Origin of the sequence: Nesterenkonia salmonea (assembly GCF_005771525.1) — a bacterium.
Lineage (GTDB): Bacteria > Actinomycetota > Actinomycetes > Actinomycetales > Micrococcaceae > Nesterenkonia > Nesterenkonia salmonea.
This window is the reverse complement of sequence record NZ_VAVZ01000012.1, coordinates 1-56,711: the sequence shown is the minus strand read 5'-3', so window position 1 is coordinate 56,711 and position 56,711 is coordinate 1. Positions and strand designations below refer to the sequence as shown.

At 62.5% G+C, this 56,711-nt stretch carries 51 protein-coding genes, 1 pseudogene and 1 riboswitch (1 of these 53 running past the window's edge); of the genes and pseudogenes, 35 read left to right on the top strand and 17 right to left on the bottom strand.

Annotation, left to right across the window (positions count from 1 at the left end; all coding sequences use genetic code 11):
* The 6 genes from paaA to FEF26_RS05990 all read right to left on the bottom strand — a co-directional run.
* Positions 1-574 carry the 5' portion of a 1,2-phenylacetyl-CoA epoxidase subunit PaaA gene (paaA, locus tag FEF26_RS06015; RefSeq protein WP_138252634.1) on the bottom strand. 461 nt of this gene lie to the left of the window's left edge, so only the first 574 of its 1,035 coding nucleotides appear in the window; its start codon is at positions 572-574; its stop codon lies beyond the left edge, outside the window.
* Between the two features lie 91 nt (positions 575-665).
* Positions 666-1,316 carry a TetR/AcrR family transcriptional regulator gene (locus FEF26_RS06010; RefSeq protein WP_138252633.1) on the bottom strand — a complete coding sequence of 217 codons (651 nt, stop codon included), beginning with the start codon at positions 1,314-1,316 and terminating at the stop codon, positions 666-668.
* Between the two features lie 65 nt (positions 1,317-1,381).
* Positions 1,382-2,773, bottom strand: coding sequence for a phenylacetate--CoA ligase PaaK (paaK, locus tag FEF26_RS06005; protein WP_138252632.1), 1,392 nt, complete (start codon positions 2,771-2,773; stop codon positions 1,382-1,384).
* The gene (locus FEF26_RS06000; RefSeq protein WP_243730442.1) at positions 2,770-3,246 is read right to left on the bottom strand and encodes a hotdog fold thioesterase; all 477 of its coding nucleotides are present in this window, start codon (positions 3,244-3,246) and stop codon (positions 2,770-2,772) included. The genes paaK and FEF26_RS06000 overlap by 4 nt, the downstream gene beginning before the upstream one ends.
* Positions 3,247-3,342: 96 nt before the next feature.
* Positions 3,343-4,719, bottom strand: a complete 1,377-nt coding sequence (locus FEF26_RS05995) for an MFS transporter (RefSeq protein ID WP_138252631.1) — start codon at positions 4,717-4,719, stop codon at positions 3,343-3,345.
* Between the two features lie 111 nt (positions 4,720-4,830).
* Complete coding sequence (locus FEF26_RS05990) at positions 4,831-6,033, bottom strand: acyl-CoA dehydrogenase family protein (RefSeq protein ID WP_138252630.1); 1,203 nt, start codon at positions 6,031-6,033, stop codon at positions 4,831-4,833.
* Between the two features lie 138 nt (positions 6,034-6,171).
* Here FEF26_RS05990 and FEF26_RS05985 point away from each other — a divergent pair, with 138 nt between their 5' ends.
* Positions 6,172-7,923 (top strand): AMP-binding protein, encoded by a 1,752-nt coding sequence (locus FEF26_RS05985; protein ID WP_138252629.1) that lies wholly within the window; start codon positions 6,172-6,174, stop codon positions 7,921-7,923.
* Between the two features lie 68 nt (positions 7,924-7,991).
* Positions 7,992-8,498 (top strand): MarR family winged helix-turn-helix transcriptional regulator, encoded by a 507-nt coding sequence (locus FEF26_RS05980; RefSeq protein WP_138252628.1) that lies wholly within the window; start codon positions 7,992-7,994, stop codon positions 8,496-8,498.
* Between the two features lie 9 nt (positions 8,499-8,507).
* Here FEF26_RS05980 and FEF26_RS05975 read toward each other — a convergent pair whose 3' ends face one another.
* The 4 genes from FEF26_RS05975 to FEF26_RS05960 are packed head-to-tail and all read right to left on the bottom strand — an operon-like array spanning position 8,508 to position 12,800.
* Positions 8,508-9,284: an enoyl-CoA hydratase gene (locus FEF26_RS05975; RefSeq protein ID WP_138252627.1), complete on the bottom strand. Its 777-nt coding sequence runs from the start codon at positions 9,282-9,284 to the stop codon at positions 8,508-8,510.
* A 4-nt stretch (positions 9,285-9,288) separates the two neighbouring features.
* Positions 9,289-10,224, bottom strand: a complete 936-nt coding sequence (mmsB, locus tag FEF26_RS05970; RefSeq protein ID WP_138252626.1) for a 3-hydroxyisobutyrate dehydrogenase — start codon at positions 10,222-10,224, stop codon at positions 9,289-9,291.
* The gene (locus FEF26_RS05965; protein WP_138252625.1) at positions 10,221-11,300 is read right to left on the bottom strand and encodes an enoyl-CoA hydratase/isomerase family protein; all 1,080 of its coding nucleotides are present in this window, start codon (positions 11,298-11,300) and stop codon (positions 10,221-10,223) included. The genes mmsB and FEF26_RS05965 overlap by 4 nt, the downstream gene beginning before the upstream one ends.
* A 3-nt stretch (positions 11,301-11,303) precedes the next feature.
* Positions 11,304-12,800, bottom strand: a complete 1,497-nt coding sequence (locus FEF26_RS05960) for a CoA-acylating methylmalonate-semialdehyde dehydrogenase (RefSeq protein WP_138252624.1) — start codon at positions 12,798-12,800, stop codon at positions 11,304-11,306.
* Positions 12,801-12,901: 101 nt separating this feature from the next.
* On the opposite strand from FEF26_RS05960, the gene FEF26_RS05955 reads away from it, so the two are divergent.
* The 16 genes from FEF26_RS05955 to FEF26_RS05880 all read left to right on the top strand — a co-directional run bounded on the left by FEF26_RS05955 (position 12,902) and on the right by FEF26_RS05880 (position 28,781).
* Positions 12,902-14,089: an acetyl-CoA C-acetyltransferase gene (locus tag FEF26_RS05955; RefSeq protein ID WP_138252623.1), complete on the top strand. Its 1,188-nt coding sequence runs from the start codon at positions 12,902-12,904 to the stop codon at positions 14,087-14,089.
* A 20-nt stretch (positions 14,090-14,109) separates the two neighbouring features.
* The gene (locus FEF26_RS05950) at positions 14,110-14,883 is read left to right on the top strand and encodes an SDR family NAD(P)-dependent oxidoreductase (protein ID WP_138252622.1); all 774 of its coding nucleotides are present in this window, start codon (positions 14,110-14,112) and stop codon (positions 14,881-14,883) included.
* 14 nt (positions 14,884-14,897) lie between these two features.
* The gene (gluQRS, locus tag FEF26_RS05945; protein WP_138252621.1) at positions 14,898-15,800 is read left to right on the top strand and encodes a tRNA glutamyl-Q(34) synthetase GluQRS; all 903 of its coding nucleotides are present in this window, start codon (positions 14,898-14,900) and stop codon (positions 15,798-15,800) included.
* Positions 15,801-16,059: 259 nt separating this feature from the next.
* A riboswitch (SAM riboswitch) is annotated at positions 16,060-16,177 on the top strand.
* Between the two features lie 48 nt (positions 16,178-16,225).
* Positions 16,226-17,560: an O-acetylhomoserine aminocarboxypropyltransferase/cysteine synthase family protein gene (locus FEF26_RS05940; protein ID WP_138252620.1), complete on the top strand. Its 1,335-nt coding sequence runs from the start codon at positions 16,226-16,228 to the stop codon at positions 17,558-17,560.
* Positions 17,561-17,736: 176 nt separating this feature from the next.
* Positions 17,737-18,825 carry a homoserine O-acetyltransferase MetX gene (gene metX / locus FEF26_RS05935; protein ID WP_138252651.1) on the top strand — a complete coding sequence of 363 codons (1,089 nt, stop codon included), beginning with the start codon at positions 17,737-17,739 and terminating at the stop codon, positions 18,823-18,825.
* 10 nt (positions 18,826-18,835) lie between these two features.
* Entirely contained in the window at positions 18,836-19,912 is a 1,077-nt protein-coding gene (locus FEF26_RS05930) for an acetamidase/formamidase family protein (RefSeq protein ID WP_243730441.1), read from the top strand.
* Positions 19,909-21,192 carry an amidase family protein gene (locus tag FEF26_RS05925; RefSeq protein ID WP_138252618.1) on the top strand — a complete coding sequence of 428 codons (1,284 nt, stop codon included), beginning with the start codon at positions 19,909-19,911 and terminating at the stop codon, positions 21,190-21,192. Before FEF26_RS05930 ends, FEF26_RS05925 begins: the two co-directional genes overlap by 4 nt.
* The gene (uraD, locus tag FEF26_RS05920; protein ID WP_138252617.1) at positions 21,189-21,689 is read left to right on the top strand and encodes a 2-oxo-4-hydroxy-4-carboxy-5-ureidoimidazoline decarboxylase; all 501 of its coding nucleotides are present in this window, start codon (positions 21,189-21,191) and stop codon (positions 21,687-21,689) included. Before FEF26_RS05925 ends, uraD begins: the two co-directional genes overlap by 4 nt.
* 46 nt (positions 21,690-21,735) lie before the next feature.
* The gene (locus FEF26_RS05915) at positions 21,736-22,986 is read left to right on the top strand and encodes a pyridoxal-phosphate-dependent aminotransferase family protein (RefSeq protein ID WP_138252616.1); all 1,251 of its coding nucleotides are present in this window, start codon (positions 21,736-21,738) and stop codon (positions 22,984-22,986) included.
* Positions 22,983-24,287 carry an allantoate amidohydrolase gene (locus FEF26_RS05910; RefSeq protein ID WP_138252615.1) on the top strand — a complete coding sequence of 435 codons (1,305 nt, stop codon included), beginning with the start codon at positions 22,983-22,985 and terminating at the stop codon, positions 24,285-24,287. Before FEF26_RS05915 ends, FEF26_RS05910 begins: the two co-directional genes overlap by 4 nt.
* Positions 24,277-25,134 carry a MurR/RpiR family transcriptional regulator gene (locus FEF26_RS05905; RefSeq protein ID WP_138252614.1) on the top strand — a complete coding sequence of 286 codons (858 nt, stop codon included), beginning with the start codon at positions 24,277-24,279 and terminating at the stop codon, positions 25,132-25,134. The genes FEF26_RS05910 and FEF26_RS05905 overlap by 11 nt, the downstream gene beginning before the upstream one ends.
* Positions 25,131-25,454, top strand: a complete 324-nt coding sequence (gene uraH / locus FEF26_RS05900) for a hydroxyisourate hydrolase (RefSeq protein ID WP_138252613.1) — start codon at positions 25,131-25,133, stop codon at positions 25,452-25,454. Before FEF26_RS05905 ends, uraH begins: the two co-directional genes overlap by 4 nt.
* Positions 25,455-25,466: 12 nt before the next feature.
* Entirely contained in the window at positions 25,467-26,375 is a 909-nt protein-coding gene (gene pucL / locus FEF26_RS05895) for a factor-independent urate hydroxylase (protein ID WP_138252612.1), read from the top strand.
* A gap of 71 nt (positions 26,376-26,446) precedes the next feature.
* Complete coding sequence (gene allB / locus FEF26_RS05890) at positions 26,447-27,901, top strand: allantoinase AllB (protein ID WP_243730440.1); 1,455 nt, start codon at positions 26,447-26,449, stop codon at positions 27,899-27,901.
* Positions 27,898-28,158: a helix-turn-helix domain-containing protein gene (locus tag FEF26_RS05885; RefSeq protein ID WP_138252611.1), complete on the top strand. Its 261-nt coding sequence runs from the start codon at positions 27,898-27,900 to the stop codon at positions 28,156-28,158. The genes allB and FEF26_RS05885 overlap by 4 nt, the downstream gene beginning before the upstream one ends.
* Positions 28,155-28,781: a nucleotidyltransferase family protein gene (locus FEF26_RS05880; RefSeq protein ID WP_166432935.1), complete on the top strand. Its 627-nt coding sequence runs from the start codon at positions 28,155-28,157 to the stop codon at positions 28,779-28,781. Before FEF26_RS05885 ends, FEF26_RS05880 begins: the two co-directional genes overlap by 4 nt.
* Here FEF26_RS05880 and FEF26_RS05875 read toward each other — a convergent pair.
* The 3 genes and pseudogenes from FEF26_RS05875 to FEF26_RS05865 all read right to left on the bottom strand — a co-directional run bounded on the left by FEF26_RS05875 (position 28,732) and on the right by FEF26_RS05865 (position 33,615).
* Complete coding sequence (locus FEF26_RS05875; protein WP_243730439.1) at positions 28,732-31,950, bottom strand: molybdopterin-dependent oxidoreductase; 3,219 nt, start codon at positions 31,948-31,950, stop codon at positions 28,732-28,734. The genes FEF26_RS05880 and FEF26_RS05875 overlap by 50 nt on opposite strands.
* A gap of 84 nt (positions 31,951-32,034) precedes the next feature.
* Positions 32,035-32,127 (bottom strand): annotated as a pseudogene (locus tag FEF26_RS16380) (hypothetical protein); the annotation flags it as partial.
* A 438-nt stretch (positions 32,128-32,565) separates the two neighbouring features.
* Entirely contained in the window at positions 32,566-33,615 is a 1,050-nt protein-coding gene (locus tag FEF26_RS05865; RefSeq protein WP_166432933.1) for an XdhC family protein, read from the bottom strand.
* A gap of 205 nt (positions 33,616-33,820) precedes the next feature.
* On the opposite strand from FEF26_RS05865, the gene FEF26_RS05860 reads away from it, so the two are divergent.
* The 5 genes from FEF26_RS05860 (at position 33,821) to FEF26_RS05840 (ending at position 38,805) form a co-directional block, all read left to right on the top strand.
* Positions 33,821-35,248, top strand: a complete 1,428-nt coding sequence (locus FEF26_RS05860; protein WP_208012850.1) for an amidohydrolase family protein — start codon at positions 33,821-33,823, stop codon at positions 35,246-35,248.
* A gap of 66 nt (positions 35,249-35,314) precedes the next feature.
* The gene (locus tag FEF26_RS05855; protein ID WP_166432932.1) at positions 35,315-36,373 is read left to right on the top strand and encodes an ABC transporter substrate-binding protein; all 1,059 of its coding nucleotides are present in this window, start codon (positions 35,315-35,317) and stop codon (positions 36,371-36,373) included.
* On the top strand, positions 36,370-37,152 hold the full coding sequence (locus FEF26_RS05850; RefSeq protein ID WP_138252605.1) for an ABC transporter ATP-binding protein: 783 nt from the start codon (positions 36,370-36,372) through the stop codon (positions 37,150-37,152). Before FEF26_RS05855 ends, FEF26_RS05850 begins: the two co-directional genes overlap by 4 nt.
* Positions 37,152-38,012 (top strand): ABC transporter permease, encoded by an 861-nt coding sequence (locus FEF26_RS05845; protein WP_138252604.1) that lies wholly within the window; start codon positions 37,152-37,154, stop codon positions 38,010-38,012. The genes FEF26_RS05850 and FEF26_RS05845 overlap by 1 nt, the downstream gene beginning before the upstream one ends.
* A gap of 1 nt (position 38,013) precedes the next feature.
* A complete protein-coding gene (locus tag FEF26_RS05840; RefSeq protein WP_138252603.1) occupies positions 38,014-38,805 on the top strand; it encodes an ABC transporter permease in 792 nt (263 codons plus the stop codon).
* Here FEF26_RS05840 and FEF26_RS05835 read toward each other — a convergent pair whose 3' ends face one another.
* Together FEF26_RS05835 and moaA are read right to left on the bottom strand one after the other, a co-directional pair.
* A complete protein-coding gene (locus FEF26_RS05835) occupies positions 38,806-39,096 on the bottom strand; it encodes a MoaD/ThiS family protein (RefSeq protein WP_166432931.1) in 291 nt (96 codons plus the stop codon).
* Position 39,097: 1 nt separating this feature from the next.
* On the bottom strand, positions 39,098-40,198 hold the full coding sequence (moaA, locus tag FEF26_RS05830) for a GTP 3',8-cyclase MoaA (RefSeq protein ID WP_138252601.1): 1,101 nt from the start codon (positions 40,196-40,198) through the stop codon (positions 39,098-39,100).
* Between moaA and FEF26_RS05825 the strand changes: the two genes are divergently transcribed.
* The 3 genes from FEF26_RS05825 to FEF26_RS05815 are packed head-to-tail and all read left to right on the top strand — an operon-like array spanning position 40,197 to position 42,447.
* Entirely contained in the window at positions 40,197-41,534 is a 1,338-nt protein-coding gene (locus FEF26_RS05825) for a molybdopterin molybdotransferase MoeA (RefSeq protein ID WP_166432930.1), read from the top strand. The two genes, moaA and FEF26_RS05825, sit on opposite strands and share 2 nt — an antisense overlap.
* Entirely contained in the window at positions 41,531-42,028 is a 498-nt protein-coding gene (gene moaC, locus FEF26_RS05820) for a cyclic pyranopterin monophosphate synthase MoaC (protein WP_138252599.1), read from the top strand. The genes FEF26_RS05825 and moaC overlap by 4 nt, the downstream gene beginning before the upstream one ends.
* Positions 42,025-42,447, top strand: a complete 423-nt coding sequence (locus FEF26_RS05815; protein ID WP_138252598.1) for a molybdenum cofactor biosynthesis protein MoaE — start codon at positions 42,025-42,027, stop codon at positions 42,445-42,447. Before moaC ends, FEF26_RS05815 begins: the two co-directional genes overlap by 4 nt.
* Positions 42,448-42,452: 5 nt before the next feature.
* Here FEF26_RS05815 and FEF26_RS05810 read toward each other — a convergent pair whose 3' ends face one another.
* On the bottom strand, positions 42,453-43,352 hold the full coding sequence (locus tag FEF26_RS05810) for an SGNH/GDSL hydrolase family protein (RefSeq protein WP_138252597.1): 900 nt from the start codon (positions 43,350-43,352) through the stop codon (positions 42,453-42,455).
* 117 nt (positions 43,353-43,469) lie between these two features.
* Between FEF26_RS05810 and FEF26_RS05805 the strand changes: the two genes are divergently transcribed.
* Positions 43,470-44,126, top strand: coding sequence for an alpha/beta hydrolase (locus FEF26_RS05805; protein WP_138252596.1), 657 nt, complete (start codon positions 43,470-43,472; stop codon positions 44,124-44,126).
* Positions 44,127-44,170: 44 nt separating this feature from the next.
* On the opposite strand, the gene FEF26_RS05800 is transcribed toward FEF26_RS05805, so the two are convergent.
* Positions 44,171-44,416 carry an RNA-binding S4 domain-containing protein gene (locus FEF26_RS05800; protein ID WP_138252595.1) on the bottom strand — a complete coding sequence of 82 codons (246 nt, stop codon included), beginning with the start codon at positions 44,414-44,416 and terminating at the stop codon, positions 44,171-44,173.
* Positions 44,417-44,456: 40 nt separating this feature from the next.
* Between FEF26_RS05800 and FEF26_RS05795 the strand changes: the two genes are divergently transcribed.
* From FEF26_RS05795 to FEF26_RS05760, 8 genes are all read left to right on the top strand, one after another.
* The gene (locus FEF26_RS05795) at positions 44,457-45,449 is read left to right on the top strand and encodes a DMT family transporter (RefSeq protein WP_138252594.1); all 993 of its coding nucleotides are present in this window, start codon (positions 44,457-44,459) and stop codon (positions 45,447-45,449) included.
* Between the two features lie 110 nt (positions 45,450-45,559).
* Positions 45,560-46,942: a glycine--tRNA ligase gene (locus FEF26_RS05790; protein ID WP_138252648.1), complete on the top strand. Its 1,383-nt coding sequence runs from the start codon at positions 45,560-45,562 to the stop codon at positions 46,940-46,942.
* 66 nt (positions 46,943-47,008) lie between these two features.
* A complete protein-coding gene (locus FEF26_RS05785) occupies positions 47,009-47,959 on the top strand; it encodes a GNAT family N-acetyltransferase (protein ID WP_138252593.1) in 951 nt (316 codons plus the stop codon).
* A gap of 120 nt (positions 47,960-48,079) precedes the next feature.
* The gene (gene dusB / locus FEF26_RS05780; protein ID WP_138252592.1) at positions 48,080-49,261 is read left to right on the top strand and encodes a tRNA dihydrouridine synthase DusB; all 1,182 of its coding nucleotides are present in this window, start codon (positions 48,080-48,082) and stop codon (positions 49,259-49,261) included.
* Between the two features lie 10 nt (positions 49,262-49,271).
* Positions 49,272-50,597 (top strand): deoxyguanosinetriphosphate triphosphohydrolase, encoded by a 1,326-nt coding sequence (locus FEF26_RS05775; protein WP_138252591.1) that lies wholly within the window; start codon positions 49,272-49,274, stop codon positions 50,595-50,597.
* A gap of 112 nt (positions 50,598-50,709) precedes the next feature.
* Positions 50,710-54,153, top strand: coding sequence for a pyruvate carboxylase (locus FEF26_RS05770; RefSeq protein WP_138252590.1), 3,444 nt, complete (start codon positions 50,710-50,712; stop codon positions 54,151-54,153).
* 137 nt (positions 54,154-54,290) lie between these two features.
* On the top strand, positions 54,291-55,985 hold the full coding sequence (locus FEF26_RS05765; RefSeq protein WP_138252589.1) for a sensor histidine kinase: 1,695 nt from the start codon (positions 54,291-54,293) through the stop codon (positions 55,983-55,985).
* Entirely contained in the window at positions 55,982-56,626 is a 645-nt protein-coding gene (locus FEF26_RS05760; RefSeq protein ID WP_138252647.1) for a response regulator, read from the top strand. Before FEF26_RS05765 ends, FEF26_RS05760 begins: the two co-directional genes overlap by 4 nt.
* Positions 56,627-56,711: the final 85 nt, after the last annotated feature.

Sequence of the window (56,711 nt, the reverse complement as noted above, 5' to 3'; positions counted from 1 at the left end):
ACCCCTGCCTTTGGTGGAACGACTCTTCCTTGCACACTCGGACCATGGCACGTCCGTACGGACCGAAAGAAGCCCGGCACAGGGGCACTTGATTGGTGATGGCGGCGCCGTCGACAAGCCAGCCCACAGCGCCAACATCGGCCCATGTGCGGGCGGGGTAGTTGAAAATGGAGGAGTACTTAGCTTTTCCGGTGTACAGCTGCTGATACATCTCATCGCGAGAGGTACCTAGCGTTTCAGCCGCAGAGTAGAGGTAGAGCCCGTGGCCTGCCTCATCCTGCACCTTGGCCATGAGGACTGACTTCCGCTTCAGTGACGGGGCTCGCGAGATCCAGTTGCCCTCTGGCTGCATTCCGATGATCTCGGAATGTGCGTGCTGGGAGATCTGGCGCACCAGTGTTTTGCGGTAGTTCTGTGGCATCCAATCCCGAGGTTCGACGCGCTGATCCTCTTCGATGAGCTGCTGGAACTGTTCCCAGCCCACTCGGGCATCTTCTGCAGCTGCTTGCGCTTCGTGTGTGGTCGTCTCACTCGGGGAGTCGACTGCTCGAAGGGCTGGCTTCTCTGGGGACATTGCGGAACCTCCTGAATTACTGACCGTTCGTTCAGTATATACCAGTATAGGTGTGACCTACAACACCTAAAATGAGGTCAGCGAAAGACTGCTATCGGAAGGTGGTGCGCAGTCCGCCCATGAGCAGGTTGACCACGGTGTCCGTCACCGGGGCTGAGGATTCAGCGCGCTCAGGCCGGTACCAGTCCACGATCGAATTGACCATACCCATCGCCAGCCTGGAGGCGGTCCGGGCGTCAATGTCGCTGCGCAGATCACCATCGGTCTGGGCTTGAGCGATCAGTGCCGCGATACGTCGGGTGATTTCGCGTCGTCTGAAGAGGGCAGCGGTTTCGACTTCGGAGTTCCCGCGCAGCCTCAGCAGCAGTGTCACATGCGGCAGCGACCGGGTCAGGACGTTGATGGATTCCCGGATGATGGTTTCCAGTTCCACCACGGCAGGGGCCTTCAGGGCCTCAGCGTCAGCGACTACTCCCTCCAACTCTGTCAGGGAGTGGCTGAGGGCGGCGTCGAGGATTTCCTCTTTGGATTTCACATGGTGGTAAATCGCGGACTTGGAGATACCGAGCTCCTCTGCCAAGACACCCATCGACGTCGCCTCATAGCCACGGTGGTTGAAGACTTCGACGCAGACCCGCAGCAGGGTCTCGCGGTCATAGCCGGGGCGGCCCCGCTTGGCTGAGGTTCGCGCACGGCCCAGGGGTGCAGCGGGTGTCGCCTGGGGAAGTTGGTCCGGTGACATGAGTCCTGTGGGCTCCCTGTGTAGTCGCTGGATAGTTGGCTACAAGAGTATCCCTAGCCCCTGACTCATCGCGGGCGTCTGTCATAGATTCGCCGCAGCTTCCCCGAGGACCTGGCAAGAGTCTCTGGTTCAGCGACCGTGACCTGGCAGCTGGACCCAACCTTGACCTTGATCTGCTGGGCAAGTTCTGCGCCTGCCGCCTCTGCCTCGTCCCGGCCGATCTCCGGCCGCCTTTCAATATGGACGGTCATCTGGTCCATGGTGTCAGGACGGGTGAGCTCAAGCTGGAAGTGAGGGGAGAGGCCCCGAATGCTGAGCGCTATCTCCTCGATCTGGGTGGGGAAGAGGTTGACTCCGCGAAGAATGATCATATCGTCGCTGCGTCCAGTGATGCGTCCCATCCTGCGGTGTCCCGGGCGGTCGGTACCCGGGGCGAGCCGAGTGAGATCGTGAGTGCGGTAACGAATGACTGGGAGGGCTTCTTTGGTCAGAGTCGTGAAGACCAGTTCTCCGTGGTGACCCGACGGCAGGACATCTTCAGTCATGGGGTCGATGATCTCGGGCCGAAAATGGTCTTCCCATATCGTGGAGCCGTCTTGGCGATTCTGGGACTCACCTGCAACCCCTGGGCCCATGACTTCAGAGAGGCCATAGATATCGCAGGCAGCAATGCCGAATGCGGATTCGATCTCATGGCGCATCTTTTCGGTCCAGGGTTCGGCACCGAGCACACCGATCTCCAGGGAGGTCTCGCGCGGGTCCAGTCCTTTGCTCCGGAAGGCATCAGCGAGCGCCAAAAGGTAGGTGGGGGTGCACAGGATGACTCGGGGTTTGAAGTCCTGGATCAGCTGAATCTGCTTCTCCGTCTGCCCACCTGACATGGGGATGACAGTGCAGCCAAGCTTCTCAATGCCGTAGTGAGCACCCAGTCCGCCTGTGAATAGGCCATAGCCGTAGGCATTGTGAACGATGTCCCCTGGCTTGACGCCGGAGAATCGTAGGCTGCGGGCGAGCAGGGAGGCCCACCGGTCAATGTCTCCCTCTGTATAGCCCACAACGGTGGGCTTCCCCGTTGTCCCGGACGAGGCGTGAATCCGGCGGACTTGGCTCATGGGCACAGCGAAAGACTTGAACGGGTATGCGTTGCGGAGGAACTCTTTGTCGGTCAACGGAAACTTGGCCAGATCCTCGAGAGTCTGCAGATCGGATGGTTTTACGCCATGGGCATCGTAGAGCTCCCGATATGCGGCAATGTTGTCATAGGCGTGCTTGATCGTAGCTTTCAACCGGGTCAGCTGTAGCCGTTCGACCTCTTCGCGGCTGAGGCGCTCCTCGGCATCAGCCTCTCCCGGCGCGGTGGTGCCCGGGTCGGTGGAGGCGATGGCCGCGGCTACTGCGTTGGCTGCTGATGCGTCGGCTGGCGTGTTGGGCACTTCTGGTGCACTGGCGATACTCATCGTGATCCACCTTCTCGGGAGAACGGAATGGTTCGGGAGCGACCCCGGAATACGGCGACAGTCGCGCCATCGCGAGTCACCACAACGTCGTAGACACCACTTCTGCCGGCTTGGGCGACTCGGTGTGATTCGGCGATCAACGTGTCGCCGACTCGGGCGGTCTGGAGAAATGTAATGTCAGCGCCCGAGGCCACGGTGACTGTGCCTTCATCGCCTTCGGGGTGATTGCATGCCATGGCAAAACACGTGTCAGCGAGAGTGAAGATCATGCCGCCGTGGACGATATCGAACCCATTGGTCATCTCCGGACGGATGGTCATCTGGAGTTTGGCGTGGCCCTCGTTGGCTGTGAGAACTTCAGCACCGAGCCAGCGGGTGCACCGGTCGGTCTCGAGCATGATGTGATGCGGGCTGCCCGGTGGCATGGCCACACCCTCAGGGGCAGCGGGTGTGGTCGTTTCAGTGTCGGGCATAGGTGCTCCTGGTGTCACGACTGACAATTACAGACCAATCGGTCAGTAAGTCAACCTAAGCACTGCCTCAGTGTGATGTCAAGCACATCGAACTGATCAGCTGGCTTCCTGGGAAACGGTCTTCGCAGTGTCTTGGCTTGTTGCGGCCACCTTGTCCTTTCCGAGAAGGTCTTGGTCTCGGAGGAACAGCAGGCCGATGAACGAAACGGCCGCTGTGAAGACGAAGAACCACGAGGGTGAGGAGACATCGCCTGTCTGCTGGATGAGCCACGAGGCAATGAAGGGAGCCGATCCGCCGAAGATCGCCACGGGGATGTTGTAGCCGAGTGCGATGCCGGTTGATCGAATATGTGTGGGCAGCAGCTCACTCATGGTGGCGTATGGCACGCCGCAGTACAGGCCGAATCCGATGGCCACAGCGATCAGCGGCGGTAGCAGCCCCAGTGCAGTTGCGTTGGGCGCTGTGTAGAAGAACCAGACCGCGGCGAGCGCTGTGTACACAGCGACGACCAGCAGAAAGCCCCGGCGGTTGGGCAGCTTGTCGGAGAGCAGACCGGCCACCGGCATCAGGATGATCCCGATGACTCCGGCGATCAGTACATAGGTGAAGGTGATGCCCCAGTCCATGCCCAGAATCGTGTTGAGGTAGGTGGTCATGTAGGTCAGCACGAGGTAGAAGCTTGAGGCCAGCAGGGTGATGGCGGCGGCGACCAGAAGGAGCTGTCGCGGGTATCCCAGAACCTCTCGTAGCGGTGCCTTGGAGAGTCGGTTCTCCTTCTGCAGAGTTTTGAACTCCGGGCTGTCCTCCAGCTTTAGGCGAATGTAGATGGCGATGGCGCCCAAGGGTCCGGCCAGGAGGAAGGGGATTCTCCAACCCCACTCGGTCATGGTCTCACTGCCGAGCATCCAGCTCAGGCCGTTGCCCACTATGGCGCCGAGCATGAGACCGGTGGCGGCGGTCGCCATCAGAAAGCTCGTGGCGTAGCCGCGGGTGCCCTTCTTCGCGTACTCCGCGATGAACGCGGTGATGGTCGAGATCTCGCCGCCGGCGGAGAATCCCTGAATGAGTCGCAGGAAGACTAGCAGTGCCGGCGCAGCGACGCCGATGGCATGCGCTGTGGGGAGTAGTCCGATGCACATCGTGGCGCCGCACATCAACGTCAGGACGATGAGCAGGGTGGTCCTTCGGCCGATGCGGTCTGCAAGTGGCCCGAAGAACAGCCCACCCAGGGGGCGGACGAAGAAGCTCAGGGCAAACACTGCGAAGGCGCTGAGAATCTCAACGAGCGGGTCATCGGAGATGAAGAAGTTGGCACCGACGTACACCGCCAGGAAGCCGTAGATGCCGTAGTCGTACCACTCAATGAGGTGCCCCACTGTGGCTCCGACGAAGGCTTTGCGTCGGGCGCGCGGAGAAACCTCTGCAACGTGGCCAGCGGCGTCGTTGCCGCGGGCTGCTGGCTCAGATGACATGACTGATCTCTTTCTCAATGGTGGTCAGTGAATAGCTAGTCGCTTGTCCATTTATTGGATGGCCAACTAAACTGTGACGCACAACACACATTGTGTCCAGAGGTCTTTAGGTCAGACGAAGGCAGAGACTCCCGTGAGTTCCCGTCCAGCGATCAGCATATTAATTCCGTAGCTTCCCTCATAGGTGTAGATCGCGTCGATGTCCCCGGCGATCTTCGCCACTTCATGGGTGCTTAGGATGCCGTTGCCTCCTAGTGCATCGCGAGCGATCGCTGCCGATTCACGGGCCAAGCGGGTCAGCGTGGCCTTGGCGAGTGTGGCCCGCAGCATGGTCAGCTGGCTCTCCTCCTGGAGCCGGGCCAACTCGCCCATGAACGCCGTGGAGACAGCCAGGTTCCCAGCTATGGTCGCCAATGCGGTCTGCACCAGCTGGAAGGACGCCAGCGGCTTTCCGAACTGCGTCCGGGTCAGCGCATGGTGGCGAGCTACCTCCAGTAGGGCCTGTTGGGCGCCGACGGCCTGCCAGCCAACCCATGCCCGTGAGCCCCTGAGGCCTTCGCTGGTCGCCGCGAAGCTGGTTGCCTTGGGCATCAGTGCTGATTCGGGCGCGGTCAGGTCCAGCTCCAGCTCGGCATTCTGCATGATGCGAAGACCGGTCTTGTTGGTGATCTTCCGGGCTTGGTAGCCAGGTGTGTCAGTAGGAACTAGGAATCCTTTGATCTGCCCATCGGCCGTGTCTCGAGCCCAGACGACGGCGACGTCCGCCACGGTGCCCAGTCCGATCCACCGCTTGGAGCCGCGTATGTGCCACTGGTCATCCTCCAGCGTGGCTGATGTCGAGAGTCCGCCTGCTATGTCAGAGCCGTGTTCGGGTTCGGTGAGGCAGAAGGCACCCAGGGTGCGCAACCGCCTTAGATCAGGAAGCCAATGGTCCTTCTGCTCCGCAGACCCTAGGCTTTCGATTGTGCCGACGATGAGCTCATTGTGAATGCCGACCACCGCCGAAATGGAGACATCTGCCTGGGCGAGGGCAATGTGGGCCAGGCCCTGGAAGAGCTGAGAGGAGCCGTCCACGAAAACTTCTCCCAGGCCGAGTTCTCCCAGGCCGTGGAGCATGTCGAGAGGAAGCTCTTCCTGGTTCCACGGTTCGATGCTCTGATGCCGGATGTTCTCCTGGACGTAGTCCTCAATGCGCTGCAGACGGTGTTGTTCCTCCGCACTGAGATGACGAGCAAGGTTCAGTAGGTCGGGGGCACTGTCGCTGACCTGTGATGTGTTGACGGCGTGTGACGTCGGGGTTGCCTGCGTGGTCATGGCTGTCTCCGTTCTCCCGCGGGCTCTTGGGTATGCGGGCCTCGCGCGGCGCTGCGCGTTGGGGGGGTTTACCAACTATAGGACTTCCAAGTATATTCTACGGGTGACCGGTATCACACCTCGACGAGGAGGACCCGAATGACAGTTACGGAAGAGTTCCGCGCAGCACGTGACCATTTGGTCAGCGTTCAGGAGGATTGGGAGCGCGCTCGCCAAGAGTTCGAGTGGCCTCGGTTTGAACACTTCAACTTCGGTTTCGACTGGTTCGACAAGGTCGCGGCCAGTCCAGAGCGGGCTGATCAGAACGCGCTGGTCATCGTCGAGGAGGACGGGTCCACACTGTCACGGACGTTCGCTCAGCTCAGCGCCGACTCAAACCGGGCCGCCAACTGGCTCCGCAGCATTGGAGTTGAACGCGGAGACCGCATGATCCTGATACTCGGCAATCAGGTGGAGCTGTGGGAGACCATGCTCGCCGCCATCAAGCTGGGGGCCGTCCTGGTGCCCACGACAACCCAGATGGGCGCCTACGATCTTCAGGATCGAGTCACTCGAGCCGAAGCCAAATGGGTCCTGGGAGGCACCGAGACCCTGGAAAAGTTTGATGAGGTCGACGGCGACTACTCGCTCATCCATGTTCCCGGAATATACGGATCGGACAACGAGACCGTCCCTCAGGTTTCGGGGCGCACCGTGCACCAATACTCTGAAGCCTACGCCGCCTCCGCCGAGCTCACCCCCACTCAGCCCACCGGAGCCGATGAGACGCTCCTGCTCTACTTCACCTCCGGGACAACATCGAAGCCAAAGCTTGTGGAGCACACCCACACCTCCTACCCCGTCGGTCACCTCTCCACTCTGTACTGGATCGGCCTGCAGCCTGGGGACGTCCATCTCAACGTCTCCTCACCCGGGTGGGCCAAACATGCCTGGTCCAACTTCTTCGCCCCGTGGATCGCCGAAGCGACGATCTTCCTCTACAACTTCACGAAGTTCGATGCCGCCTCCCTCATGCAGAACATGGACGAAGGTGGAGTCACCACATTCTGCGCCCCGCCGACAGTGTGGAGAATGCTCATCAAGGCAGACCTGTCACAGCTGCAGCAACCTCCGCGGGTAGCCGTCTCCGCAGGAGAACCGCTCAACGCCGAAGTGATTGAGCAGGTGCAGAGAGCCTGGGGCTGCACCATTCGGGACGGGTTCGGCCAGACAGAGTCCTCGCTGCAGATTGCCAATACTCCGGGCCGCGCCGTCACGTTCGGCGCCATGGGACTTCCGCTGCCCGGCTTTGATGTGGCACTGATCGACCCGGTGACGGAGAAGGAAACGGATGAGGGGGAAATCTGCCTCCGCCTGGACCCCCGTCCCGTCGGCCTGATGCGGGGCTACTACGGAGACGAGGCAAAAAACAAGGAAGTCTTCCGGGACGGTTTTTACCACACCGGAGACATTGCCTCCCGGGATGCGAATGGGGTGATCACCTACGTCGGACGCGCCGATGATGTCTTCAAATCCAGTGACTATAAAGTCTCGCCCTTTGAGCTCGAATCCGTGTTGGTGGAGCACCCGGCCGTGGTGGAAGCAGCCGTAGTCCCGGCGCCGGATGAGATTCGACTGGCCATTCCCAAGGCCTACGTGACGCTAGCCTCCGGGTGGGATCCAGGGGAGAAGACGGCAGCGGAGATTCTCCAGCACTGTCTTGACAAGCTTCCGCCCTATAAGAGGATTCGGCGCATCGAATTTACGGAGCTGCCCAAGACCATCTCAGGTAAAATCCGCCGGGTTCAGCTACGCCAGGCCGAGCAAGAACGGGCCCAGGCAACAGGCACAGAGGCTGGCTACGGCGTGGAGTATCGCGAGGAGGATCTGGGCCTCAAGCCAAAGCGCTGACCCAGGATTTTCGAGCATGTGTCTCTACAATGGTCGAAGCTCGTCTGAACCCTGAAGGAGACCCGCACATGCATCCGCCGATGGCGAAGGACCCGATCGCCGAGATTCAGAAGAATTGGCAACGCCACGGGTGGGATGCTGCGGCAGCCCCTGCGGCGACGGTCACGGCGATCATGCGCACCCAGCAAATCCTGCTGGCCAGAGCTCAGGAGATCCTCAAACCCTTCGAGCTGACTTTCGCCCGATATGAAGTGATTTCTCTGCTGAGCTTCTCTCGGGAGAAGCGTATGCCTATGAACAAGGCCAGTCAGCTCCTCCAGGTGCACCCCACCTCCATCACCAATGCGGTGGATCGTCTGGAGTCAGCGGGGCTGGTAGAACGGCAACCGCATGACTCAGACCGGCGCGCCATTCTGCTGGTGCTCACGCCAGAGGGAAAGCGGATCGCGGAGAAGGCCACCGAGGCACTAAACTCGGAGCTGTTCGAGCAGACAGGATTTGCCCCCGATGAAATCCAAGACCTTAATCGCATTTTGGCGAACTTCCGTGAACGTGCAGGTGACTTCACCCGTTGAGCCCTAGGCTCAGCGGTGCTTCCACTCTGGATCACGTTTCTCAGTGAAGGCGCTCATACCCTCCTTCTGATCGGCCAGGGAGAACAACGAGTGGAAGAGACGGCGTTCCAAGCGGGTACCCTGCTGGAGAGTCGTTTCAAATGAGGCAGACACGGCCTCTTTGGCCATCTGGGCGGCGGGTTTTGATTTCGCCGCGATGAGCTCAGCCGCCTTCCTCGCCTCAGAAAGAGTCTGATCATCAGGGACAACACGGGACACCAGGCCAATGCGTTCGGCTTCTTCGGCTCCAATGAATCGCCCCGTGAGCACCATATCCATGGCCTTGGCTTTTCCGACGGAACGTGTAAGTCGCTGTGAGCCGCCCATTCCGGGGATGACCCCCAGGTTGATTTCCGGCTGGCCGAAGGTGGCGCTTTCCCCTGCAATGATCACATCAGCCATCATGGCCAATTCGCACCCACCGCCGAGAGCATAGCCATTGACTGCGGCGACCACCGGGGTGCGCAGATTAGCCAGGTCTTCCCAACGGCGGAACCAATCCGAGGCATACATGCCGGGATAATCCTGATCGGCCATCTCTTTGATGTCGGCGCCGGCAGCAAAGGCCTTCTCCGAACCTGTGATGAGAAGGGAACCGATATTCGGGTCCGCGTCGAACTCAACGGCAACTGACACCACCTCCTCCATGAGTTCCTGGTTGAGCGCGTTGAGTGCCTTAGGCCGATTAAGTTGAATCGTGCCGACTCTGTTGTCAGTGGAGACCACGATGGTCGAATATTCGCTCATGCTTTTACGCTCCTTGAGATGCTGAATTGTCACGGATGCTGGTGATAATCGCGGAGAAGTCTTTCCGTGCGCCGTCGCCCTGCGCGAACTCTGAATATATGACGGCCGCGAGCCGTCCCATTTGGGCATCGACCCCCTGCTCATCAAGCGCATTGGTGGCCAGGCCGAGGTCCTTGGCCATCAGAGCACCGGCGAATCCGGGTGCGAACTCGCGGTTCGCAGGAGAGTTCGGCACCGGCCCGGGGACTGGACAGTTGGTCGTCAGGGCCCAGCATTGGCCGGAAGCTTTTGATACGACATCGTAGAGCGCCTGATCAGTCAGCCCCAGTTGTTCGGCAAGGACGAAGGCTTCAGCCACGGCGATCTGACTGATGCCCAAGATCATGTTGTTGCAGATTTTGGCAGCCTGACCCAAACCGTTCTCACCGCAGTGGACCACCCTGGCTCCCATAATGTCCAGCAGGGGGTGTATTTCATGGAAGACGTCGGTGTCTCCACCCACCATGAACGCTAAAGTTCCCGCTTCAGCGCCGACAACGCCTCCGGAGACAGGAGCATCAGCTGCCCGGAATCCTGCCCTTTGGGCCAGTTCTGCAGCCTCTTGGGCTTCCGAAATGTTGATCGTGGAGCAGTCCAGGAAGATCGTGCCCGGCTTTGCAGCGGAGAGCAGCCCGGGGGAGTCCTGGTAGGCGCTGATCACATGCTGACCCGAGGGAAGCATGGTAAGGACGACGTCGGCCTGCGCCACCGCTTCCAAGGGGTCAGTCACCACGTGGACACCATTGCTGCGAGCGGATTCCATCGCCTCCGGAACGACGTCGTGCCCGAGAACGCGAACCCCGGCTTTGACGAGGTTCGCGGCCATGGGCCCGCCCATATTGCCGAGTCCGATGAACGCCGCGCAGGGCTGATGTTCCGGCTGTTCTGTGCTGCTGGTCATGAGGATGCCTCCTGTGGTGTGGCCGACAGTGTCAGAGTAGAGCGCGCATCAGGAAGGAAGGCGTTAGCGATGGAGATCGCGGAGATCTCAGCGAAAGTTGCCGGCCTCCACTGCGGATCTTTGTCCTTGTCAATAACCTGAGCGCGAATGCCTTCGGCGAAGTCACTGCCGCGCAGCTGATACATGGCTGCCGCGTATTCGCCCTGGAGCGCCGAGGGAAGGTCCATCGTGCGTGCCTGGTGAATGCCGTGGAGTGTGAGTTTCACCGCCGTGGGGGACTTGCTCAGGATCGTGGACCGAGTGCTGGAGGCAGCCGAGTGGCTGGCGCCCCAGGACTGAAGCCGCTCAAGAATCTCCTCCACGGAATCAGCTGAGTAGGCGTCATCGATCCATTCCCGATCCCTCACCAGAGGAGCCTCCGGCGGTGCTTCCGTGAATCGGGGCAGAACCTCATCCACCTGGGAATGTTCCAGCGCAGCAGTGAGATCGTCGAGTCGCTCAGAAGGTACGTAGGCGTCCGCGAGACCGAGGTGGATCGCGTCAGCCGCTCCGAAGACACCGGCGGTGAGCCCAGCGTGAACGCCGGTCTGCCCGGGGGAACGGGCCAGGAGATAGGTGCCACCAACATCGGTGATGTATCCGATGGTCGCCTCGGGCATACCGGCCTTGGTGCGCTCGGTCACCACGCGATGACTGCCGTGCGCGGAGACTCCGATGCCGCCGCCCAGTGTGACCCCATCCATCAGCGCAATGTACGGCTTGGGGTACTGGTGGATCAGCAGGTTGAGCTGAAACTCCAATGCGAGGAACTCGGCGGTGGCATAAGTATCGTCACCCCGCTCATGGGTGGCGCGAATATCCTCGTAAATCGCTCGAATATCGCCGCCTGCGCAGAGACCCTTATCGCCAGCGCCGCGGAGCAGGACTTGGGTGACGGCGTCGTCGTCCTGCCACTGGGTGAGCTGGTGCAGCATCCGCTTCACCATGTCAGTGGTCAGAGCGTTCATGGCCTCCGGACGGTTCAGGGTGAGCACCCCGAGGCTGCCCCTGATCTCGCTCCGGATGTGATTGCTCACCGCTCAGCTCCCCTCAGGCATCACGAAGCTGGCGCCCTCTTTAGTGCCGGAGGGCCAACGGGTGCTCACCGTCTTGGTCTTGGTGTAGAACTTCAGACCGTCGGTGCCGTGCTGGTTGAGGTCGCCGAAGCCGGATCCCTTCCACCCGCCGAAGGTGTAGTAGGCGATCGGCACCGGGATGGGTACGTTCACGCCGACCATCCCGACCTCGACGCGGGAGGTGAAGTCCCGGGCGGTGTCACCGTCGCGGGTGAAGATCGCCACCCCGTTGCCGTACTCGTGCTCGGTCGGAAGTCGCAGCGCCTCCTCATAGTCAGCTGCACGCACCATAGTCAGCACCGGGCCGAAGATCTCCTCCCGATAGATACGCATATCCGGGGTGACCCGATCGAAGAGGGTGGCCCCCACCCAATATCCATTGGGATATCCGTCCACCTCGACGCCGCGGCCATCAGTGACCAGCTCGGCCCCTTCCTCCACGCCGGTTCCGATGTAGTCCTCGATCCGTTGCTTAGCGTCGGCGCCCACGACGGGGCCGAAGTCACTGTTCGGGTCCAATGAGGGACCTACGGTGAGTCGGCTGATGCGGTCCACCAGCTTCTCCCGCAGTGCCTCTGCGGTGGCTTCACCGACCGGGACGGCGACCGAGACGGCCATACACCGCTCCCCGGCAGAGCCGTAACCGGCACCGATGAGGGCATCGGCGGCCTGGTCGAGATCGGCGTCGGGCATGATCACCATATGGTTCTTGGCGCCTCCGAAGCACTGTGCCCGTTTGCCCTGGGCTGCGGCGGCCGCGTACAGGGACTGGGCGATGGGTGTAGAGCCGACGAACCCGATGGCCTGCACTCGTGGGTCCGCAATAAGGGCGTCCACGGACTCCTTATCACCGTTGATGACGTTCAGGGTGCCCGGCGGCATTCCGGCCTCAAGCGCGAGCTCAGCCAAGCGGATGGGTACCGAGGGGTCCCGTTCGGAGGGTTTCAGCACAAAGGTGTTTCCGGCTGCCAGCGCGGTGCCTGCCTTCCAGAGGGGAATCATGGCGGGAAAGTTGAAGGGCGTGATTCCGGCGACCACACCGAGGGGCTGACGCAGGCTGTGAACATCCATACCTGTGGCCACATTATGGGAGAACTCGCCCTTGAGCAGATGGGGTGCGCCGGCGCCGAATTCCACGACTTCGACACCTCGTTGGATATCTCCCTTGGCGTCTTCGAATGTCTTGCCGTGCTCATTGGACAGTGTTTCTGCCAGTTCGTCCCGGTGTGTCTGAATCAAGTCCACCCACTTCAATAGGATGCGTCCCCGGCGCTGAGGATTGAGCGCGGACCATACCGGGAAAGCCCGCTGAGCCGAGTCGATTGCCTGGCTGACTTCATCGCTGGTTGCCAGGGGAACATGAGAGGAAACCTCGCCCCGCACCGGGTTGAACACCTCACGGAAACGGCCGGAGGTCCCGGGCACATGTTCTCCGTGGATAAAATGGGACAGTTCGGGCATGGTGGCGCTCCTTTGCACACTGAACGTGATCTGGCTCTCATGTGCTAGCCTAAGCTCGAGTCGTTGGACGTGCAACTAATTGTCAAACACAGTGAGGTGTCATGACGGAAACAGTGATCATTGCCGGTGCCCGTACCCCTATGGGGAAGCTCCTGGGAGGTCTGTCCTCTCAAACGGCTGCTCAGCTTGGTGCCGTCGCGATCCGTGGAGCACTTCAGCGCGGGGAAGTCAGTGCTGAAGCTGTGGACTACGTCATCATGGGCCAGGTGATCCAAGCTGGTGCTGGCCAGAACCCTGCACGCACGGCAGCGCTGGGGGCAGGGATTCCGCCCGCTGTGCCATCCATCACCGTCAACAAAGTATGCCTTTCCGGCCTCAACGCGGTCGCCACGGCAGATCAGATGATCCGCGCCGGAGAGTGCGAGGTCGTGGTCGCCGGTGGCATGGAGTCCATGTCGCAGGCTCCACATTTGATGCCTAAGGCCCGCACCGGAATCAAATACGGCGACGCCGCCCTTGTTGACTCAATGGCCTACGACGCGCTCTTCGACCAGGCTACGCAGCAGGCCATGGGGGCTCTCACCGAGTCCTGCAACGCAGCTGATGTTCACGTCAGCCGTGAGGAACAGGACCAGATAGCCGCCACCTCACACCAGCGGGCAGCTCACGCCGCTCAGAACGGCCTCTTCGCAGAAGAGATCGTCCCCGTAGACATCCCGCAGCGGAAAGGCGACGATGTTCGCGTCGACGCCGATGAAGGTATCCGTGCCGACGCCACGGCTGAAGCGCTCGGCGGCCTGCGCCCAGCCTTCAACACAGAGGGAACGATCACCGCTGGCTCAGCCTCCCAGATCTCAGATGGTGCCTGCGCCATGGTGGTCATGTCCAAACAGAAGGCTGAAGAACTTGGCCTGAAGTGGATCGCCGAAATCGGTTCCCACGGGATGGTCGCCGGCCCGGACTCAAGCCTTCAACTCCAACCAGCCCGCGCCATCGAGGCTGCCTGCAGCAAAGCCGGAATCGACCCCACAGACCTGGACCTGGTGGAGATCAACGAGGCCTTCGCCGCAGTATCCGTCGCCTCCATGCGCCAACTGGGCATTGGTGAGGACAAGGTCAATGTCAATGGCGGTGCGATCGCCCTGGGGCACCCGGTCGGTATGTCCGGGGCACGCCTGCTGCTTCACCTGGCCCTAGAGCTCGGCCGACGCGGCGGGGGCACAGGTGCGGCCGCACTCTGCGGTGGCGGCGGCCAGGGCGATGCCCTGATTCTTCGCGTCAACCCATGAATGGCTAAGGAGACAGCCCCATGAATCTCACCTCCGCCAGCGCAGTCGTCACCGGGGGAGCCTCCGGACTCGGCCACGCTACCGCCCAAGCCCTGATCAGAGCAGGCGCCCAGGTTATCGTCGTTGATCTGCCCGATGCTGAAGGTTCTTCCGACAGGGCCGAGGCCGTAGCTGCACTCGGCGGCTCCGCCCATTTCCACCCCGGCGACGTCACTGACCCTCAGACGAGCGCTGATGCGGTCGCTGCTGCGGCGCGGATGGCGCCATTGCGTGCCGCCATCAGCTGCGCAGGGGTCGCCACCCCAGGAAAGCTTCTCGGGCGTAAGGGTCCGCTTCCGGCCGAACAGTTCATGAAGGTCCTCGCCATCAACGCCGGGGGCACCGTGAACCTCATGACGGCCGCGGCTGCCGCAATGCAGGAGAACGACCCCGTGGACGGTGACCGGGGGGTGCTCATCAACACCGCCTCGGTGGCGGCTTTCGACGGCCAGATCGGCCAGATTGCGTACTCTGCGTCCAAAGGAGCGGTCGCTTCGCTCACACTCCCCGCAGCCCGTGAACTTGCCCGCCATGCCGTGCGCGTGATGACGATCGCGCCCGGACTGTTCGAAACTCCCATGATGGCCGGCCTGCCGGAGACCGCCCGAGAGTCCCTCCGAGCGAAGGCGCTCCACCCGCCCCGTTTGGGCCGACCAGAGGACTACGCTCAACTGGTCATGCAGATCATCGCCAACCCCATGCTCAACGGAGAGACCATCCGCTTGGACGGCGCCGTGCGTCTGGAACCACAGTGACTACCATGTAGCACATGCCTGCCGGTCGATACGCTCCGAGCCCGTCCGGCGATCTGCACGTCGGCAACCTCCGCACAGCTGTGCTGGCGTGGCTCTTCGCCCAGTCCACCGCAAGGGACCTGTTGCTGCGCTACGAAGACCTCGATGCCTCCCGCACTGTGGCCGGCTCAGCTGAACGTCAGCGTGCTGACTTAGAAGCCCTCGGGGTGACGTTCCACGGTGAGGTGGTTTTCCAATCCCAGCGAAAACACCTCTACGACGACGCCGTGGCCACCCTGAGCGCCCAAGGACTCGTCTATGAGTGCTACTGCACTCGACGCGAGATTCAGGACGCTCCGCGCGCGCCCCACGCGCCTCCCGGAGCCTACCCGGGCACCTGCCGCCTCCTGAGTGACCAGGAGCGTAGGCGGCGTCGTGCTGAGCGCCCCGGCGCGTTGCGGTTGCGGGCCGAGGCCGCCCAGGACAGGGTGCACGACGAGCTGCTGGGGGAGGTCACCGCCTCAGTCGATGACTTCGTGCTTGTGCGCAACGACGGAGCCGCGGCGTACAACTTGGCGGTGGTGGTTGACGACCACCTCACCGGAGTGGATCAGGTAGTCAGGGCTGATGATCTGGCAGATTCAGCGCCGCGGCAACGGTATCTGCGCCGTCTGCTCTACGGAGCCGCTGCCGGCGATGCGGTGGAGTACGCCCATGTCCCACTGGTGGTCAACTCAGGGGGCAGGCGGCTCGCCAAACGGGACGGGGCAGTGACGTTGGCCCAACTCCGGGAGCAGGGCGTCACACCGGAACAGGTCCGCGATGCCCTGCTGCGGTCGCTTCAGCTGCCGACGGGTCCGCTGCAGAACGCAGTGGAGGCGTTCGATCCAGCAGCGCTACCCCGTGATCCGTGGGTCTGGGAACCCCTGAACGGTTGACCCGCCCTCATTCCGGCCCGGCCCAGACCGGCTGGTCACGTCCCGGCCTGGCCCATCCCGGTCCCGCCCCGCCCGTCCCGGCGCGATCCCTCAGAAGAACGTCTCGGGATGTTGGAAATGGGCACAAAAATCACCCGAGTTTCCCATATCGGGAGACGCGGAGTGCACCGGAAGGTCCATTGGGTCGGCGCAGTCCACATGACGGAATGTTGTGCCGCGACTTGCGCCGCCGAAGGACTTTCAGCAGACTAAAGGTATAGGTCAAGAGTGCCACTGCAAAACCCCGGTTTAGTGGCCGGCAACCCTCCAGTTCGCGGTGGGGTGCCCCGGGTGAGGACCTGGCCGGACGGAACACCCCGTTTCGGCAAGCGCGGACCTCACTGGACTCCAGTAGAGGTCTAGAAACGACCACTGGAGTGTCACTAATGACTGAAACCAGCAGCACTAACGCCGCCCCTGAACTTCGGTTCGAAACTCGCCAGATCCACGCCGGGGTTGAGCCCGACCCAGGTTCAGGTGCCCGGGCCCTGCCCATCCAGCAGACCACAAGTTTCGTGTTCCCCAGCACTGAGACAGCAGCTAAGCGGTTCGGACTCGAAGAACTGGGGCCCATCTACTCCCGGCTGACCAACCCCACAGTTGAAGCTGTAGAGAACAAGATCGCCTCCCTGGAAGGGGGTGTCGGTGCGCTCGCCGTCGGATCCGGCCAGGCAGCCACCACGCTCGCCCTGCTGAACATTGCTCACGCAGGACGTCACATCGTTGCCTCTCCGTCGCTCTACGGCGGTACCCAGAACCTCTTCAAGCACACGCTGCCCAAGTTCGGCATTGAAGTCAGCTTCGTCGCGGATCCTGATGACCCTGAGTCATGGCGGGCCGAGATCAAAGAGAACACGGTGGCGTTCTTCGCTGAGACTGTGGCCAACCCTCGTGGTGATGTCCTCGATATTGAGGCGGTGGCGGGCATCGCCCACGAGTTCGGCGCACCACTCATTGTGGACAACACGCTGCCGACCCCCTATCTGCTGCGCCCCATCGAATTCGGAGCGGATGTGGTCGTCCACTCGGCCACTAAATTCATCGGCGGTCACGGCACCGCGATCGCTGGAGTGATCGTCGACTCCGGGAACTTTGACTACGGCTCCTACCCGGACCGATTCCCGGGCTTCAGCCAGCCGGATGAGAGCTACAACGGTCTGGTCTTCGGCCGCGACCTCGGCCCAGGAGGGCTCTTCGGAGCTAACCTGTCCTACATTCTCAAGGCACGTGTCCAGCTGCTGCGCGACCTGGGACCGGCCCTGTCGCCGCACAACGCCTTCGAGATCAACCTGGGCTTGGAGACGCTCAGTCTGCGGTTGGAACGCCATGTGGAGAACGCGGAGAGAGTCGCTGAGTTCCTCGAAGGGCACTCCGCAGTGCGCCGTGTGTTCTACTCCGGCCTGCCCTCCAGCCCCTGCTACGAACGCGGCAAGAAGTACCTGCCCAAGGGTGTAGGCGCGGTGCTTTCCTTTGAAGTCCACGGGGGCGCAGAGGCCGGCCAGGCGCTGGTCGATGCCCTGGAACTCCACTCGCTGGTGGCCAATGTCGGCGATGTCCGTTCCTTGGCCATTCATCCTGCCTCCACCACCCACCGCCAACTCAGTGAAGCAGATCAGCGCGCTGCGGGGGTCAAACCAGGCCTCGTTCGGCTCTCGGTAGGCCTGGAGCACATCGACGACATCCTCGCTGACTTGGACCAAGCCCTGGCCAAGATCGCCTGAAGCCAAGATCGCGTGAAGTAGGGACCACCGTGACCACCACCAGCACCAGCTCCAACGGACGCAGAGCCCCAGTGGATTCTGAGCTGTGCGCTCGCACCGCTGATTCTGCGCCCGACGGTGCTGGTGGGGGTCACCCCGGGGGGCTCAGCAATGACTTCGGCACTCGGCCTGCCGGTGTGTTGAAAACCTACGACGCCGGCAGTTTCGCCTTTGAAACCGGAGGCTACCTCCCAGCGGTCACCCTCGCGTATGAAACCTGGGGTGAACTTAACGCGGCAGGGGACAACGCCGTGCTGGTGGCCCATGCGTTGACCGGTGACACGCATGTGGCCTCATCGGATGCGGACCCAAGCACCGGATGGTGGGAGGGCCTGCTCGGGCCGGGACGCCCGATCGACACTGAGAAGTGGTTCGTGATCGCACCTGCGATGGTCGGTGGCTGCTACGGTTCGACCGGTGCCAGCTCACTGGATCCTGAGGGTGTGCCGTGGGGCTCGCGTTTCCCGTTCGTCACCATCCGCGATGCCGTGAATCTGGAAAAGCGTCTGCTCGATGAGCTCGGAGTGCGCACCCTGCACACCGTCATCGGAGGGTCCATGGGAGGCGCCCGTGCCCTGGAGTGGGCGGTCAGCCATCCGGAGTTCGTGCACAGCTTTGCCGTGTTCGCCTGTGGAGCTGCTTCTACTGCCGAGCAGATCGCCTTCGGGCAGGCCCAGGTGATGGCCATCAGGAACGATCCGCACTTCAACGGTGGCGACTACTACAGCGGTCCTCGGCCGGACGCGGGCTTAGGGCTCGCGCGGCGCATCGCGCATGTGACATACCGAACTGAGGCTGAGCTGCAGCTGCGCTTTGGGCGGGCAGCCCAAGGCGTTGAGGAGCCCTTGGGCGGCACCCAGTTGGCAGGAGAGGGCGTTCGTACTGGCCGTTACCAGGTGGAGTCCTATCTCGATCACCAGGCCGCTAAGCTCGTCCAGCGGTTTGACCCCAATGCGTACATCACCATGGCGGAGGCGCTGATCAGCCACGATGTCGGCCGCAGCCGCGGTGGTCTCGAGGCTGCTCTCCAACGCGTCAGAGCCACCCCGTTCCTGGCCGCTGTGGATACCGACCGGCTGTATTTTCCTGAACAGTCGCAACAGATTGCCGACCTGATTCCGGGTGATCACACGGTGCACACCATCACCTCCCATATCGGTCACGATGGTTTCCTCACCTCCGCCGAGCAGCTCGGCGACTCTATGCGCGCCCGTCTCGACCTATAGGGTTGGAAGGGTGACTGAGATCCTTCAGCCCGGCGAACACCTGGCCGGTCAGAGCGCCCACTACCTTCCTGCTGAGCCCCAGAATGTGCTCTGGGGCCGCCTGCCGTGCCGCCGCGATACCCCCGTGCTGCGTGTCAGTCCGGGGGAGAGCGTCACAGTGGACACCCTCTCCCATGAGGGCCTGCTGGAGGACCAGGGGCGCGACCCCCTGCGCTATTTCGCTGGTCTCGGAGTCGATCCGGAGCATGTGCTCAGCGACGCCATCACCCTTGCTGCCAGTGACGCCCCGCGTGACGCCCGGACTGACGGCCCTCATGTGAACACTGGTCCCATCCACGTGGCTGGTGCCCAGCCCGGAGATCTGCTCAAGGTGACCATCGGGTCTCTGCAGCGTCGGGTGCCCTACGGGATCATCTCCAACCGCCACGGAAAGGGGGCACTGCCGGAATTTCCCCGCAGGGAGCACGATGTGTCCATCTTCGCCGGAGTGGACGAGGGTCGGGGAACCATCGCGCCATTTGCGGGAGCTGAGCGCAGCATCACCTTTGAACTCAACCCCTTCTTCGGCACTATCGGGGTGGCAGTGGACGACGACGCCCGCCCCCACTCGGTGCCCCCAGGGACCCATGGGGGCAACATTGATATACGCATGCTCACAGAAGGTGCCAGCCTCTACCTGCCCGTTCAGGTCCCAGGGGCTCTGGTCTTCCTCGGCGACCCGCACTTCGCTCAGGGAGACGGCGAGGTCGCGCTGACAGCCATGGAGGCAAGTCTGCGGGGTACCGTGCAGTTCGATGTGATCGCCCGCGAAGACGCGCTGCGACAGTTCGGTGAGCAGGTCGGACCCATCGCTGAGACCACCGAGTACTTGATACCCACAGGCATGAATGAGGACCTCGACCTCGCCGTGGAATCCTGCGTGCGCAATGCCGTGGCACTGTTGCAGGCTCGCTGGGGCCTGGACCCCGAACACGCTTATGCTTATCTTTCAGCAGCCACTGACTTTCATATCTCCCAGGTGGTGGACATCGTCAAAGGTGTGCACGCCGCCGTGCGCAAATCCGACTTCAGGAGTCTTGCATCATGAAGCCCATTGACACCGCGACCGCTGTCTGGCGCATCAAGGCCACACCGCTGATTCCAGGGGCAGGCGAAGGTTCCCTGCGCGGGGAGAGCGTGGCGGTCAAAGATCTCTTCGCGGTAGCAGGGGAGTCCATTGGGGCAGGGAACCCGGTACGACTGTCGCAGCAGCCCGCTCAGTCCCGGAGCTCAACTGCGGTCCAGGCGCTGATCGGTTCTGGAGCTGACATCGCAGGTATCGCCCAGACGGACGAATTCGCCCTCTCCCTAGCTGGGACCAATGCTCACTACGGCACGCCGCCGAACCCGGCGGCCCCGGGACGCATTTCCGGAGGTTCCTCCAATGGCTCCGCGTCCGCAGTGGCCCTGGGCGAGGCCAGTATTGGGCTGGGCACTGATACAGGAGGGTCCATTCGTGTCCCGGCGGCCTACCAAGGACTTTGGGGCATCCGCACCACTCAAGACCTCATCCCGCTGACCGGCGTCCAACCCTTGGCGCAGAGCTTCGACACTGTCGGATGGGTCACCAGGGAGCCGGGACTGTTGGCGACCGTGGCGCAGACGCTCATCCCTGCCCCCAAGAAGGTCGCCCCGACCGCTCCTTCCGCGCTGGGCGGAATGGGCACCGGTTCCATTCCGACCGTTCCCAGGGGCCCGGTCGCGTGGGAAGCCGACCGCCAATTGGGTGAGCTCAAGGTGGTCGAGGAGCTCTTCGCTCTGGCGGATGAGGACGTCGCCAACGCCTGCCGCGTACTCCTCGGCCAATTGGAAGCGCAGGTGGGCCGCAGCGTCGCTGTTCACGGGCCGGATCCCGAGATCTTCAACGAATGGAAGCACACTTTCACCGTCATCCAGTCGAGGGAAGCCTGGGCCAACCACGGCGACTGGGTCGCTGCGCATTGGGACCATATGGCACCTGATGTTGGAGCTCGCTTCCGTGCCGCGAGCCAGTTCACCAGCGCCGACGAGGCAGCTGCCCGCGCCCAGCACGCCGGCATCCGCGAAACGATTCGCGGCTGGGTCGGCAATGGTGTGCTCGCACTACCGTCTGCGGCTTCAGTGGCACCGCTGCTCGATGAGGCCGGGGCTGAAGGCAACGGGTCGGACACTCTGCGCCAGCGCACGCTGATGCTGACCACCATTGGATCCCTTGCGGGACTTCCTGTGGTGAATATCCCTACGGCCACCGAGCAGGGACTCCCCACCGGTCTGAGCCTTATGGGGCCCTCCGGCAGCGATAAAGCACTCATCGCCTACGCTGCCCAGCTGGGCGGGCCCCCCTCATGAGTATCACCCTTAAGGACTTCAACACTCACCAGACCGCAGCCGTGAAAGAACTCATCGCCTCCTGCGCACCCATCAATTCTTGGAGCGCAGCGCTGCTGGCCAGACGCCCCTACTCCTCGCGCCAGGACCTGCTGCAGATGGCATCGTCGTTGACGCAGGACTGGACAGACAAAGAGGTCGACGGCGCTCTGGCACACCACCCCCGGATAGGTGAGCGCGCAAAAGGCGACTCTGCTGAGGCAAGAGCATCCCGGGCAGAGCAGGCCGCTCTGGGCGAAGACGCCGCAGCCCGCGAGGAATGGGTGGCAGCGAACCAAGACTATGAGCGCACCTTCGACCGTATCTTCCTCATCCGCGCCAAGGGGCGCAGCCGCGAGGACATGATGGCTCAACTGCGTCAACGGTTGAATAACGACGCCGCCACTGAGGCCCAAGTACGCCGCGAGCAGCTCGCAGAGATTGCTCTGTTGCGACTCGAGGACGCGGTGACCGACTAAACGCTTGTTTCATAGCTGAAACAATTGTTTCAGTAGCATGGTCGGCATGAGCTCATCGGTCCGCCCGGAACCTGCCGCATATGCCCAGATCGACCCGCCTCCTCGCCTGCTCATGGGCCCAGGTCCGATCAACGCCGACCCGCGGGTCCTCCGGGCTATGTCAGCGCAGTTGATTGGGCAGTATGACCCGGCGATGACTGGCTACATGAACGAGGTCATGGACCTCTACCGTGGGGTCTTCAAGACCAGCAATGAGGCGACTCTGCTGATAGACGGCACCTCGCGGGCCGGTATCGAATCCGCGATCGTGTCACTCGTTGAGCCGGGAGACAAGGTGCTGGTCCCCATCTTTGGACGGTTCGGGCACCTGCTCAAGGAAATTGCAGAGCGCGCCGGAGCCGACGTCGTCGTAGTGGAAAAGGACTGGGGGCAGGTCTTCACCTTTGAGGAACTCCGCCGGGCGCTTGCCCAGCACCGGCCCAAGTTGCTGGCGCTTGTGCAGGGTGATACTTCCACCACCATGAATCAGCCTCTGGAAGGCGTGGGCCAGCTGTGCGCAGAATACGATGCCCTGTTCTACACAGATGTGACGGCATCCTTGGGTGGAAACCCTTTCTACGCGGATGAGTGGGGTATTGACGCTGTGACGGCGGGTCTGCAGAAATGCCTCGCTGGCCCCTCCGGATCCGCCCCCATCTCACTGAGTGACCGTGCCGTGGAGGTCATCCGATCCAGGCGCCATGTGGAATCCGGTATCGACGACGGCAGCGCACCAAGAGGCGAGCGGATCAGGTCCAACTACTTCGACCTCGCCATGATTCTTGACTACTGGGGTCCGCAACGGCTGAACCACCACACTGAGGCGACCTCCATGCTCTACTGCGCCCGGGAATGCGCCCGAATTCTGCTCACTGAGGGCGTGGAGAATTCCATTGAGAGGCACCGGCTTCACGGAGCCGCCATGGCTGCAGGTGCGGCTGGGTTAAGGCTGCGCTTCTTCGGTGACCAGGCCCACCGGATGAACAATGTGCTGGCCGTTCACATCCCTGAGGGAGTCAACGGTGAAGCCGTCCGGACCGGACTGCTGCAGGACTACGGAATCGAAATCGGCACCAGCTTCGGGCCCCTGCACGGGGTGGTGTGGAGGATCGGGACCATGGGGTACAACGCCCGCAAAGACGCGGTGATGACAACCCTGGCCGCCTTGGAGCAGGTGCTACGAGCCAGCGGTGCGCCGGTCACAGCAGGCGGCGGCGTAGGTGCGGCGGCAGAGATCTACCAGGAGGCCGCCGCATGAACGCCGCCGAGCGCATCATGGCCCGCAGCGACGAACTGGCTGCCATCACCGCCCTGAAGGATGAGCCTGGCGCCCCAGTGGGAATACTGCGCGCCTACCTCACCGAGGAGCACCACCAGCACAATGCGCAAGCTGCCCAATGGATGCGACAGGCCGGGATGGACACGTGGCAAGACGCCGCGGGGAACCAGTGCGGACGGCTCGAGGGAAGAACTCCTGGACTGCCCGCCCTGATGATCGCATCGCACCTGGATACCGTGCCTGATGCTGGGCGCTATGACGGAATCCTCGGTGTGCTGACCGGGATCGAGGTTGTAGAACGGCTCGCGCCGCATAGGGCGGAACTTCCGTTCGCGCTGGAAGTAGTGGCGTTCGCGGATGAAGAGGGCACCCGGTTCGGCGCCACTCTGCTGGGGTCCCGCGCAGTGGCAGGAACCTGGGACCCCGAATGGCTTGACCTCGAGGACGCCGAGGGAACCACCATGAGCCAGGCCTTCGAGGCCTTCGGATTGGATCCGCTCCGTGTGGGAGAGGCGGCTCGACGACCCGAAGAGCTCGTCGGGTACCTGGAAGCGCACATTGAGCAGGGCCCCTATCTGGAAGCCGCCGGACGCCCCCTGGGTGTGGTCACCTCCATTGCCGGAGCCCGACGATTCCACCTGAGCATTCACGGAGAGGCTCGCCACGCCGGAGGCACTCCCTATGCGCGCCGACATGATGCGCTCATCGGCGCCAGCCAGGCAGTGCTCGACGTTGAGCGCATCGGACGTCAGATGGAGACAATCGCTACGGTGGGGCAGCTCAGCGTCCACCCGGGTGCGGTCAATGTGGTCCCCGGCCGCGTCGATTTCTCTCTAGATCTCCGGGCTGAGACCGACACGCTGCGCGACGACGCATGGACTGCCATATGGGCGTCGGTGGAAAGTTTCTGTGCCGCACGTGGACTTCGCGCGGAGTACACCGAGGTCCATGACGCACCCACCGTCTCATGCTCGCCGCCGCTGATGGACGCACTAGCTGGCGGGGTGAAAGCCGGTGGCGACCCTGAACCAATGCAGTTGTTCTCCCGAGCCGGGCACGACGCCATGGCGATGGCCGCTGTGACCGGAATCGGGATGCTTTTCACTCGATGCCACGACGGTATAAGCCACCATCCTGATGAGTCAGTCACGGAACCAGACGTGGGTGCAACAGTCGATGCCATGACACAGGCGGTCTGGGCATTGGCCCGCGCAGCCGATGCTGAGGCTTCTCCCTCCGGGAGCTCTCCACAAGTGAGGACGGCCCATCATGGCGGATAGCACCCGACGCATTGATGCCAGGATCGACGATCGCTACGGAGACCTCCCACCTCAGGAACGCCGGGTAGCCGATTTCCTCCTGGAACACCTGGGAGACCTAGCGGTGTTCTCAGCGGCGGAGATCAGCCGACACACCGAGGTGTCGAAAGCGACCGTCTCGCGACTGTTCCGCAAACTCGGGTTCGAGGACTTCAAAGAAGTCAGAGACCACGCCCTCGCTCTGCGTGCCTCCGGCCAACCCACCGCTGCCCCGGTGCTGTCCGGGGACAGCGAGGACAGCACCGCCATCCAGCGGCACGTCCAGCATGAACACCGGAACCTCGGGAAGCTGACGGAGGTGCTCAGCGATGGGCGACTCAGCCAAGCAGTGGACATGGTGCGCAAAGCCGAACGAGTCCTCATCATCGGCATGCGCAACAGCTACCCGCCAGCAGCGCACCTGCACCACCAGCTGATTCAGGTGCGCAGCCAGGTCCGGTTGGCGCCGCAGCCCGGGCAGAGCGTGGGGGAGGAACTGGCAGGAGTATCGGCCCATGATGTGATCGTGCTGCTCGGATTCCGGCGCAGGCCCAAAGGCTTCGGCACCTTGGTCCGTCACGCGGCGAACTCACCGGCAGGGCTGATGCTCATTGGGGACTCCACCTCCCGCACCTACGCCAAAGACGCAGACTGTTGGGTCGAATGCCCTGTCGATGCCGACGGCGCCTTCGACTCCTACGCCACCGCAATGTCGCTGATATCGATGCTCGCCAACGGCGTCCTCAACTCTGCACTGTCGGGGGGACGCCGCCGCATCTCCCAGGTGGCATCCGTGTACGACGACCTTCAGGAACTGGAGACCACATGAGCCTGATTACCACCCACATCCTCGACAACGCCTCCGGCACACCCGCTGCCGGCGTCGTCGTTATACTCACCGACCAGCAGGGCGCCGAACGTGGTTCCGGGACCACCGACGCCGACGGACGCATCGGTGATCTGGGTCCGGAGGCGCTCGACCCAGGTACCTATCGGCTGCAGTTCCACACGGGACCGTACTTCGCCGCCCAAGGAGTGGAGACGTTCTTCCCCGAAGTGCACATTGCGTTCACTGTGGGCCAGGAGCCCCACTACCACGTGCCGCTGCTGCTGAGCCCCTACGCCTATTCCACCTACCGCGGAAGCTGAAGGAGACCCACTATGAGTGATGACATCATTCTTGGACCCAACCAGTACGGCAAAGCCGAGGTGCGGGTGGTGCGAATCAATCGTGACACCCCCGTGCATGAGATCCAGGATCTCAATGTGACATCGTTACTGCGCGGAGATTTCGCAGACACCTTCCTGACCGGTGACAACGCCAAAGTCCTGGCCACCGACACCCAGAAGAACACTGTTTATGCCTTCGCCAAGAGCCAGGGGATCCGCACTCCCGAGGAGTTCCTGCTTGCCCTGGCCAGGCACTTTGTGGAATACCCGGAGGTCGAAGGTGGACGCTGGAGTGCTGAGTCCTACCCCTGGGAGCGCATCAGCGTCAACGGTTCAGCGCACGAGCACTCGTTTGTGAAATCCAAGCAGGAGATCCGCACCGCAGCAGTCACCGTCGAAGACGGCGTGGAATACGTCCTGGGAGGGTTCAAAGAACTCACCGTGCTGAAATCAACAGGCAGTGAATTCCATGGGTTCCCCCGGGACGAATACACCACACTGCCTGAGACCCATGACCGGATCATGGCCACCGACATCTCCACTCGATGGCTCTACACCGATCACACGGCACTGACCTCAGCAGACTTTGACGTCATCTACGCCCAGGTGAAGCAGGCGGTGCTGGAACAGTTCGCCTCGGTGCACTCGGCGTCGCTGCAGCAGACTCTCTACGCCGCAGGACAGTCCGTGCTCCGGGCTGTGCCGCAGATCGAAGATATCCGGTTCGCGATGCCGAACAACCATCACTACGTGGTGGACCTCTCGCCCTTCGGCCTGGACAACCCCAACGAGGTGTTCGAAGCCGGAGACCGCCCCTACGGGCTGATGAACGCCTCCGTCACTCGCGCCTCAGCGCGGGAGAAGCCCGAAGCCTGGAAATGGATCGCCGGGTTCAACTAAGCCGGGGATCGACATGGACTGTGTACACGTAGTCAATACTGCTGAAATATGCTCAATCTAGGGTTAGCAGCATGATGGTCCGTCACCTTATCGCAGAGCAGGTCCTCATCGGCCAGGACATTGTGCCTGCGCATGTGGAGGTGGACCACCAGGGAGCGGTCCGTCGAATCACCAGGATCGCCCCAGGTCAAAGTGCCCGACAGGCAGAAATTGTCCGGGCACGTGACGTCTCCGGCGGAACCGGCATGCTCATGGTTCACCCCCGGGTGGTGGTGCTGCCGGGCAATGTGGACACCCACGTGCACATTAACGAACCAGGGCGCACCAGCTGGGAAGGCTTCGCCACTGGAACGATGGCCGCCGCGCTCGGCGGGGTCACCAGCATCGTTGATATGCCCCTGAATTCTGTCCCACCTACCGTTGATGTCCCCAGCCTGGAGATCAAGAAGCAGGCCGCCATGGGACAGACCTTCGTCGATGTCGGGTTCTGGGGCGGGATCGTTCCAGGAAATACCGAACAGTTGGAACCGCTCTGGAACGCCGGAGTATTCGGATTCAAATGTTTCCTCCTGGATTCAGGAGTACCTGAGTTCCCCCCGGTCTCGCCAGCAGACCTGCGCGCGGCCATGCAGCGGGTCGCGCAGTTCGACGGCCTGGTCATCGTTCATGCCGAAGACGCCAAGACCATCGACACTGCTACTGCGGCGTTGGGTCAGCGGCGCAGAGTAAAACGCTATGCCGATTGGGCTGCCACTAGGCCGCAAGAGGCGGAAATGACCGCCATCGAAGGGCTCCTCGATGCCGTCCGGGAGACTGGCTGCCGCACCCACATCCTGCACCTCGCTGCAGCTTCAGCCCTCGATCTCATCCAGGATGCCCGGGCAGAAGGTCTGCCGATCACCGTGGAAACCTGCCCGCACTACCTGTGCTTCGAAGCAGAAGCTGTGCCCGACGGTGCCGCGGAGTTCAAATGCTGCCCGCCCATCCGGGACAGCGGCAATCGGGACGCGCTCTGGCAGGGCCTGCAGGAAGGCTTGATCGACATGGTCGTCACGGATCATTCCCCGGCCACCGGTCAGGAGAAATACAGGGGTGCCCCTGACCTCAGCGAGGCCTGGGGTGGGGTCTCCGGGCTGCAGGTGGGCTTCGCAGCCGTGGCATCGGCAGCCCGTGAACGGGGGATCGGACTGGATCAGGTCAGCAAATGGATGAGTACCTCCACCGCTCAGCTGGTGGGCCTGACCCATAAGGGGCAGATTGCTGTCGGATACGATGCTGACTTCGCACTCTACGACCCGCAGGAAAACCATGTGGTGTCAGCGGCCGGACTGGCACATAAGAACCCCATCAGTGCATACGACGGCTACGAACTTCACGGAACAGTTGTCGGTTCTGTGCTGCGTGGGGCCGAGCTGTTCAGTGCTCAAGACACCTCCGCCAGTGTGCTCAGCGGTGGGGAGTTTCTGCGCGGCAAGGGCTTCGCGATCGGAGACCAGCTGAATATCGGGGCGATGAGCAGTTCGTGAGCAAGGACACGAACCGAGCCGGAGTCCAATCCGTGGGCCGAGCCTTTGAACTGATCGAGGTCCTCGCTGGACAGGGTGGCGCCGCAACACTCAGCGAGCTCTCGATAGCAACTGAACTGCCCGCCGCCACCGTTCACCGCCTGCTGCGTACCCTCATTGACTGTGGCTACCTTGTCCAGCTTCGGGACCGTCGTTATGGGTTGAGTCAGAAACTGGTGCCATTGGGCGACGTCGCGGCCCGGAGAAACCGGCGGTGAGAGCGACCGTCATTCTGGCCGCGGGACGAGGATCGCGGCTGGGTGGACAGTCCAAGCCTTTGCTGCGCATTAACGGGGAGTTGCTGGTGGTACGCGCTCTGCGGACAGCACATCAGGCGGGAACCACTCCCGTCCTGGTTCTCAGCCACCGATCAACTGAGGTGCTGCGCACTCTGCGAACACAGGCACCGGAGGAACTGGAGGCCTCTGAGGTTGTCGAGCTCGCGTCCTCTTCAGCGGGCCTATCGCTGTCCTTCAGGACTGGCATACGCCACGCCGCCGATCGTGGGGCCGAGCAGATCGCTGTTCTCTTAGTGGACCAGCCCTGGATCGGCGCCGAGGCGCTGCGCACAGTCCTGGAAGCGCACCAGAGGGGTCGCATCACTCGCGGACTCATTCGCGGACAGCCGTCCCACCCTGTGGTTTTTGACAGAGAAGATGCGCTCGCGGCAGCTTCACAGGCCCAGGGCGATGACGGTGCAAGGCACTACCTGCGTGCACACAGGCAGCGGAGCGACCTCATCGACCTCTCCGCTTGCGCCGATGATGCCGATATTGACACCCCCGATGATCTCAGGAGCCTCGCTGTCGGTCCAGGGCTGCAGCAATGCGATCTTTCGTGAACGGCGTGTGGGTCAAACGAACACCGACTGCGTCCCGGATCGCATTCCCCAAAGCAGGGGCTACCGGGTTGAAGGGTGATTCAGACATGGACTTAGCTCCCATGGGCCCCACCGGGTCTTCAGTCTCAGCGAAGTGCACCTCCGTGACGGGAAGATCCGCCATCTGCGGGATGTGATAGTTGCGCAGAATGTCCGTGCTGATCCGTCCCTGAGGGTTGATGACCACTTCCTCAAAGAGCGCGGCTCCGATCGCTTGGCCGACGCCGCCTTCCACCTGGCCCCGGCACTGGGCCTCATTGAGCACCACTCCGGCATCTGCAGCATGGACTGACTGCAGGATCACCAGGGTTCCCGTCTTCGCCTCGACAGCGATGCGGAAGCCATGGACGTTGAACGCCGCGGTCCGGGGGGAGCCTCCCCACCGGCCGGTGCCGATCACCGAGGTCGGATCTGCATCCTCTTCAAGCATCGCCAGCGCCCCTTTCAAATCCCGGGCCGCCAAATACGCGGCCTTGACCCCTACAGTGATCCCGGTGGAGGCGAACGCACCACTGTCATGGTCAACCAGGTCAGTGTCGGACTGGCGCAGCAGGATGCGATCGGCGGTGGTGCCGAGCACATCGGCGACCACCTGACGGTGGACGGTCGAGGTGCCGTTGCCGAACTCGGCGGTGCCCACTTTGAGCTCGTACTTTCCCCCACCGGCAGCATCAGGCCGGTTCAGGGGCCGCACCACCGCATGAGAGTGATGGCCATTGGGCGGCGCGGTGTCGATCATCGTGACAGCAGTGCCCACCCCAAGCCGCCAGTCACCCTGTTCCTCCTGGTACCCATGACGCTCTTCAGTGAGGCGTTGCTGGCACTTGTTCAACTCAGAGTCGGTCAGTGGGCCACGGCGGAGCTGAGCGGCCATGATGTCCAGACACTTCCTCAAACCACCGGCATCCACTTGAACGTCATCCTCATGGCCGAACAGTTCTTCCCCAACGCTGATGATGTTGTCTGCTTTGAACGTCAGTGGATCACGGCCGAGCCTGCGGGCGAATTCGTCCATCGCGCAGTCGACTGCGAAGAGAGTCTGCGACAGCCCATACCCTCGGAACGCGCCAGAGGGCGGATTATTGGTGTAGACCACCTGGGCGGAGACCTGCTTATTAGGGGCGGAGTAGATCTGCATGGACTCATGAACGGAGTGAAACATCACTCCGGGTCCATGGTTTCCATAGGCCCCGGTGTCGGAGAGCACCCGCATTGTCTGGGCTGTGAGCTTCCCACGATCGTCGGCGGCTAGATCCACTCCGATCTGGAAAGGGTGCCGTGTGGTGCTGGCCGTCAGCGCCTCCGTACGGGTGAGTTCCCAAGAGACAGGCGCGCGGATGCCGCGTTCTGCGAGCCTCATGAGGACCAGCAGTACCAGGTCCTCAGTGATGACTTCCTGTTTGGAGCCGAATCCGCCTCCTACCCGCGCGGCGAAGACCCTGAGGGTCTGTGGTTCTAAGCCGAAGAGGCGCTGAAGGGTTCTCTTCGCGAGGAACGGTACCTGGGTTGAGCTGCGCAATGTGTACCGACCCAGCTCGTCGATCCAGCCCACCGTGCCGTGGGTCTCCAGAGCGGTGTGCGCAGTGCGGTGCGTGGTGAAGTTCATGGAGACACGGTGCGGAGACTCCCTAAGCGCTGCCTCAGCGTTGCCGACCGCCACTTGAGCAGCAGCTAACCTGTTGCGCTCAGGGTCCAGGGCGGGGAAATACGTGCTGCCCACGGCGTCGGTACGTTCACCGCCAGAAGGATGAAGTACCGGTGCCCCCGGATCGGTGGCAGCTGCGGGATCAAAGACCGGTTCCAACTGCTCATACTCCACATCCACCAGCCGGCTGGCGCGCACCGCCTGCCTGCGGGACTCCGCGACCACCACGGCCACCCGCTGGCCAACGAACCTCACCGTATCGTCCAGCAGACGAGTGTCAGCCGGGTCGTCTTCGACGAGCTCGTGCTGAGCAGTGGAGTACCGGACGGCCTCGGGCGCATCGCGGTGGGTGAAAACCGCCACGACCCCAGGTGCGTTCTCCGCCCGGGTGGTGTCAATGTGCGTGATGAGCGCATGCGCGTGAGGGGAGCGGACCACCACCATGTGCAGGATGTCTCCAGAGGGCACGCGGTCCCCGCCACCGGAGAGTGGGACGTCGTGAGTGAAGTCCGTTGTCCCAGTGACGATCCCTGGGCCGGCCGGCGGAATCGGACTGTGGCCGGGGCCGGATTCTTCGCTGGCTCGTGGTGTGTGAGCCAGCGCGTCTTTGATGGAGCAGTATCCGGTGCAGCGGCAGAGGTTTCCTTTGAAGCGACGCAGAGTGGATTCTTCCGAATCGTCTCCGGCACCGTCGTAGGGCCCGGTAGAAGTTTCGGTCATGATGAACCCTGCGGTGCAATAGCCACATTGGAACCCGTGGGACTCCAAGAAGTCCCGCTGCGTGTGGTGCAGGGTGTTCTTCACCCGCACATCTCCTGGGTTGTCTTCGGCCTCGGCGACGGCCTGGGTGGCCTCTGGACTGAGACCGCGCAGGGTCGTCACGGCTGAGCCGGCAGCTCGATGGGCACCGGTAATGCATGAGTGCACCGCGGTCCCGTCCAGGTGCACTGTGCATGCGCCGCAATCACCGGCATCGCAGCCTCGTTTGACCGCGTGGGCTCCGGCGCTGTCCCGCAGCCATGTGCGAAGGCACTGTCCCGGTTCAGGCTCAAGGGCAAATTCCTGGCCGTCCACCCGCACTGTGGCTGTGTCCGTCGACCCGGTCCGTGTCACCTCATCAGTTGTCAGGTGGCTGTTGGGTTTTCGGGTTCCTCTAGGAGCCTGATTTCCCAACAGGTGCCTGAAATCCTCGTCACAGGCGCCGGGAGCGGCTTCGTGCTCTGCCAACGCGTTGACCAGCTCCGCTGCGAAGCTGAGACTGGTATTGTGCCGCCACTCCGGGGACCCGTGGGCGTCGTCGAACCAGTGGTGTGCCGGTATGCCCTCCACTGCCGCGCGCGCAGCGGCAGGATCCCTTGGGGTTGTCAGGATGAAGGGCCGGTCCGTGGCGGCGGTGACGGTCAGCCGAACAGTGCTGGCATCAATCAGCTGCGCCAACAGCAGGGCAGCTGAGCGGCCGTAGCGGGTCAGGGACTCGCGTGCCATCAGGGTTGGCCGGCGCAGATGTGCGGCGGGCACATGGAAGGACCGAATCAGGTCCCCATCCTTGAGTGAAGTCTGTCCATTGCCGGTGACCACCTCCTCCACCGGCACAATGCGGTGCCCTCCGCCGGGAGAGAGGACCAGAGCGGTCGCGCCCATGCCGCATAACCAGGACGTCATAGGTCCCGCAGGCAGAGCGGTGGCCACGTTGCCACCGACGGTGGAGAGATTCCAGACTTTCCAGGNGAGCGGTGGCCACGTTGCCACCGACGGTGGAGAGATTCCAGACTTTCCAGGAGGCGACAAAAGCCTCGGCGGCCGGTTCAATCAGCTGCAGTCCGGGGTACTGGCCGGTGTCCACGCCGCGGCCCCGCAGCGTCGTAGCCGCCTGGTGGAAGCTGGCCACCGTGCAGGTGGCCGCGATCTCCAGACCTGCCCCTTCATGCCACACCAGTGGCTCCCAATCTGCCGCGCTGATATCCAGCAGCCGGCGAGGTTCACCCCGGAAATCCTTACCGTAGGAGTAGAGCACAGTACCCCCGGCCAGCCAGGAGTCACCCGGTTGCCACTGATCCGGATCCCAGGTGCTCAGCTGATGGTCGACACTGGTGATGTCCATCAGCTGCTCACCGCCAAGTCAGTCACCCTCCGCGCCGAGCCAGCCCCGATACGAGCGGGGTGCATGATTGAAGCACTCCTGGTCCGGGAATAATTGATAGGCCCCGCAGTGGTGCTCAAGGAACGGGACTGCCTGGATGAGGGGGCACTGTTCTTGGCGCTGATGAGTTCGGCGAAGATGGACACGGCGCTCTCTGCAGGGGAGGCGGCAGCAATGTCCAACCCGAGCGGGCCATGTATTTTCCCCAGTGCCGAGGCGCTGTGACCGCGTTGAGCCAAGGCAGAACGACGACGCCGTTGGGCGTTGTGTGAGCCCAGCGCACCTATGAAATCAGGACCGGGCTCTGCGCGCAGCAGCGTGTCCAGCACGGGGACGTCAAGTTCAGGCAGGTGGGTCATGACACAAGCGGCCGTCCAGCTTTGGCGAGGGTCGCTGAGCAGGTCGGCTGCGGTGTCGGCTGGGTGGTCGACGGTGAGTTGTGCGCCCTCCGGAACGCGCTGCGGTGTGGCGAAAGCAGGACGATGATCGATCAGCTGGACCCGCCAACCGGCGCCCAGGGCCAGTTGGGCACAGTGCAGTGAGTAGTCCTGAACACCGAAGAGAAGCAGACGGGGAGCTGCCTCACGGTGTTCGACCACGGTCATGGTTTCTCCGCCGAGCACGATTGTCCGGGTGAAGTCAACAGCGTGGTGCGGATCAGCGCCGGAGAGCATGCGGGCGTGCTGAAGTTCGGGCATAGAAGCCAGAGGTTGGATAAGTACGCGGATCTGTCCACCGCAGGTGAGGGGTATTTCACCCAGCAGGTCGCCATCGGGGCCGAAACTCTCCACCCGTGGTGTGCCTTCTGCGATGCTCTGCTGGGCCAATGAAGCCGTGGCTGACTCCACGCAGCCTCCGGAGAGTGACCCCATGACTTCTAAATCCGCCGAGACAGCCATTGATGTTCCTACCGGAACTGGGGTGGATCCGGCCACGGCGACAACAGTGGCCACAGCCCAGCGCTCCGGTTGGTCCAGGCAGCTTTGGTATTCGGTGATCCGGTCCAGCACGGGAGCCTCCTTGCGGCACATCACACAGGGTGATGAAACGTTCGTCTCATCGGCTGAGCCTATCGACGTCTCTGTTACAGCCTTGTGACAAGGCGTCCTTCGAGTCGACGGTTTACGTGGCCGTAATACTGCAGTGAGTGAGACGAAACAAACGTTTCATACCGTGGCGGGGAGTTGATCCCCTATCGAGAAGAGGTACCGGCCTGTGAGCTCCGAGTCCACAGTCGAGACGCTGGTGACCAATGCCTACCTTGTGGTGGAGTCCCGAGGCGCCAGCGCGGAGCAGAAAGCCACCGGCATCACTGATGTGGAAGCTGCTCAGGCTGCTGGGCGCGAGATCGATGGCGGGTGGCTGGCAGTCGCCGAAGGCCGAGTGCACAGTGTGGGCCGGATGGGTGAGCCGATGCCGTCGGCGCAGCGCACGGTGGACGCCGGCGGGCGTGTGCTGACTCCCGGGTTGGTCAACACGCACCACCACATGTACCAAAACCTCACCCGAGCTTACGCTCCGGCGATCAACGGGACCCTCTTTCAATGGTTGACTACCCTCTACCCCAAATGGTCTGTGCTCGATGACGAGTCGGTCTATCTGTCCACATATGTCGCCTGCGCAGAGCTCCTATCCGGAGGCTGCACCACCAGCTCGGACCACATGTACGTCCACCCTCGCCCCAATCTGATCGACGCCCAGATCAGTGCAGTCTCCGATGTGGGCTTCCGGTTCATGGCCAATCGCGGATCCATGACCAGATCCGTGGAGGACGGAGGTCTGCCTCCCAAGGAGGTCGTACAGGACGAGGACACGATCCTTGCCGATTCCGAGCGGCTCATCGGCGCATACCACGACCCCAACCCGGGCGCCATGACACGCGTGGCGTTGGCTCCGTGTTCCATGTTTTCGGTGAGTGAGTCGATTATGAGATCCACCGCCGAACTGGCTGAGAAACACGACGTCAGGCTGCACACTCACCTGGCCGAGGACACCGATGAGGACGCTTACGCCCTGGAGGTATACGGCCGGCGCCCCGTGGAGTACTTCGAGGATTGCGGGTGGGCGACTCCGCGCACCTGGGTCGCCCACTACGTCTACGGGTCGGATGAGGAGAACCGTCGCTTGGCCGCTGCAGGGGTCGGTGCCACTCAATGCCCCAGCTCCAATATGATCATCTGCGGCGACGCAGCAGATGCCAAGTCCCTGCGCGGCATGGGTATGGACGTGGGCATCGGCTGTGACGGCTCCGCCTCAGCTGACTCAGCAGACCTGTGGATGGAAACGCGCACCGCACTGCTGCTGGCCAGACACCGCCACGGGCCTGATGCCTTCACCGCCCGTGAGGCGTTGAACATGGCCACCGAAGGCTCTGCCGCCAACCTGGGGTGGAGTGACGAGATCGGTCACCTGCGCCCGGGAGCCTGCGCTGACCTGGTCATCTGGGAGTCCAGCTGGCTATCCCAAACGGGTGTCCTGACCGACCCCGTGGAGGGTTGGCTGCGGTCCGGCCCCGCCCGAGCCCACTGGGTCTTTGTCCAAGGCAAAGAGCGGCTTTCCCAGGGCGAGCTTCTGCTGGAGCGCCTCAACGACGTCGTCACCGCCCACCGCGCCGCAGCTGCCCACATGCAGGGGGTCTCATGAGAACCCGACGACGAACATCACACCCAGACCACCGTCCCACCGTATTCGCACCCTGAGGAGAACATGATGAGCACCACCACTCACACCACTGGTTCCAAGAAGCTGGCCGCCGCAGTGGCTGTCGCAGCGCTTGCTGTCACAGCCTGCGGTAATGAGGCCAGCGCGGACGACGCCGACGGTGATTTCGGCGATCTTGAGGTCCCACTGTCTTGGATCAAGACCGCAGAATTCGCCGGAAATTACTTCGCAGAAGACAACGGTTACTACGAGGAGGCCGGCTTCGAGTCGGTCAACCTGATCTCCGGAGGACCCTCAGCCACCCCTTCGGCTACCCAGCTGGCCACCGGCACCGGCCTAGCAGCGCTGTCCAACCCGGTGGACACTGGCTCGTTCATCGAGGCTGAGGGTGACGACGTCGACATCAAAATCATCGGTTCGGTCTTCCAGACCAACGCGTTCTCCATCTTCTCCTTGGCTGACAACCCTGCCAGCGAGCCTGATGACCTCACCGAGATGACAGTAGGCGTGGCACCCAACAACGAAGGTGTGTTCTACGCCTTCCTCGACGCCAACGACCTTGACCCTGATGACGTGGAAGTGGTGACCGCCGGAGGTGACGCCTCGGGCCTGATCACCGGTGAATACGATGCCTACATCGGCTACGCCACCAACCAGGCGATTTCAGTAGAACTCGACGGCCACGATCTGGAACATATGATGCTCCACGAAAACGGTCTACCGTTCGCCGCCGGCTCCATCATCACCACTCAGGAGACGATCGACTCAGATCGCGAAACGCTCAAAGCATTCCTCGAAGCTACTATCCGCGGATGGCACGACGCCCTAGAGGATGATGATGAAGCCGCGCGGATCACAGTGGAGGACCACGGCGCGGACCAGGGGCTCGATATGGAGCATCAAGTCGTCACAGCAGAACGTCAGGCTGAGCTGATCGCCGATGAGTGGACTGCCGAACACGGGCTGCTCACCATGAGTGACGAGGCCATCACCGATTCGATCGAGTCGGTCCGCCTTGTCGGCTACGACGTACCCGATGACTTGTTCGACCTCAGCCTTGTGGAAGAGGTCTACGAGGAAAACCCAGATCTGATGGAACACCCATGAGTGAAGGAATCAGCATCAGCTCGTTGAGCAAAACGTTCGGATCGGGCAAAAAACAAGTCACGGCCCTGGAAGACGTCAGCCTCACCACTGAACGCGGCACCCTGCTGTCCCTTCTGGGTCCTTCCGGCTGCGGGAAGTCCACTGTGCTGCGTATGGTGGCCGGACTCGAAGAGCCCAGTGCCGGGACATTGAAAGTCGACGGGAAAACCCCGGAGGAACTGCGCGCCGGCAACGAGCTCGGCATTGCTTTCCAAAACTCGGCACTGCTGCCTTGGCGATCAGTGGAGTCCAATATCAGGCTGCCACTGGAAGTTGCCGGGATCCGGCCCGAGCCAGGGTTGATCGACGGGCTGATTGGGCTGGTCGGGCTCTCCGGATTCGAAAAAGCACGTCCGGCGGAACTCTCCGGCGGTATGCGTCAACGTGTATCCATAGCCCGCGCACTGGTCGTCAAACCCTCAGTCCTGCTGCTGGATGAGCCCTTCGGAGCTCTGGACGATATGACCCGGCAGCGGATGAACCTTGAACTGATGCGCATCCTCGGGGACAAACCAGCCACCACCCTGATGGTCACCCATGGCATCACCGAGGCGATCTTCCTCTCTGATGTAGTCGCAGTCATGAGCGCCCGGCCAGGCCGTGTCAAAGAGGTCTTCGAGGTGGACCTGCCACGTCCCCGAACCCCCGAGCTCCAACGCACCCCCGAGTTCCATGCCCTTGTGGATAAGGCCTCTGACCTGTTGTTCGGTCGCAGTGCGGTGGGGGCAGGAGCCCACTGATGTCCTCACTGACTTCGGCTAATGATGTTGCCGCCACACGGCGCCGCGCCACAGGTGGCTCAGCCAGGAAGTCACTGCAGCTGCCCGGTTGGGTCTCCGGCCTAGTGGGGTTGGCCACGCTTCTGACGGCGTGGTGGCTGGTCGCCGTGCTACGGATCTTCCCCGTCGCGGGTGGCGGTTCGGCAGTGCCCACCCCACTAGAGGTGGTGGCCAGGCTCTTCGAGGACGGAGTCGCGTTCTACTGGCGCAACCTTTCTGTGACACTCACTGAGGCTGGCATTGGGTTTACCGTCGGGAACCTTCTGGCAATCTTCACCGCCGCACTGGTGCTGTTGGCCCCCTGGATGGAGAAGGTCGCCACCCAGTTGGCCGTGATCACCTACTGCCTGCCCCTTGTCGCCATCGGTCCGGTGATCTTCGCAGTAGCAGGAGCACCGCCAATCGGGGAGCCCTCCATGACGGCCAATGTGCTCGCCGGACTCTCTGTCTATTTCGTCACGGTCATCACAACTATTCAGGGGCTGCGCGCGGCAGACCAAGCATGTATCGACGTCATCACTGTGGCCGGGGGCGGCCGACGCAAACAGCTCACCAAGGTGCAGCTCATCACTTCCGTGCCGTACATCCTCACAGCTCTGAAGATCGCCGCGCCAGCAGCCATCCTGGGAGCCATCCTCGGCGAGTACGTCGGGGGAGTGGACCGCGGGCTCGGCCCCGCCATGGTCTCCGCCCAGGAAACTCTCAACGTAGCCCGGCTTTGGGCGCTGGCCCTAGTGGGGGCAGCTGCTGCAGGTGCGGCCTACGCGGTGCTGGCCCTCATTACCCGCTTCGCCACGCCATGGTCCAAGGGAGGCGCCTGAGATGAACATCGCCAAGGCTATCGGTCAACCTCTTCTGAACCTTCTCCTTTCCCTGACAGTGATTGTGACCATCTGGTGGGGAATGCTGTGGGTATTCGACGTCTCGCCGATCATCGGGAAAGGTCCCGACGACATCATCGACTACCTGTTCTTCACCGAAGACGCCGATAAGCACCGTGACGTGGTCTTCGGCGACTTCTGGATCACCATGGCCGACACCTTCATTGGCTTTACCGCAGGTCTGCTGGTGGCCTCGATTGTGGCGATGCTCTTCCAACTGTTCACCAGTTTGGAAGCCGCGCTGATGCCGGTGGCGATGATCTGCCGGTCAGTTCCCCTCGTCGCTATGGCACCCATTGTGGTGCTCATGTTCGGCAGAGACTGGGCGGCGGTCGCTGCGATGGGCACTATTGTGGTGATCTTCCCGGCGCTGGTCACGATCGTGTCTGGTCTGCGCTCTGCACCGGCGACCATGCAGGAAGTCATCCACGTCTACGGCGGAAGCCGCTCCACCCTGCTTCGCAAGGTGATGCTCCCGGCCTCATTGCCCAGCTTCTTCACCGCCACCCGGGTCTCCATCCCTGGCGCGCTGACCGGCGCTCTGCTAGCTGAATGGCTGGCCACCGGTGACGGGATCGGCTATGGGATTGTCCAGGCTGTCAGCCGGACCGACTATGACCGGCTGTGGGCCTCCGTGGTCATTGTCACGCTGGCCTCCCTGCTGCTCTACTCATGCGTGGGTGTGGTGGAGCGCCTGGTTCAGCGCCGCACCGGCATTGGCCTGGCCGCCTGATCAGCCCCCGGCAAAGGGCGGCAGAACATCCACAACGTCGCCACTCGCCACCTGCCCGCGGCTCACCGCTGCTCGGGTGCCGTTGACCAGGAAACTTGACTGGGCACATACCCGCTCAAGGCTGGGGGAATTTCCATGATCTGGAGCGGGAGCAGAGGCAAGAACCGTGTGGTTGAGCTGATCGATCAGATGCTGCAGCGGGATGGGAGACTCAGCAAGGTGGAGCTTCAGTTGATGAGTTCCTGCTGCCTCCGCAGCAGCGGCGTAGAGGCGGACCGTCACAGCGTTCACCTCAGCCTCCGATGGCTGACATTGAGCGGTCTGGGCGTTCAAAGCCGGGGAGGTCGAACCCCGGGCGGTCGGTGCCATGGGCGGCGGGCTTAGCCCACATCGCGTCAGCCCAGCGCTGAGCGATGGCCTGGTCATCGGCCCCGGAACGCAGCAGGTCCATCAGGTCGACCTCTTCGCGTGAGAACAGGCAGCTCATCACTTTGCCCTCGGCGGTGATGCGAGTGCGTGTGCAGGCTGCGCAGAAGGGTTCTGTCACGCTGGCAATAATTCCGACTGTTCCCCGAGCGGCTGTACTGGCGGCGTCGTTCTTATCCCACACCATGAACCGCTCGGCGGGTGCCCCGCCGCGTTCCTCCTCTGAAGGGGTGAGTCGGAATCTGCTCTCCAGCAGTGTGCGGGTCTCAGCGGCGGTGACAGTGGCTTCACGTTCCCAGGTGCGGTCCGCCTCAAGGGGCATCTGCTCAATGAAGCGCAACTCAAACCCTTCAGCGAGCGCCCAGCTGAGCAGCTCCGGTGCCTGATGATCGTTGACTCCGCGCACCAGCACCGCGTTGATTTTCAAAGGTGTCAGCCCTGCAGCGGCTGCCGCAGAGACACCTCTCAGCACTGCATCCAGGGAATCCCTGCGGGTCAGCTGAGCGAAAGTTTCCCGGTGCACAGAGTCCAGAGAGATATTGACTCGAGTCAGCCCCGCCTCGCGCAGCCCTGCGGTCCTGCGCTCCAGCCCAATGGCATTGGTGGTCAGTCCAATGGGCAGCTGCGGGTGATCTTCGCGAATTCCAGCGATAATCTCCTCAAGGTCCTTCCGGACCAACGGCTCTCCGCCGGTCAGCCGCAGCTCCCGGATGCCGAGCTGGTCCACCCCGATGCGCACAATCCGGCGCACTTCCTCCGCCGTGAGCAGCCGCTCCCGGGACAACCAGGGCAGACCCTGGGCGGGCATGCAGTACGTGCAGCGCAGATTGCACTTATCGATCAGGGAAAGGCGCAGGTCGGTGGCGCGCCTGCCGAATCGGTCGAGCAGTCCGGCTGACGGGTCACCGCCCTGTTCGGTCACACCACGGGGCACCGTGGGGATCGGGAGAGCTACCCTTGGACTCATGGCCGCCCATTCTACGTCCCCTACCCCCACAGTCCCTGACCGGGTCAGCGTGGAGGCACATATCCAGCGTCTGCGTCAGGTGTTGGACCCGGCGCTGAGAAGCCGTACAACTGAGACTCTGCTATTGGGTCCGCCGTCAGATCATGGTCTGCAGAGGGTCACGACAGGGCGCATCAGCGCAGCTGAGGTCCGTGCACCGTTGGCGCTTCCTGGGTTCGACAACTCCCAGATGGACGGTTTCGCCCTCCGCTGCGCTGATGTCCCAGAGCAGGAAAAGCCCTTCATGCTGCCCCTTGCCGGAGTTGTCCCGGCCGGCACTGCAGCCCCAGACCTTCCAGTGGGGGAGTGCCTGGCCGTGATGACCGGCGCGCCGATCCCCAATGGAGCAGATGTGGTGATTCCGGTGGAAAAAACCGCCGAAGGATTCGCAGTCCTGGACTCTGCAGCGGCGGGGAGGAAGGTCTCGATCCACTTCACGGACAGCACCGGCAGTGACACCCAGCCCGGGAAGTTCATTCGCCGCGCCGGCTCTGATGTGGCACTCGGCGAGCTGATCCTGCGCCCGCGAGACGTCCTCACCGCAGCCAAGTTGGCCCTCTTAGCGTCTTGCGGTATTGCCCAGGTGGAGGTCCTGCAGCGCGTAAGGACGCTGGTGCTCGCTACCGGCCAAGAGCTGCGCCGCCCCGGCGAACCCCTCGGCGAGGGCCAACTCTACGATGCCAATGCCACTCTGATCCGGGCCGTCTGCGAAGGATTCGGACACACTGTTACCACCGCAGTGATCGCCTCCGACGCTCCCGCTGAGTTCCAATCCGCATTGGACACGCTCATCACCCAGCACCAGCCTCAGCTCATTGTCACCGCCGGTGGCATCAGCGCCGGAGCATATGAGGTGGTCCGTCAGGCGCTCGCCGAACGCGGAGTGCACTTCGGCTCCGTGGCCCAGCAGCCCGGGGGCCCTCAAGGGTGGGGTGTGCTCGAATCCGAGACTGGGCCGGCCGCTCTAGTCGCACTTCCGGGGAATCCCGTGAGCTGCGCGGTGAGCCTGGAGACACTGGTGCGCCCGGCCCTGCACGGTCTGGACCCGGTGTGTCCACCACAGCGGCGCATTCAGGTCACAGCTGGAGAGCACCTCACCTCACCATTGGGAGTGCGCCAGTTCCGCCGCGTAGAGTTGAAAACCCAGGACGACGGCGCCACAACCACTGCTCTGACGATCGGCGGCCCCAGCTCGCATCTGCTCGGGCACCTCGCTCGGGCGCACGCCCTCCTGGAGCTCCGCGAAGACGACACCGAGGTCCCAGTAGGGGCCCAACGAGAGGCGATTCTGCTATGACAGAGCCCGCAGAAGGCACCCACCTCAGCCATGTCCGCCCTGATGGCAGCGCGCATATGGTCGATGTCTCCGGAAAACCCTCCACGGCGCGGACCGCCCGAGCGGTCTCCACCGTGCAGACCAGCCCCGAGGTGACGACTCTGCTGGCGGACAACGGCCTATCCAAGGGAGACGCCCTGGGCACGGCCCGGATCGCCGGAATCATGGCTGCCAAGAAGACCTCGGACCTGGTGCCGCTGTGCCACCCCCTGCCGGTCGCCAAAGTGACAGTGGACCTCACGCCGGACGACCCCGTCCCTGGCACCGTGCGCATCACCGCCGAGGTGAAGACCACCGGACCGACCGGAGTGGAGATGGAAGCACTCACTGCCGCCTCGGTAGCCGCGCTGACGCTCTACGACATGATCAAAGGGGTCGACCGCTCAGCGGTCATCGCCGAGACAAAAGTCGTCTCCAAATCAGGTGGAGCCTCCGGTGAGTGGAACCGCGCATGACGGGCCTGGTGCACGCAGCAATCTCTTCAGACTCGCTCAGCCCGGCACAGGCCGAGGCTGAGGTCTGGTCTCGCGACTGCGGCGGCGTCGTCGTATTTTCTGGAATTGTGCGGGATCACGATGGCGGGAAATCTGTCACAGCACTTAACTACACAGCCCATCCCAGCGCAGAAGAGACCCTGGAGCAGGTATGCCAAAGGCTGGCGATGGCCCACCCCGGGGTTCGATTCTGGGCCGCCCACCGGGTAGGACCACTGCAGATCGGTGACCATGCGCTCGTAGCCGGCTGCGCCTCAGCGCACCGGGCTGAGGCCTTCGCTGCCTGCGCAGAGCTTGTGGAGCAGATTAAGGCCGAGGTGCCCATTTGGAAAGAGCAGCTCTACACCGACGGCACCAAAGACTGGGTGGGCATCGCCTGAGCTGATCAGTCCTGGCCGGGTTCGGCCGGTGTCCCTCCTGGAGGCATCGACCCTTCAAACAGTGGTCCGAAGTCTGGGCGTTTGGCGGTGATGCCGTCCCCGGAGGAGCGGCGCCGCAGCCGGCGGATCACCCATGGGAACAGGTGGTGGCGAGCCCAAATGGCGTCATCCACCCGAGCCTCACGCCAGGTGCGCTCCGAGAGAGGCTGAGGGTCCACGGCGCTCAGCTGATGAGTGACGTTCAGCGTGTCCAACACCATCCGAGCGATGGTGTGATGTCCCAAGGGTGAGAAGTGCAGACGGTCCTCATCCCACATCTCCTTGGCGGTGAGTTCGCGCAGACTCCACATATCGGCCACTACAGCGTCATGGCGTTTGGCGATGGTGCGGACATTCTCATTGAAGATCGCCACCTTTCCGCGGATGGAGCCCATGACAGGGGTGTCGCGGACATCGGGGCCGTTGAACAGAACAATCGTCGCCCCAGTGGTGCTGAGCATCTGCACCATGGTGTCGAGGATCCGGGCAGTCTCATCAGGGTCTGAACCGGGCCGAATCACATCATTTCCGCCAGCGCAGAGGGTGATCAGATCAGGTTTGAGCTCCAGGGCCCGGGCCAGCTGCTCATCGCGGATGTTTTCGATCAGTTTTCCGCGCACCGCGAGGTTCGCGTAGGCGAAGTTCTTGGTGCCGTTGGCCAATTCCTGTGCCGCCCGGTCCGCCCACCCGCGGTGCGACTGGGGGTTTTCCGGGTCAGGGTCACCGATGCCCTCAGTGAAGGAGTCCCCCAGTGCTACGTACCGCAGCCAAGGGTGTTGGACCTCGGCCGGATTCAGACTTTCAAAAGTTTCGGGTTCAGGTGTTTCAGTGCTGTCTTCGTTTCCAGTGTCGTTCACTCTGGTCATTCTCCACCACCGCCCGGGCAACGTCCATCATCCTGTGGGATGACTGTGCGTCCCTCGGGTCACGCCTCGAGCGCTCAGTGGCCGCCGCGTGTCACATCAGATACGTAGGATGTCCCTATGGCTGTTGACTACACGGTGGAATGGACTCGCGGCGAATCCGAACGGGAAGGGACCCCACTGGCGGTGCTGCTGCACGGCCACGGGGCCAATGAGCGCGACCTGCTGGGCATGGTTCCAGGACTGCCTGAGGAATTCACATACGCCTCAGTGCGCGCCCCCGTGTCCATGGGGTTCGGCGCCTACACCTGGTTCGACCTCGATGTTGAGCGGCTCGCCTACTCATCGACCGCTGCGCGACAGGCCGTAGAGGACCTCTGGGAGTGGATTGACTCGGTGCGCGGACAGCACACCTCTGTGACGCTGATCGGCTTCTCCATGGGTATGGCTCTCGGTACCAGCCTGCTGCGGACCAGGCCCGAGGCCTTCCGCGCTGCCGTGGGGCTTTCGGGCTTCGCGGTGGACCCCGAACGTGGAGAGGGCATGAAAGCCTACTTCGACGACGACGCCCTCGCTGCGGCCAAACTGCCGTTCTTCTGGGGGCGGGACCAAGAGGACCCGATCATCCCGCAGGAAATGGTCGACTACACCCACACATGGGCCAACTCGACTCTCAAACTCACGAAAGTCCTCTACGCGGGGGCGGGACACGGCGTCGTGCCGCAAGAGATCTCCCACGTCAACGAGTTCCTCAGGATGACCGCGCTGCGCAGCTGAGCCGGCGCGACGGTTCGCTGCGGGGCTGAGGCTGCGGGGCTGTCTCAGCTCTCAGCAATCACACTGAGCACCGCGCCGGGCAGGCCATAGTCCTCGCCGTTGAACTGGACTGTCTGACCAGGCCTGATCTGCGCACCGCGGCGCATCTCCACTTCCCCATCGACCAGGACTGCCCCTTCGGAAATCAGGTCGCGGGCCACGACGCCGTTCTCCACCACCCCAGCCAGTTTCAACAGCTGACCAAGTCTGATCATCTGGTCCCGGATCGGCACCTCAATGCTTTCGCTCATGGTTCCATCCTTCCACGACACCCGGTTTACGCTTGGGTCCATGACCTCTGAGAGCTCCAACGATCCGCCGGCACGGTCACCCGTGGTGTGGGTCGGTCTGCTGCTGGTAATGATTGTTGCGGGCATGGCCATACCGGGGCAGGGCCGAGTCAATGCCGAACTCTCCGCCGAGACCGGGGACCCGTTCTTCGCGGCGTTCCTTAGTTTCTTCATCGGGTTCGTGGTGATGTGCCTCATCGCGTTCCTCACACCAGCTGGGCGGCGCACCATGGCGCGTGTGCGGCCGGCCATGAGAAGCGGTGCCGTGAAGTGGTGGTACCTGCTGGCAGGGTGTGTCGGCGGTTACTTTGTGCTCACGCAGACGCTGACCATCGGCATGATCGGTGTCGCAGTGTTTACGGTGGCGGTCGTGACGGGACAAACTGTCGGCGGTCTGCTCTGGGACCGAGTCGGACTGGGACCGGGAGGCCGCAAACACATCACCCCAATGCGTTTCCTCGGCGCAGCCCTGACGGTCATCGCGGTCGCCTGGGCGGTGTCGCCCCAACTTGTGGGGACAGACAGAGAACTGGTGTGGCTGCTGCTGGTGATCCTGCCGTTCTCCGGAGGTTTCCTCAACGCCGGACAGCAAGCACTCAATGGCCGCCAATCAGCCGCGTACCGGAGCCCCATCCCCGCAACGTTCTTCAACTTCCTGGCAGGATCCGCTCTGCTGCTGATCGTGTGGTGCGTCAAACTCCTGATGGACGGCGGTATTCCGGGACACTTGCCCACCACGTGGTGGTACTACATCGGTGGTCCCCTGGGCATTGTCTTCATTGCGGGCGGTGCCCTGCTGGTGACGCAGGTCGGGGTTCTGATTGCCGCCATGGGCATGATTGCCGGACAGCTCATCGGGTCCCTGGTTCTGGATCTGGTGGTGCCAGCACCTGGTTCAGTGGTGACCACAGCGACAGTGCTGGGTACGGCTATGACACTCGTCGCCGTCGTCGTCGCCTCCCTTCCAGACATGATGCGCGGCAGAGGCAGGTAAAAACGCACCCTTTTGGCGCGTATCAGCGGTAAGCTGGCCTGCGTCGTCCTGACCACATGACCCTCAGAGTCCTGAGGCCACAGCTCAACAACGAGGAGTTCCTCACCACCATGGCCAAAGAGTCCACGCTCGACAAAGTCACCAACCTGGCCAAGCGCCGCGGATTCGTCTTCCAATCTGGCGAGATCTACGGCGGCTCACGCTCCGCGTGGGACTACGGTCCACTGGGCACAGAGCTGAAGGAGAACATCAAGGCCGAATGGTGGCAGACCTTCGTGCGGGGTCGTGGTGACATGGTGGGACTGGATTCAGCGATCATCCTTCCGGCGGCAGTCTGGAAAGCCTCCGGACACGTGGAGACTTTCACCGATCCGCTGGTCGAATCTCTGCACACGCACCGGCGCTACCGTGCCGATCACCTCATCGAAGCCTATGAGGCTAAGCACGGTCACCCGCCGGAGAACGGCCTGGCCGATATTCGTGACCCTGAGACGGGCCAGCCCGGGAAGTGGACCGAACCCCAGCAGTTCTCGGGACTGATGAAGACCTATCTGGGACCGGTGGACAACCAGGAAGGGCTGCACTACCTGCGCCCTGAGACCGCCCAGGGCATTTTTGTGAACTTCGCCAATGTGGTGACCTCAGCGCGCCGGAAGCCGCCGTTCGGCATCGGCCAGATCGGCAAGGCGTTCCGCAACGAGATCACCCCCGGCAACTTCATCTTCCGCACCCGTGAGTTTGAGCAGATGGAGATCGAGTACTTTGTGCCCCCTGAGAAGGCTGGCGAATGGTTTGACCAGTGGGTTGAAGCGTGCGAGGCATGGTTCACCGACCTGGGCCTGAACCCGGAGAACCTCCGTCGGTTCGACGTCCCTGAAGACGAACGCGCCCACTACTCAGCCAGCACAATCGACTTAGAGTACCGGTTCGGGTTCCAGGGCTCGGAATGGGGCGAGCTGATGGGCATCGCCAACCGCACCGACTATGACCTGGGAACTCACATCAAGAACTCCGGCAAGGAGCTCAGCTACTTCGACCAGGCCAGCGGCGAACGCTACGTGCCTTATGTGATCGAGCCCAGCTTCGGGCTGACCCGGTCCATGATGGCGTTCCTCGTGGACGCCTATACAGAGGACGAGGCCCCCAACACCAAGGGTGGCACCGATGTGCGCACCGTGTTGAAACTGCACCCCAAACTGGCGCCGGTGAAGGCGGCCGTGCTTCCGCTGTCCAAAAAGTCAGAGCTCGCCGGACCCGCCCAGCAGCTTGCCGATTCACTGCGCAGGCACTGGAACATCGACTACGACGACTCCGGGGCGATTGGCCGCCGCTACCGCCGACAGGACGAGATCGGCACTCCGTTCTGCATCACGGTGGACTTCGACACCCTAGAGGATCAGGCTGTGACCATCCGTGATCGGGACCTGATGACACAGGAGCGCGTGGCACTGGATCAGGTCCAGCGTTACCTCGCGGAAAAGCTTTTGGGTTGATCGGTTCTGATGTCACTGACAGAAGCGCTTTGCGTGGACGCTATATCGGGTTTACGCTAGCTGGCGATGTTGCCGAACGCGCCCTCGGGCCAGCCCACTCTGACTCTCGACTCAGGCCTCACCGTTCGGCCTTGGGTCGAGGGGGATGATCTCAAGCTCCTGGAAGTATGGGGCGACCCTGAGAATCCGATGCACCACAGGGACCGCAGCCTGTTGCGGCCCTCCGCCAATGAACCCTGGTCACGCTGCATCGTGGCTGAGGACAATGGCATTCCGCTGGCCGCAGCCACGATTTTCCGCTCCTCCCTGCACCCGGATCGGCTCTCCTTCTACGCGGAAGTCGCTCCTGACTACCGGCGTAGGGGAGTGGCGGCGCAGATGCTGCAGATCCTTGAGGCTGAGATCCCCAACTGTGAGGTTCAGAGTCTCAAAGCGCGCTGCGCCAAAGGCTCCGCCGCGCAGTGCTTCCTGAAGGACAACGGCTTCCGCAAGGTCCAGCATTCACGCGAGGTCATCGTTCAGCCAGGCAGCTTGCCTGTGCCGGATGTGGAGAACCTGGCCATCGACCTGGAGGAGATCGCCACTGGCTCGGTGGAGCTGACCCAGGTGGTCACCGACTTCTACAATGCCGTCCACGGGTGGGACCGCGCTGAGATGACGATTGGCCGGGCCCAGCAGATGCTGCTGTCACCGGAGTCTGGTGCCACGGGCGCCGTCGTCCTGCGGTCCACCGCTGATGAGAACGCCAAACCGATTCTGGCTTTCGCCATCAGCTACACCCCCGAACGCACCGACGACCCCGCTGACGTGCTGCTGGGCTGGGACCCCAGCCTGGGTGACGGCCAAGCCGAGCATGTGGTCCGGCAACTGCTGGGACTGGTGGCGGCGCGCTTCCCGGTCTCAGTGGAGGTCGACGACTCCATGGTTCCGCTGAAGCGGGTCACCGATGAGCTCGCCGCGGATGACGAGGCTGAGGTCGACTTCGAAGCGCTCATCTACGCCCGGGACGCCAACTAATCCTGCCCACCCCCGGTTTACCCCGCCTTAGTTGTTTTACCCGATGCTTTAGAGGCAGGTCATTTCACTAAGGCAGGGTCAAGTGGTGCCGTGGTTTGACCAGATACGGACAATAGAAACGTGACAGAAACTCTCGACAACCCTACGGGTACCGCCCTGCTGCCGCCGCTTCAGCTGGGGCCGATCACCGTGAAGACGCCCGTTGTGCTCGCGCCGATGGCCGGCATCACCAACACAGCCTTCCGCCGGCTGTGCCGCGAGTACGGCGGCGGACTCTATGTCAATGAGATGGTCACCGCCCGCGCCCTGGTGGAGCGCCGACCAGAATCGTTGCGCATCATCAAGCATGAGCCCGATGAGGTTCCCCGGTCGGTGCAGCTCTACTCGGTCGACCCCGTCACGACCGGGCACGCAGTCCGGATGCTGGTCGAAGAGGACCGCGCAGACCACATCGACCTCAACTTCGGCTGCCCCGTCCCGAAAGTCACTCGCAAGGGCGGCGGTTCAGCGCTGCCGTGGAAGATCCGACTGTTCGAATCCATCGTCGCCACCGCGGTCCGCGAGGCATCCCATGCCGATATCCCGGTCACCGTTAAAATGCGCAAAGGGATCGACGAGGACCACCTCACCTTCATCGAAGCAGGCCGAGTCGCCCGCGACTCCGGTGTGGCAGCAGTCGCCCTGCATGGACGCACAGCACGCCAGCACTACTCCGGCCAAGCCGACTGGGACGCCATCAAGCACCTCCGCGACTCCCTGCCCGATCTCCCCGTGCTCGGCAACGGAGACATCTGGAGTGCTGAGGATGCGGTGCGCATGATCGAGCAGACCGGGGTCGACGGCGTGGTCGTGGGAAGAGGATGCCAAGGCCGACCATGGTTGTTCGGCGATCTGCAGGCCGCGTTTGAGGGTCGCGATGACAGGTACCAGCCAGGCGTTGAGATGGTCTGCCGGACCCTGATGCACCACGCCCAACTGCTCATCCCATACTTCGACGGCGACGAGCGCAAAGCCATGCAGGACATCCGCAAGCATGTGGCCTGGTACTTCAAGGGGTACCCGGTGGGATCAGCGCTGCGCACGCAGCTGGTCACTGTGGAATCGCTGCAGCAGCTTCAGGATCTGCTCGGTGAGCTAGATCAGAGCCTCGGCTACCCGGGCCAGGCGGCCGAGGGACCACGCGGCCGTGCCGGATCCGCCAAGAAGGTGCATCTGCCCGAAGACTGGCTCGCCTCCCAGGAGCTGAACGCGGACCAGCAGGAGATGATTCAGGCCGCCGAGGTAGACATCTCCGGAGGATAGGCTTGACGTCATGAGCGTACGGAATGTTGAGCGTATCGAGGGGCAGTATTCGGCCCTAGCCCCGGGGTACACCGAAGCGGATGAGGACCGCTGGGTGCCCGAACATGGCAAGTCGGCCTACCGCTCCAGCTTCGAACGTGACCGTGCGCGCCTGCTGCATTCCTCCGCTCTACGCAGGCTGGGAGCAAAGACCCAGGTGGTCTCACCCAGCAGTGACGACTTCTCCCGCACCCGGCTGACGCACTCGCTGGAGGTTGCCCAGGTGGGGCGCGAACTGGGCCGCATGCTCGGTTGCGACCCGGACGTAGTGGATGCCGCTTGCCTCTCCCACGACCTCGGGCATCCGCCTTTCGGACACCATGGGGAAAAAGTGCTCAACGAGCTTGCCGCACACATCGGCGGATTCGAGGGCAATGCCCAGACCCTGCGCATCCTCTGCCGCTTAGAGACCAAACGGTTTCATCCGGACGGTCGGTCCGCTGGGCTGAACCTCACGCGGGCGAGCCTGGATGCTGCGGTGAAGTACCCGTGGCGTGCGCATGAGGCGCCGCTGACCCCTGATGGAACCCGTAGCCAGAAGTTCGGTGCCTATGAAGACGATCTAGAAGCGTTCACCTGGATGCGCGCAGGGGTAGAGGGCACCCGCAAATCCATGGAGGCGCAGGTGATGGATGCAGCCGATGACATTGCCTATTCCGTCCATGATGTGGAGGACGGCATCGTCAACGGCCGCTTTCAGCTGAAGTTTCTGCAGGACAGCGTCCAACGGGCCAGAGTCATCCAAACCGCTCAGGAGTGGTACCTCCCGGAGACCCCGGAGGATCAGGTCGACGCCGCGATCGCCAGGTTGGAAGCCAGCGAGAACTGGGTGCGGGAGTCGGATGGTTCTCGGCGTGCGTTGGCAGCGCTGAAGAACATGACCTCTGAGTTGATCGGACGGTTCTGTCACGACTTCTGGTCAGCCACCCGCAGCGCGCACGGGGAGAAACCACTGGTCAGGCATGAGGCGGACCTGGTGATCCCGCAGCAGACCCTGGAAGAGATCTGCGTCATGAAGGGGATCGCTGCGCACTACATCATGGCCTCCCGGGAGCAGCTGCCGGTGTACAAGCGGCAGTCTGATGTCCTGCAGGCACTTCACGGACTCCTGATGGAGACGGGCGACCAGTTCCTAGAGCCGCCTTTTCAGGCGGATTTTCGCTCCGCGGACGACGACGCCGGCAGACACCGTGCCATCATCGACCAGATCGCCTCCCTCACCGATGGAGCCTGTCTGGAGTGGTATGCCACCCTGGTCAGAGGTCAGCCGGTGACCAACGCCCTGTTCGCCTCATGAGCGGCGCAGCGGCGTCGTCGTTTCCTGGTCGAAACATGGCGCAGGGTAGTGTTGGCTTCGGTTGCCACAACGGGGTGGTGACTCTTAACGCAACCTCGGAAGGCATTGATTGATGTTTTCGAAAATTCTGGTGGCCAACCGCGGCGAGATCGCCATTCGTGGACTTCGCGCGGGCGTGGAGCTGGGTGCCCGCACGGTGGCGGTCTATCCGCATGAGGACCGCAACTCACTGCACCGGCAGAAGGCCGACGAATCCTACAGAATCGGTGAAGAGGGCCACCCGGTCCGTGCGTATCTGGATGTGGATGAGATCATCCGCGTCGCGCAGCATGCAGGCGCCGAGGCCATCTATCCCGGATACGGTTTCCTCTCTGAGAACCCCGAGCTTGCTCGCGCAGCGGAGAAGGCAGGCATCACTTTTGTTGGTCCGCCGGTCAGTGTGTTGGAGTCCACTGGGGATAAAGTCAAAGCGCTCAGGGCGGCGAAGGCCGCCGGAATCCCAGTGTTGGAGAGTTCAGACCCGTCGAGAGATGTTGACGAACTCACCGCTGAGGCCGAGCGGATCGGTTTCCCGGTCTTCGTCAAGGCAGTTGCCGGCGGCGGTGGACGCGGTATGCGACGCGTGGAGCGCAGCGAGGACCTGGCCGACGCGCTGAAGGCTGCGATGCATGAGGCCGACACCGCTTTCGGCAACCCCACAGTCTTCATCGAGATGGCGGTGGAACGGCCCCGGCATATTGAGGTTCAGATCCTCGCAGATGATGAGGGGAATGTGGTCCACCTCTTTGAACGTGACTGTTCGCTGCAGCGCCGGCACCAGAAAGTAGTCGAGATTGCCCCGGCCCCGAACCTGGATGAGGATGTCCGGCAGGCACTGCACCGTGATGCCGTGGCGTTCGCCAAGGCCATGAACTACCGAAACGCCGGCACTGTGGAGTTCCTCCTGGAGACCGCCGGTGAACGGGCCGGCCAGCACGTGTTCATTGAGATGAACCCCCGCATTCAGGTAGAACACACCGTCACCGAAGAAATCACCGATATAGATCTGGTGGCCTCTCAGATACGCATCGCCGCAGGAGAGTCCTTGGAGGATTTGGGGATCCGGCAGGAGGATCTGCGGGTGCGCGGCTCGGCACTGCAGTGCCGGATTACCACCGAGGACCCAGCCAATGGTTTCCGGCCCGATGTCGGCACCATCACGGCCTACCGATCCGCCGGTGGTTCTGGGATCCGGCTTGATGGTGGCACCGCCTATGCCGGCGCAGAGATCAGCCCGCATTTCGATTCGATGCTGGTCAAACTCACCTGCCGGGGACGGGACTACCTCACAGCAGTGGCTCGTTCGCGCCGCGCCCTGGCCGAATTCAGGATCCGCGGCGTGGCGACCAATATTCCGTTCCTGCTCAATGTGCTCAGCTCTGAGGAGTTCTTGGCCGGCGACACCGCCACTGACTTTATCGACAAGCACCCGGAGCTGGCCACAGCCAACCGGTCACTGGACCGCGGGTCGAAGGCCCTGCAGTACCTATCTGATATCACCGTCAATCAGCCTCATGGTCCCCGGGTCCAGGGCCTTGACCCCCGTGACAAGCTGCCGAAGTTCCCCGGGGATAAACGGGACGAACCTGACCGGTCACCCTTTGACGGACCATCCCAGCATTCCAAGCCTGCCGGGTGGCGGAATGTGCTGCTGGATGAGGGCCCTGAAGGTTTCGCCAAAACTCTCCGCCAGTCCACGGCTTTGGCGGTCACTGACACCACTTTCCGTGACGCCCACCAGTCACTGTTGGCCACGCGGGTGCGTACCCGTGACCTGTTGGCTGCAGCCCCGGCAGTCGCCCATGTGACACCTGGTCTGTTCTCAGCGGAAGTCTGGGGCGGGGCGACCTACGATGTTGCGCTGCGCTTCCTCTCCGAAGACCCCTGGGGCCGGTTGGCCTGGCTGCGCGATGAGATGCCGAACATACCCCTGCAGATGCTGCTGCGCGGGCGCAACACGGTCGGGTACACGCCCTACCCGTTGAAGGTCACTGAGGCGTTCGTCGAAGAGGCCGCCGCCACGGGTGTGGACATCTTCCGGATCTTTGATGCGCTCAATGACGTCAACCAGGTCATACCTGCCATCGAGGCGGTGCGCGGCACCGGAACCGCGGTGGCTGAGGCTGCCCTGTGCTACACCGGCAACCTTGCCGATCCTCAGGAGAACCTCTACACGCTGGAGTACTATCTCAAGCTAGCCCGGCGGATGGTTGATGCAGGTGCGCATATCCTCGCGATCAAGGACATGGCCGGCCTGCTGCGCCCGCAAGCAGCGAGGACCCTGGTCACGGCGCTCCGGGAGGAGTTCGACCTGCCGGTGCACCTGCACACCCATGACACCGCTGGCGGACAGTTGGCCACACTGCTGGCTGCCGCAGAAGCCGGAGTCGACGCCGTGGATGTGGCGACAGCCTCCATGGCATCGACCACCTCCCAACCGCCAGCCTCGGCGCTGGTGGCAGCGCTGGAGAACACTGAGCGTGACACCGGTTTGGGTCTGGATGCCGTGGCGTCACTGGAGCCTTACTGGGAGGCGGTTCGCGGCATCTACGCGCCGTTCGAGTCCGGTCTGCCCGGGCCCACTGGGCGCGTGTATCGGCACGAGATCCCTGGAGGGCAGCTTTCCAATCTGCGCCAACAGGCGATCGCACTCGGGCTGGGTGAGCGCTTCGAGCAGATCGAGGACATGTACTTCGCGGCGGATAAGATGCTCGGCAGGCTGGTCAAGGTCACCCCGAGCTCCAAGGTAGTTGGTGACCTTGCCCTGCAGCTGGTGGGTCTTGGTGCCGATCCTGCGGAGTTTGAGCAGAGTCCCGGTGAATACGATCTCCCCGACTCTGTCATTCAGTTCCTGGCGGGCCAGTTGGGCGACCCTCCAGGAGGGTGGCCGGAGCCCTTCCGCAGCAAAGCGTTGGAGGGTCGGACGGTCAAACCACTGGCAGAGGATCTCTCCGAGGACGACGCCGCCGCACTGGACTCAGACTCCGCTACACGCCGCACTGCGCTGAACAGGCTGCTCTTCCCCGGGCCTGCCGCGGACTTTGAGGCGGCGCGTGAGAAATACGGAGATGTCCACGTGCTGCACACCCGTGACTATCTCTATGGGATGACTCCGGGGCACGAACATGTGATCTCGCTGGGCAAGGGGGTCCGGCTGCTGGTGACCCTGCAGACCATTTCCGAACCTGATGAGAAGGGCATGCGCACAGTGATGTGCACACTCAATGGCCAGGCTCGTCAGGTGATGGTCAGAGACGAGTCTGTGGAGTCAAAGGTGGTTGCTGCGGAGAAGGCTGATCCCAGCAATCCGACCCATGTTGCGGCACCATTCGCAGGGGCAGTGTCAGTCCAGGTAGCGGAAGGAGATGTGGTGGAGGCCGGCCAGACGATCGCCAGTATTGAGGCGATGAAGATGGAGTCCGGCATTACAGCTCACTCGACCGGCACGGTCGCACGGCTCGCGGTGAGCGGTGTTCAGCAGGTTGACGGCGGGGACCTCATCCTCGTCCTGGAGTGAAGGAAGGGGCGCCCGAAGAATAGGGTAATTGGCGTTTTTAACCTCAAGGGCTGTCAATACTAAAGGGCCGGGGGAGAAGGTTCTTTACTTTTCTGCCATCGTGTAAGCTGAAAATCAGTTAGCGAGGTGGCGAGGCCGTGTGTGTCGATGATTTTCCGTCTTCAGAATCAGCCACTGGCGCTCAGCGTGCTGAATCGTACGTCTCAGCGGCCCGGCGTCGCCGGTTCCTCACGGAGTCTCGGGGGCTGCGAGCCCTTCTCAAAGCGAGCCAATTCGTCACAGAGGAACTCGACCTAGAGGATGTGCTGCGCAGCATCGTCGAGTCAGCCATTACTCTCGTCGACGCACAGTATGGAGCCATCGGCGTGATGGACCCCGACGGGCACCTGGATCGGTTCATACCTGTAGGCATGCCTGCTGACGTGGTGGAGAAGATTGGGTTCCCGCCACAGGGGCGTGGAGTTCTTGAAGTCGTGAATGAGCGCACCAGTCCAACTCGGCTAGATGACCTCACTGCCCATCCCCGCGCGGTTGGATTTCCCGAGCATCATCCGACGATGCGGACATTTCTCGGCGTCCCTATCACGATCGGTGGACAACACTTCGGAAATCTCTACCTCACCAACCGGTCCCGTGGAGTATTCACTGAAGATGATGAGGATCTGGTCACGGCACTGGCGGCGGCAGCATCCACAGCAATTAGTAACGCGCGACTCTACGATCAGGCTCAGCGCGCACAGCGTGTCAGTGCTGCAGTGGGTTCCGTCACGGCAGCACTCCTGGAGTCCGCGCAGAACGATGTCTTCGGTGTCCTCGCCGCCCAAGCGGCGGAGCTGACGGACGCTGACCTTACTTACATCGTTCTATCAAGGGCTCGCGGAACCAGGGCACATGTTGCTGCCGCTTACGGAGAGCGAGCGTCAGCAATCCAGGGGACTTTTCTTCACACCACCGATTCGGTCCTGACTCGCGCTCTTGCAGGAGAGCAGGGCCTGACTCAGGTGGATTCGACGGATGAGCCGCTGTTAAAGGGCAAGGGGCTGAACGGTTCAACTATCGCCGTACCTCTTGTCGTCTCGGGTGCGGCGGTTGGGGCCCTTGGTGTCACACGCGGAGGCCAACACGCTCCATTCACCCCCGGGGATCTCGGAATGGTCTCGGATTTCGCCGCCCAAGCAGGCAGGGCAGTAGCCCTCGCGCAGGCACGGATAGGCCGGCAGAGGCTTGAAGTCACCGCGGACCGTGAACGCACTGCTCGAGACCTTCACGACCATGTGATCCAACGACTGTTCGGCACAGGCCTAGGGCTGCAGGCCCTTGCAGGCTCTGTCCCCTCATATGCCGATGTGCTGGAAGAACATGTCTCAGCAATTGATGCAGCGATAGTCGACATTCGCTCGGCCATCTTCACGCTCACCGCCCGACGCCCATCTCAAGCCTCGCGCTATCGAATCCTCGATGCCGTCACGGAACTCGGGCAGCAGCTCCCAGCCTCACCACGCGTCACTCTGACCGGACCCATCGATCTCATGATCACCGGACAGCTTGTGGAAGATGTCGTAGCTGTCATCCGAGAAGCTCTGGCCAATGTGGTCCGTCATGCTGATGCAGAGACTGTCGAAGTTGCCGTCGTTGCCACAGAGACGGACATCACTGTCACTGTGAGCGACGACGGTATAGGAGTTCCAGACCGCCCAGCGCACTCCCGTGGTGTGGCTAACCTCAGCGAGCGGGCTGCGGCACATGGCGGCACGTTTGATCTCGAACCCCTCTCATCAGGAGGTAGTCGTGCCCGATGGCATGCACCCCTCAGCTCGGAGTTGAACGAATGATACGAGTCTTTCTCGTCGAAGACCATGAGGTTGTTCGACGCGGCGTCGCGCAGGTGATCAGCGCTGACCCCGAATTGGAAGTTGTAGGCGAGTCGGCGTCCGTCCGGGGAACACTCGACCGGGTCGCTGTGACCGCACCGAACGTCGTGGTGCTGGACGTGCGCCTCCCTGACGGCAATGGAATCGACCTATGCCGCAGCATCCTGTCGGCTCATAACGATATTCGCTGCCTGATCCTCACCGCCTACGATGATGACGCATCGAGCATGGCTGCGGTTCTGGCGGGAGCTTCGGGGTACGTGCTGAAAGATGTTCAGGGTAGGCACCTTCTGGACAAGATCCACAGGGTTGCTCAGGGGGAAAGCTTGGTCACGGAAGACCTTGCGCGGAGGGTGCACCTATCCATTACGTCACCGCACGGTGAGCCGAACCCTGTGGTCAGCCTCACTAGGCGTGAATCACAAGTTCTCGAGTTGATCACTGAAGGGCTGACGAACAAACAGATTGGGTCCCGACTGAATCTGGCAGAGAAAACTGTGAAGAACTACGTTTCTGCCTTGCTGACAAAACTGGGCATGCAGCGCCGCACGCAAATAGCCGCCTATGGCGCCACCGCGAAAGGCAACGTCACCAAGAACTAGCTTCTCGAACGGAACCGGTGTCAACGACGGTCGAAAACTGGACACTTATCGACGTTTGAAAACTGAACACTTTTGGTTGGTTACG

What these genes read in the sequence shown, in the direction of transcription:
- FEF26_RS05810 (WP_138252597.1), bottom strand. Translation starts at nt 43,352, where the DNA reads ATGACCAGAGTGAACGACACTGGAAACGAAGACAGCACTGAAACACCT.
- FEF26_RS05960 (WP_138252624.1), bottom strand. Translation starts at nt 12,800, where the DNA reads ATGCCCGAACTGTCCCATTTTATCCACGGAGAACATGTGCCCGGGACC.
- FEF26_RS05845 (WP_138252604.1), top strand. Translation starts at nt 37,152, where the DNA reads ATGTCCTCACTGACTTCGGCTAATGATGTTGCCGCCACACGGCGCCGC.
- pucL (WP_138252612.1), top strand. Translation starts at nt 25,467, where the DNA reads ATGAGTGATGACATCATTCTTGGACCCAACCAGTACGGCAAAGCCGAG.
- FEF26_RS05950 (WP_138252622.1), top strand. Translation starts at nt 14,110, where the DNA reads ATGAATCTCACCTCCGCCAGCGCAGTCGTCACCGGGGGAGCCTCCGGA.
- FEF26_RS05905 (WP_138252614.1), top strand. Translation starts at nt 24,277, where the DNA reads ATGGCGGATAGCACCCGACGCATTGATGCCAGGATCGACGATCGCTAC.
- FEF26_RS05855 (WP_166432932.1), top strand. Translation starts at nt 35,315, where the DNA reads ATGAGCACCACCACTCACACCACTGGTTCCAAGAAGCTGGCCGCCGCA.
- FEF26_RS05875 (WP_243730439.1), bottom strand. Translation starts at nt 31,950, where the DNA reads ATGGCACGCGAGTCCCTGACCCGCTACGGCCGCTCAGCTGCCCTGCTG.
- uraH (WP_138252613.1), top strand. Translation starts at nt 25,131, where the DNA reads ATGAGCCTGATTACCACCCACATCCTCGACAACGCCTCCGGCACACCC.
- paaK (WP_138252632.1), bottom strand. Translation starts at nt 2,773, where the DNA reads ATGAGTATCGCCAGTGCACCAGAAGTGCCCAACACGCCAGCCGACGCA.
- FEF26_RS05975 (WP_138252627.1), bottom strand. Translation starts at nt 9,284, where the DNA reads ATGAGCGAATATTCGACCATCGTGGTCTCCACTGACAACAGAGTCGGC.
- FEF26_RS05795 (WP_138252594.1), top strand. Translation starts at nt 44,457, where the DNA reads ATGACCTCTGAGAGCTCCAACGATCCGCCGGCACGGTCACCCGTGGTG.
- FEF26_RS05990 (WP_138252630.1), bottom strand. Translation starts at nt 6,033, where the DNA reads ATGACCACGCAGGCAACCCCGACGTCACACGCCGTCAACACATCACAG.
- FEF26_RS05775 (WP_138252591.1), top strand. Translation starts at nt 49,272, where the DNA reads ATGAGCGTACGGAATGTTGAGCGTATCGAGGGGCAGTATTCGGCCCTA.
- FEF26_RS05925 (WP_138252618.1), top strand. Translation starts at nt 19,909, where the DNA reads ATGAAGCCCATTGACACCGCGACCGCTGTCTGGCGCATCAAGGCCACA.
- FEF26_RS05785 (WP_138252593.1), top strand. Translation starts at nt 47,009, where the DNA reads ATGTTGCCGAACGCGCCCTCGGGCCAGCCCACTCTGACTCTCGACTCA.
- moaC (WP_138252599.1), top strand. Translation starts at nt 41,531, where the DNA reads ATGACAGAGCCCGCAGAAGGCACCCACCTCAGCCATGTCCGCCCTGAT.
- mmsB (WP_138252626.1), bottom strand. Translation starts at nt 10,224, where the DNA reads ATGACCAGCAGCACAGAACAGCCGGAACATCAGCCCTGCGCGGCGTTC.
- FEF26_RS05770 (WP_138252590.1), top strand. Translation starts at nt 50,710, where the DNA reads ATGTTTTCGAAAATTCTGGTGGCCAACCGCGGCGAGATCGCCATTCGT.
- FEF26_RS05915 (WP_138252616.1), top strand. Translation starts at nt 21,736, where the DNA reads ATGAGCTCATCGGTCCGCCCGGAACCTGCCGCATATGCCCAGATCGAC.
- FEF26_RS05760 (WP_138252647.1), top strand. Translation starts at nt 55,982, where the DNA reads ATGATACGAGTCTTTCTCGTCGAAGACCATGAGGTTGTTCGACGCGGC.
- FEF26_RS05995 (WP_138252631.1), bottom strand. Translation starts at nt 4,719, where the DNA reads ATGTCATCTGAGCCAGCAGCCCGCGGCAACGACGCCGCTGGCCACGTT.
- FEF26_RS05840 (WP_138252603.1), top strand. Translation starts at nt 38,014, where the DNA reads ATGAACATCGCCAAGGCTATCGGTCAACCTCTTCTGAACCTTCTCCTT.
- FEF26_RS05850 (WP_138252605.1), top strand. Translation starts at nt 36,370, where the DNA reads ATGAGTGAAGGAATCAGCATCAGCTCGTTGAGCAAAACGTTCGGATCG.
- FEF26_RS05940 (WP_138252620.1), top strand. Translation starts at nt 16,226, where the DNA reads ATGACTGAAACCAGCAGCACTAACGCCGCCCCTGAACTTCGGTTCGAA.
- FEF26_RS06000 (WP_243730442.1), bottom strand. Translation starts at nt 3,246, where the DNA reads ATGCCCGACACTGAAACGACCACACCCGCTGCCCCTGAGGGTGTGGCC.
- FEF26_RS05815 (WP_138252598.1), top strand. Translation starts at nt 42,025, where the DNA reads ATGACGGGCCTGGTGCACGCAGCAATCTCTTCAGACTCGCTCAGCCCG.
- FEF26_RS05790 (WP_138252648.1), top strand. Translation starts at nt 45,560, where the DNA reads ATGGCCAAAGAGTCCACGCTCGACAAAGTCACCAACCTGGCCAAGCGC.
- FEF26_RS05980 (WP_138252628.1), top strand. Translation starts at nt 7,992, where the DNA reads ATGCATCCGCCGATGGCGAAGGACCCGATCGCCGAGATTCAGAAGAAT.
- FEF26_RS06010 (WP_138252633.1), bottom strand. Translation starts at nt 1,316, where the DNA reads ATGTCACCGGACCAACTTCCCCAGGCGACACCCGCTGCACCCCTGGGC.
- FEF26_RS05910 (WP_138252615.1), top strand. Translation starts at nt 22,983, where the DNA reads ATGAACGCCGCCGAGCGCATCATGGCCCGCAGCGACGAACTGGCTGCC.
- FEF26_RS05825 (WP_166432930.1), top strand. Translation starts at nt 40,197, where the DNA reads ATGGCCGCCCATTCTACGTCCCCTACCCCCACAGTCCCTGACCGGGTC.
- FEF26_RS05800 (WP_138252595.1), bottom strand. Translation starts at nt 44,416, where the DNA reads ATGAGCGAAAGCATTGAGGTGCCGATCCGGGACCAGATGATCAGACTT.
- allB (WP_243730440.1), top strand. Translation starts at nt 26,447, where the DNA reads ATGATGGTCCGTCACCTTATCGCAGAGCAGGTCCTCATCGGCCAGGAC.
- uraD (WP_138252617.1), top strand. Translation starts at nt 21,189, where the DNA reads ATGAGTATCACCCTTAAGGACTTCAACACTCACCAGACCGCAGCCGTG.
- FEF26_RS05955 (WP_138252623.1), top strand. Translation starts at nt 12,902, where the DNA reads ATGACGGAAACAGTGATCATTGCCGGTGCCCGTACCCCTATGGGGAAG.
- FEF26_RS05985 (WP_138252629.1), top strand. Translation starts at nt 6,172, where the DNA reads ATGACAGTTACGGAAGAGTTCCGCGCAGCACGTGACCATTTGGTCAGC.
- FEF26_RS05805 (WP_138252596.1), top strand. Translation starts at nt 43,470, where the DNA reads ATGGCTGTTGACTACACGGTGGAATGGACTCGCGGCGAATCCGAACGG.
- moaA (WP_138252601.1), bottom strand. Translation starts at nt 40,198, where the DNA reads ATGAGTCCAAGGGTAGCTCTCCCGATCCCCACGGTGCCCCGTGGTGTG.
- gluQRS (WP_138252621.1), top strand. Translation starts at nt 14,898, where the DNA reads ATGCCTGCCGGTCGATACGCTCCGAGCCCGTCCGGCGATCTGCACGTC.